Origin of the sequence: Streptomyces phaeofaciens (genome assembly GCF_014648915.1) — a bacterium.
Lineage (GTDB): Bacteria > Actinomycetota > Actinomycetes > Streptomycetales > Streptomycetaceae > Streptomyces > Streptomyces phaeofaciens.
The window spans coordinates 226,439-283,069 of record NZ_BMSA01000007.1 but is presented as its reverse complement, the minus strand read 5'-3'; the positions used below and the strand labels follow the sequence as shown (position 1 = coordinate 283,069).

At 70.7% G+C, this 56,631-nt stretch carries 52 protein-coding genes, 1 pseudogene and 3 riboswitches (2 of these 56 only partly in view); of the genes and pseudogenes, 33 read left to right on the top strand and 20 right to left on the bottom strand.

Features of this window, described 5'->3' with window-relative positions; all coding sequences use genetic code 11:
• From IE275_RS15625 to IE275_RS15600, 6 genes are all read left to right on the top strand, one after another.
• A protein-coding gene (locus IE275_RS15625; RefSeq protein ID WP_189711872.1) for a M48 family metalloprotease crosses the window boundary here: on the top strand, positions 1-196 show its final stretch. Its footprint begins 734 nt before the window's first position; the window shows 196 of its 930 coding nt (coding positions 735-930); its start codon lies off the left edge, out of view; its stop codon occupies positions 194-196.
• Positions 197-685: 489 nt separating this feature from the next.
• Complete coding sequence (locus tag IE275_RS45930; RefSeq protein WP_444545882.1) at positions 686-826, top strand: response regulator; 141 nt, start codon at positions 686-688, stop codon at positions 824-826.
• Positions 827-954: 128 nt separating this feature from the next.
• Positions 955-1,893 (top strand): ABC transporter ATP-binding protein, encoded by a 939-nt coding sequence (locus tag IE275_RS15615; RefSeq protein ID WP_189711871.1) that lies wholly within the window; start codon positions 955-957, stop codon positions 1,891-1,893.
• Entirely contained in the window at positions 1,890-2,729 is an 840-nt protein-coding gene (locus IE275_RS15610) for an ABC transporter permease (RefSeq protein WP_189711870.1), read from the top strand. Before IE275_RS15615 ends, IE275_RS15610 begins: the two co-directional genes overlap by 4 nt.
• Before the next feature lie 27 nt (positions 2,730-2,756).
• Positions 2,757-4,046, top strand: coding sequence for a sensor histidine kinase (locus IE275_RS15605; protein WP_229870250.1), 1,290 nt, complete (start codon positions 2,757-2,759; stop codon positions 4,044-4,046).
• A complete protein-coding gene (locus tag IE275_RS15600; RefSeq protein ID WP_189711869.1) occupies positions 4,043-4,711 on the top strand; it encodes a response regulator in 669 nt (222 codons plus the stop codon). The genes IE275_RS15605 and IE275_RS15600 overlap by 4 nt, the downstream gene beginning before the upstream one ends.
• Before the next feature lie 44 nt (positions 4,712-4,755).
• Here the strand turns inward: IE275_RS15600 and IE275_RS15595 are convergent, their stop codons facing one another.
• Genes IE275_RS15595 through IE275_RS15575 form a run of 5 tightly spaced genes read right to left on the bottom strand, consistent with a single transcriptional unit; the run spans position 4,756 to position 10,200 of the window.
• On the bottom strand, positions 4,756-5,475 hold the full coding sequence (locus IE275_RS15595) for a response regulator transcription factor (protein WP_189711868.1): 720 nt from the start codon (positions 5,473-5,475) through the stop codon (positions 4,756-4,758).
• A 52-nt stretch (positions 5,476-5,527) separates the two neighbouring features.
• Positions 5,528-8,170, bottom strand: coding sequence for an FtsX-like permease family protein (locus IE275_RS15590; protein ID WP_189711867.1), 2,643 nt, complete (start codon positions 8,168-8,170; stop codon positions 5,528-5,530).
• Positions 8,167-8,856, bottom strand: a complete 690-nt coding sequence (locus tag IE275_RS15585; protein WP_189711866.1) for an ABC transporter ATP-binding protein — start codon at positions 8,854-8,856, stop codon at positions 8,167-8,169. The genes IE275_RS15590 and IE275_RS15585 overlap by 4 nt, the downstream gene beginning before the upstream one ends.
• Positions 8,843-9,574, bottom strand: coding sequence for an ABC transporter ATP-binding protein (locus IE275_RS15580; protein WP_189711865.1), 732 nt, complete (start codon positions 9,572-9,574; stop codon positions 8,843-8,845). Before IE275_RS15580 ends, IE275_RS15585 begins: the two co-directional genes overlap by 14 nt.
• Positions 9,575-9,579: 5 nt before the next feature.
• A complete protein-coding gene (locus IE275_RS15575) occupies positions 9,580-10,200 on the bottom strand; it encodes a hypothetical protein (protein WP_189711864.1) in 621 nt (206 codons plus the stop codon).
• Between the two features lie 159 nt (positions 10,201-10,359).
• Here IE275_RS15575 and IE275_RS15570 point away from each other — a divergent pair, with 159 nt between their 5' ends.
• The gene (locus IE275_RS15570; protein WP_189711863.1) at positions 10,360-11,679 is read left to right on the top strand and encodes a HAMP domain-containing sensor histidine kinase; all 1,320 of its coding nucleotides are present in this window, start codon (positions 10,360-10,362) and stop codon (positions 11,677-11,679) included.
• A gap of 7 nt (positions 11,680-11,686) precedes the next feature.
• Here the strand turns inward: IE275_RS15570 and IE275_RS15565 are convergent, their stop codons facing one another.
• Positions 11,687-12,724 carry a bile acid:sodium symporter family protein gene (locus IE275_RS15565; RefSeq protein WP_189711862.1) on the bottom strand — a complete coding sequence of 346 codons (1,038 nt, stop codon included), beginning with the start codon at positions 12,722-12,724 and terminating at the stop codon, positions 11,687-11,689.
• A 93-nt stretch (positions 12,725-12,817) separates the two neighbouring features.
• Between IE275_RS15565 and IE275_RS15560 the strand changes: the two genes are divergently transcribed.
• Positions 12,818-13,654: a COG4705 family protein gene (locus IE275_RS15560; RefSeq protein WP_189711861.1), complete on the top strand. Its 837-nt coding sequence runs from the start codon at positions 12,818-12,820 to the stop codon at positions 13,652-13,654.
• A 54-nt stretch (positions 13,655-13,708) separates the two neighbouring features.
• Here the strand turns inward: IE275_RS15560 and IE275_RS15555 are convergent, their stop codons facing one another.
• Together IE275_RS15555 and IE275_RS15550 are read right to left on the bottom strand one after the other, a co-directional pair.
• The gene (locus IE275_RS15555; protein ID WP_189711860.1) at positions 13,709-15,115 is read right to left on the bottom strand and encodes an MATE family efflux transporter; all 1,407 of its coding nucleotides are present in this window, start codon (positions 15,113-15,115) and stop codon (positions 13,709-13,711) included.
• Between the two features lie 5 nt (positions 15,116-15,120).
• Entirely contained in the window at positions 15,121-15,993 is an 873-nt protein-coding gene (locus tag IE275_RS15550; RefSeq protein WP_229870249.1) for a cysteine synthase family protein, read from the bottom strand.
• On the opposite strand from IE275_RS15550, the pseudogene mmsA reads away from it, so the two are divergent.
• The 8 genes and pseudogenes from mmsA to IE275_RS15510 all read left to right on the top strand — a co-directional run.
• Positions 15,976-17,139: pseudogene (mmsA, locus tag IE275_RS15545) on the top strand (CoA-acylating methylmalonate-semialdehyde dehydrogenase); the annotation flags it as partial. The gene IE275_RS15550 and the pseudogene mmsA sit on opposite strands and share 18 nt — an antisense overlap.
• A gap of 5 nt (positions 17,140-17,144) precedes the next feature.
• On the top strand, positions 17,145-18,293 hold the full coding sequence (locus tag IE275_RS15540) for an acyl-CoA dehydrogenase family protein (protein ID WP_189711858.1): 1,149 nt from the start codon (positions 17,145-17,147) through the stop codon (positions 18,291-18,293).
• Complete coding sequence (locus IE275_RS15535) at positions 18,290-19,366, top strand: enoyl-CoA hydratase/isomerase family protein (RefSeq protein WP_189711857.1); 1,077 nt, start codon at positions 18,290-18,292, stop codon at positions 19,364-19,366. Before IE275_RS15540 ends, IE275_RS15535 begins: the two co-directional genes overlap by 4 nt.
• Positions 19,363-20,259, top strand: a complete 897-nt coding sequence (gene mmsB, locus IE275_RS15530) for a 3-hydroxyisobutyrate dehydrogenase (RefSeq protein ID WP_189711856.1) — start codon at positions 19,363-19,365, stop codon at positions 20,257-20,259. Before IE275_RS15535 ends, mmsB begins: the two co-directional genes overlap by 4 nt.
• Positions 20,256-21,050, top strand: coding sequence for an enoyl-CoA hydratase (locus IE275_RS15525; protein ID WP_189711855.1), 795 nt, complete (start codon positions 20,256-20,258; stop codon positions 21,048-21,050). The genes mmsB and IE275_RS15525 overlap by 4 nt, the downstream gene beginning before the upstream one ends.
• Before the next feature lie 41 nt (positions 21,051-21,091).
• A riboswitch (cobalamin riboswitch) is annotated at positions 21,092-21,246 on the top strand.
• A 37-nt stretch (positions 21,247-21,283) separates the two neighbouring features.
• Complete coding sequence (locus tag IE275_RS15520) at positions 21,284-21,505, top strand: CbtB domain-containing protein (RefSeq protein ID WP_189711854.1); 222 nt, start codon at positions 21,284-21,286, stop codon at positions 21,503-21,505.
• A 20-nt stretch (positions 21,506-21,525) separates the two neighbouring features.
• Positions 21,526-22,284 (top strand): CbtA family protein, encoded by a 759-nt coding sequence (locus IE275_RS15515; protein ID WP_189711853.1) that lies wholly within the window; start codon positions 21,526-21,528, stop codon positions 22,282-22,284.
• A 146-nt stretch (positions 22,285-22,430) separates the two neighbouring features.
• The gene (locus tag IE275_RS15510) at positions 22,431-22,778 is read left to right on the top strand and encodes a hypothetical protein (protein ID WP_189711852.1); all 348 of its coding nucleotides are present in this window, start codon (positions 22,431-22,433) and stop codon (positions 22,776-22,778) included.
• A 207-nt stretch (positions 22,779-22,985) separates the two neighbouring features.
• Here the strand turns inward: IE275_RS15510 and folP are convergent, their stop codons facing one another.
• The 6 genes from folP to aceA all read right to left on the bottom strand — a co-directional run bounded on the left by folP (position 22,986) and on the right by aceA (position 31,551).
• Positions 22,986-23,837, bottom strand: a complete 852-nt coding sequence (folP, locus tag IE275_RS15505; protein WP_189711851.1) for a dihydropteroate synthase — start codon at positions 23,835-23,837, stop codon at positions 22,986-22,988.
• Positions 23,830-24,741, bottom strand: coding sequence for a methylenetetrahydrofolate reductase [NAD(P)H] (gene metF / locus IE275_RS15500; RefSeq protein WP_189711850.1), 912 nt, complete (start codon positions 24,739-24,741; stop codon positions 23,830-23,832). The genes folP and metF overlap by 8 nt, the downstream gene beginning before the upstream one ends.
• Before the next feature lie 75 nt (positions 24,742-24,816).
• Positions 24,817-27,135 (bottom strand): 5-methyltetrahydropteroyltriglutamate--homocysteine S-methyltransferase, encoded by a 2,319-nt coding sequence (metE, locus tag IE275_RS15495; protein WP_189711849.1) that lies wholly within the window; start codon positions 27,133-27,135, stop codon positions 24,817-24,819.
• 165 nt (positions 27,136-27,300) lie between these two features.
• Positions 27,301-27,520, bottom strand: a riboswitch (cobalamin riboswitch).
• A 179-nt stretch (positions 27,521-27,699) separates the two neighbouring features.
• On the bottom strand, positions 27,700-28,569 hold the full coding sequence (locus IE275_RS15490; protein WP_189711848.1) for a 3-hydroxybutyryl-CoA dehydrogenase: 870 nt from the start codon (positions 28,567-28,569) through the stop codon (positions 27,700-27,702).
• On the bottom strand, positions 28,566-30,164 hold the full coding sequence (gene aceB, locus IE275_RS15485; RefSeq protein WP_189711847.1) for a malate synthase A: 1,599 nt from the start codon (positions 30,162-30,164) through the stop codon (positions 28,566-28,568). The genes IE275_RS15490 and aceB overlap by 4 nt, the downstream gene beginning before the upstream one ends.
• 103 nt (positions 30,165-30,267) lie before the next feature.
• Entirely contained in the window at positions 30,268-31,551 is a 1,284-nt protein-coding gene (aceA, locus tag IE275_RS15480; RefSeq protein WP_189711846.1) for an isocitrate lyase, read from the bottom strand.
• A 380-nt stretch (positions 31,552-31,931) separates the two neighbouring features.
• Between aceA and IE275_RS15475 the strand changes: the two genes are divergently transcribed.
• The 7 genes from IE275_RS15475 to IE275_RS15445 all read left to right on the top strand — a co-directional run bounded on the left by IE275_RS15475 (position 31,932) and on the right by IE275_RS15445 (position 39,070).
• Positions 31,932-33,338 carry a short-chain fatty acyl-CoA regulator family protein gene (locus tag IE275_RS15475; protein ID WP_189711845.1) on the top strand — a complete coding sequence of 469 codons (1,407 nt, stop codon included), beginning with the start codon at positions 31,932-31,934 and terminating at the stop codon, positions 33,336-33,338.
• A gap of 288 nt (positions 33,339-33,626) precedes the next feature.
• Positions 33,627-34,244 carry an ATP-binding protein gene (locus IE275_RS15470; protein ID WP_189711844.1) on the top strand — a complete coding sequence of 206 codons (618 nt, stop codon included), beginning with the start codon at positions 33,627-33,629 and terminating at the stop codon, positions 34,242-34,244.
• 116 nt (positions 34,245-34,360) lie between these two features.
• Positions 34,361-34,831, top strand: a complete 471-nt coding sequence (locus IE275_RS15465) for a hypothetical protein (RefSeq protein WP_189711843.1) — start codon at positions 34,361-34,363, stop codon at positions 34,829-34,831.
• Between the two features lie 172 nt (positions 34,832-35,003).
• Positions 35,004-35,939, top strand: coding sequence for a D-alanine--D-alanine ligase family protein (locus IE275_RS15460; protein ID WP_189711842.1), 936 nt, complete (start codon positions 35,004-35,006; stop codon positions 35,937-35,939).
• Positions 35,940-35,965: 26 nt separating this feature from the next.
• A complete protein-coding gene (locus IE275_RS15455; RefSeq protein WP_189711841.1) occupies positions 35,966-36,964 on the top strand; it encodes a threonine ammonia-lyase in 999 nt (332 codons plus the stop codon).
• Positions 36,965-37,157: 193 nt separating this feature from the next.
• A complete protein-coding gene (locus tag IE275_RS15450; RefSeq protein ID WP_189711840.1) occupies positions 37,158-37,691 on the top strand; it encodes a hypothetical protein in 534 nt (177 codons plus the stop codon).
• Positions 37,673-39,070 carry a UDP-N-acetylmuramoyl-tripeptide--D-alanyl-D-alanine ligase gene (locus IE275_RS15445; RefSeq protein ID WP_189711839.1) on the top strand — a complete coding sequence of 466 codons (1,398 nt, stop codon included), beginning with the start codon at positions 37,673-37,675 and terminating at the stop codon, positions 39,068-39,070. Before IE275_RS15450 ends, IE275_RS15445 begins: the two co-directional genes overlap by 19 nt.
• Here the strand turns inward: IE275_RS15445 and IE275_RS15440 are convergent.
• Complete coding sequence (locus tag IE275_RS15440) at positions 39,067-40,524, bottom strand: UDP-N-acetylmuramate--L-alanine ligase (protein ID WP_189711838.1); 1,458 nt, start codon at positions 40,522-40,524, stop codon at positions 39,067-39,069. The genes IE275_RS15445 and IE275_RS15440 overlap by 4 nt on opposite strands.
• Positions 40,525-40,706: 182 nt before the next feature.
• Between IE275_RS15440 and IE275_RS15435 the strand changes: the two genes are divergently transcribed.
• On the top strand, positions 40,707-41,102 hold the full coding sequence (locus IE275_RS15435; RefSeq protein WP_189711837.1) for a hypothetical protein: 396 nt from the start codon (positions 40,707-40,709) through the stop codon (positions 41,100-41,102).
• A gap of 944 nt (positions 41,103-42,046) precedes the next feature.
• On the opposite strand, the gene IE275_RS15430 is transcribed toward IE275_RS15435, so the two are convergent.
• Positions 42,047-42,304 carry a hypothetical protein gene (locus tag IE275_RS15430; RefSeq protein WP_189711836.1) on the bottom strand — a complete coding sequence of 86 codons (258 nt, stop codon included), beginning with the start codon at positions 42,302-42,304 and terminating at the stop codon, positions 42,047-42,049.
• 479 nt (positions 42,305-42,783) lie between these two features.
• Between IE275_RS15430 and IE275_RS15425 the strand changes: the two genes are divergently transcribed.
• The 6 genes from IE275_RS15425 (at position 42,784) to IE275_RS45920 (ending at position 48,901) form a co-directional block, all read left to right on the top strand.
• Positions 42,784-43,515, top strand: coding sequence for a hypothetical protein (locus IE275_RS15425; RefSeq protein ID WP_189711835.1), 732 nt, complete (start codon positions 42,784-42,786; stop codon positions 43,513-43,515).
• 424 nt (positions 43,516-43,939) lie between these two features.
• Positions 43,940-46,015 (top strand): HEAT repeat domain-containing protein, encoded by a 2,076-nt coding sequence (locus tag IE275_RS15420; protein ID WP_189711834.1) that lies wholly within the window; start codon positions 43,940-43,942, stop codon positions 46,013-46,015.
• Between the two features lie 178 nt (positions 46,016-46,193).
• A complete protein-coding gene (gene rfbA / locus IE275_RS15415) occupies positions 46,194-47,132 on the top strand; it encodes a glucose-1-phosphate thymidylyltransferase RfbA (RefSeq protein ID WP_189711833.1) in 939 nt (312 codons plus the stop codon).
• A 4-nt stretch (positions 47,133-47,136) separates the two neighbouring features.
• Entirely contained in the window at positions 47,137-47,736 is a 600-nt protein-coding gene (gene rfbC, locus IE275_RS15410; RefSeq protein ID WP_189711832.1) for a dTDP-4-dehydrorhamnose 3,5-epimerase, read from the top strand.
• A 608-nt stretch (positions 47,737-48,344) separates the two neighbouring features.
• Complete coding sequence (locus IE275_RS45925) at positions 48,345-48,710, top strand: hypothetical protein (protein WP_229870248.1); 366 nt, start codon at positions 48,345-48,347, stop codon at positions 48,708-48,710.
• Positions 48,707-48,901 (top strand): hypothetical protein, encoded by a 195-nt coding sequence (locus tag IE275_RS45920; protein WP_229870247.1) that lies wholly within the window; start codon positions 48,707-48,709, stop codon positions 48,899-48,901. The genes IE275_RS45925 and IE275_RS45920 overlap by 4 nt, the downstream gene beginning before the upstream one ends.
• A 66-nt stretch (positions 48,902-48,967) precedes the next feature.
• On the opposite strand, the gene IE275_RS15400 is transcribed toward IE275_RS45920, so the two are convergent.
• Together IE275_RS15400 and IE275_RS15395 are read right to left on the bottom strand one after the other, a co-directional pair.
• The gene (locus IE275_RS15400; RefSeq protein ID WP_189711831.1) at positions 48,968-50,242 is read right to left on the bottom strand and encodes a glycosyltransferase; all 1,275 of its coding nucleotides are present in this window, start codon (positions 50,240-50,242) and stop codon (positions 48,968-48,970) included.
• A gap of 186 nt (positions 50,243-50,428) precedes the next feature.
• A complete protein-coding gene (locus IE275_RS15395) occupies positions 50,429-51,391 on the bottom strand; it encodes a DMT family transporter (RefSeq protein WP_189711830.1) in 963 nt (320 codons plus the stop codon).
• A gap of 81 nt (positions 51,392-51,472) precedes the next feature.
• Here IE275_RS15395 and IE275_RS15390 point away from each other — a divergent pair, with 81 nt between their 5' ends.
• The 3 genes from IE275_RS15390 to IE275_RS15380 all read left to right on the top strand — a co-directional run bounded on the left by IE275_RS15390 (position 51,473) and on the right by IE275_RS15380 (position 53,697).
• Positions 51,473-52,408 (top strand): LysR family transcriptional regulator, encoded by a 936-nt coding sequence (locus IE275_RS15390; protein WP_189711829.1) that lies wholly within the window; start codon positions 51,473-51,475, stop codon positions 52,406-52,408.
• 105 nt (positions 52,409-52,513) lie between these two features.
• Positions 52,514-52,661: riboswitch (cobalamin riboswitch) on the top strand.
• 36 nt (positions 52,662-52,697) lie between these two features.
• Positions 52,698-52,919, top strand: coding sequence for a CbtB domain-containing protein (locus IE275_RS15385; protein ID WP_189711828.1), 222 nt, complete (start codon positions 52,698-52,700; stop codon positions 52,917-52,919).
• Between the two features lie 19 nt (positions 52,920-52,938).
• Positions 52,939-53,697 carry a CbtA family protein gene (locus IE275_RS15380; protein ID WP_189711827.1) on the top strand — a complete coding sequence of 253 codons (759 nt, stop codon included), beginning with the start codon at positions 52,939-52,941 and terminating at the stop codon, positions 53,695-53,697.
• 54 nt (positions 53,698-53,751) lie between these two features.
• Here the strand turns inward: IE275_RS15380 and meaB are convergent, their stop codons facing one another.
• Positions 53,752-54,738 (bottom strand): methylmalonyl Co-A mutase-associated GTPase MeaB, encoded by a 987-nt coding sequence (meaB, locus tag IE275_RS15375; protein WP_189711826.1) that lies wholly within the window; start codon positions 54,736-54,738, stop codon positions 53,752-53,754.
• Positions 54,735-56,631 carry the 3' portion of a methylmalonyl-CoA mutase gene (gene scpA, locus IE275_RS15370; protein WP_189711825.1) on the bottom strand. 278 nt of this gene lie beyond the right edge of the window, so the window shows 1,897 of its 2,175 coding nt (coding positions 279-2,175); its start codon lies beyond the right edge, outside the window; it ends in the stop codon at positions 54,735-54,737. The genes meaB and scpA overlap by 4 nt, the downstream gene beginning before the upstream one ends.

Sequence of the window (56,631 nt, the reverse complement as noted above, 5' to 3'; positions counted from 1 at the left end):
CCCCGCGGCGACCACCGGCCCGGTTCCGCAACGCGTCACCGCCCTCCTCGCCCCCTCCTCGGGGCGTTCACGCGCCAGGCGCCGTACTGCGTTCCTCCTCGTGGCCTGCACGGTTCTTTCCGTCGCCGCCGGAACGGTCGGCGTGGTCGACTTCCACCACGAGGTCGAGATCGCCCAAGGCGAGGAGAGTCCCTGATCAGGTCAGCCCCGGCGGCCCAGTGCCTGAGGCTCAACCTGCCCATCGCGTGATCGTCCTCAGGCGATGACCGGCTCCAGCAGTCGGAGCAGATCGCCGGTGGCGTCGGCGGCGCCCAACGCCGTGAGTGCGCCGAGAGCCAAAAGGTCGTGGCGAGCGCCCAGAGCTGCGGTGGTCGGTCGGTGAAGCCGAGGCCGGCAGACTGATGCGGCAGGTCGACCCCGCTGTCGTCGACTCGCACTCTCGGCGTCATCGGCGCGACCGGCCGCGAGGCCCTGGGGAACTGCGCCGGCTGCTGGAGGTGCTGTGCTCCCCCGGCGCGGGCGCCTCCGCCGACAGCTCCGGCTCCGGTCCCTGTGGGCAGCCGAACACGCCCGGGCCCGACCCCGGCTCGCGCCGTGTCCTCGTCCCGGGTGCTGGTCTGCGACGACCAGGAGCTGATCCGGACGGGGCTGCGCATGGTCGTGGACAGCCGGGCCCGATCTCACCGTGGTGGGCGAGGCCGCCGACGGCGAAGCGGCGATCGCGGGCGTGGCCGCCCTGGAGCCGGGCCTCGTCCTGATGGACGTACGGATGCCTGGTCGGGACGGGCTCGCCGCGACCGAACAGTTCTGTGGACGTGCCGCGTAGTACCGCGGTACTACGTGCCCGGCGCGGTTCAGCCTCCCGGTACCACTGGATTCGGGTGATTCGGCACCTAGCGTTGCCGGTGAGGCGTCCGAAGCGACGGACTCCGGAGCCCGACAGGGAGAACGCGGATGATCGACGCGCGGCAGTTGACCAAGCGGTACGGCGAGAAGACGGCCGTCGACGGACTGGACTTCGTCGTGAAGCCGGGGACCGTGACCGGCTTCCTCGGGCCCAACGGCGCGGGCAAGTCCACGACCATGCGCATGATCGTCGGTCTCGACGCCCCGACAAGCGGCTCCGTCAACGTGAACGGCCACCACTACGCCCGCCACCAGGCACCGCTCCAGGAGGTCGGTGCCCTCTTGGAGGCGAAGTCGATCCACCCCGGCCGCTCGGCGTACAACCATCTCAGGGCCCTCGCGCTGACCCACGGCATTCCGGGCCGCCGCGTCGACCAGGTCATCGACCTTGCCGGACTGGGCAGCGTGGCGAAGAGGCGGGCCGGCGCCTTCTCCCTCGGGATGGGCCAGCGGCTGGGCATCGCGGCGGCGCTGCTGGGCGATCCGCAGACGGTGATGCTGGACGAGCCGGTCAACGGGCTGGACCCGGAGGGCGTCCTCTGGATCCGCAACCTGCTGAAGGGGCTCGCCGACGAGGGTCGGACCGTGTTCGTGTCCTCGCACCTGATGAGTGAGATGGCCCTGGTGGCGGACCACCTGATCATCGTGGGACGCGGCCGGCTGCTGGCCGACACGACCGTCGCGGACCTGATCCGCGAGGCGGGCGGCGACACGGTGAAGGTGGTGACACAGGATCCGGCGCGGCTGAGGGACGTCCTGTCCGGGCCGGGCGTCGACATCACCGGCCGGATCAGCTCCGAGGAGCTGCAGGTGACCGGGCTGACAGCCCGAGAGATCGGGCTCAAAGCTGCCGAGCACAACATCGCGTTGTTCGAGCTGAGCGCGCGGACCGTGTCACTGGAGGAGGCGTTCATGGACCTGACCAGGGACGCCGTGGAGTACCACGGCTCCACGACCGCGACCGAGACCCTCGGGAGGCCCGCATGAGCGCCCTCACCGCAACCGCCGAGGAACGCCGCGACACCTCTGTCCGCCCCGCCTACCGGGTGACCGGACGGCGTGTGCTCTCCTCCGAATGGGCGAAGCTGTGGTCCCTGCGCTCGACCTGGATCACCCTGGGCCTCGGTCTGCTGTTCCTGGTGGCCTTCGGCCTGATCTCCGCGAGCCGCTACGAGTCGGGGATCAACTCAGGCCACATGGACCGCGACTTCGCCGATGCGACGGCCGTGAGCCTGTCCCTCTTCGGTACGAACTTCGCCCAGCTGGCCCTGGGCGTGCTCGGCGTACTGGTCACGGCGGGCGAGTACTCGACCGGCATGATCCGTTCGACGTTCGCGGCGGTCCCTCGCCGGCTGCCCGTGCTGTGGTCCAAGGCGGCCGTGTTCGGGCTGGTCGCCCTGGCCGTGGGGACGCTGGGCGGGTTCGTCGCCTTCCTGATCGGTAGCGGAATCGTCTCGGGCACGCCCGCGGCCATGAGCCTCTCGCACGCGGGTGTTCTGCGGAGCCTGCTGGGCGCGGGGCTCTACCTCGGCCTGGTCGGGGTGATCGGCACCGCTCTGGGCGCGCTGCTGCGGTCGGTGGCCGGCGGGATCTCGGTGCTGGTTGCCGCCCTGATGCTGATCCCGGGACTGATCTCCCTGCTGCCGAGTTCCTGGCAGGACGACATCAGTCCCTACCTGCCGTCCAACGCGGGGGAGGCGATGTTCGCGCTGACCCACGACTCCACGACCCTGTCGCCGGGCGCCGGACTGCTGGTCTTCCTCTGCTGGACGTCGCTGGCGCTGGGCGGGGCGGCGTACCGGCTCGTGCGCAGCGACGTCTGACGCCCGCACCATGGACAGGTGACGTCCGTGACCACCGATGACATCAGCGGGATGGGACCGCTGGTCGCCCGTCTGTCCCGGGGCGGCCAGCGGCTGCGGCAGGCCGACCGGACGCATCCGTGGGTGCTGGACACCGCGGTCGTGGTCCTGGTCTTCCTGATGTTCTGCCTGCCCGACCTGTTCCACGGCGGGGTGGACGACGGGGATGGCGACGGCCCGCGCCGGTTCCGGATCGCCTTCACCGAACTGCCCGTCGCGGGAATGCTGGCGCTTCAGGCCGGACTGGTGCTGCCCCTGCTGTGGCGGCGACGCAAACCCCTCGTGGCGTTCGCCGCCATCACGGCGGTGTTCGTCCTCCAGTGGTCCCTGGGCGCGGCGCTGCGCGCGGACGTCGCCCTGTTCATCGCCCTGTACAGCCTGGCCCTGCACGGGTGGCTCCGGCAGTTGCCCTGGGCCTGTGCGGCCATGGTCGGCGCCATGGCGCTGGTCGCGGTCCGCGTGTCCTCGGCCGTGTCCGTCTGGGACGCGCTGTTCTTCCTGCTGAGCACGGCGACAGCGGCCCTCGCGCTCGGTCTGATGGTACGGATCCGCCGGGCCCAGCTCGCCGGACTGCGGGACCGGGCCGCCCGCCTGGAGATCGAGCGGGACCAGCGCAGCAGGCTGGCCACGGCCACCGAACGCACCCGGGTCGCCCGCGAGATGCACGACATCGTCGGCCACAACCTGTCTGTCATCATCACCCTCGCCGATGCCGGCGCCTACGCCAGCGACATCGCTCCCGAACGGGGCAAGGAGGCCCTCCGGCTCATCGGCGACACCGGCCGGCAGGCCCTCGGCGAACTGCGGCGTGTGCTCGGCGTGCTGCGCGAGACGACGGGCGGCGGCTCCCCGGGCGGGCCCGAACTCAGCCCACAGCCCGGCGTCGCGGACATCGAGGCGTTGTGCGCCAAGGTGCGCGCCGCCGGTCGCGAGGTCGTCTACAGCACCTCCGGCGACGTGGACACCCTGGACAGCGGGGTACAGCTGACGGTGTACCGCATCGTCCAGGAAGCCCTCACCAACACTCTGAAGCACGCCGACACCGACACCCGGGTGCACCTGGCGATCCTCGTCGAGGACAGCCGGCTGAACATCCGGGTCCAGGACACCGGCCCGGCCGCACCGTCCGGACCGCCGAACGACGAAGGACACGGACTGGTGGGCATGCGGGAGAGGGCGGCTCTGTACGGCGGAACCGTCAGCGCGGGGCCGACGGGCGGCGGAGGGTGGAGCGTCGAGGCCGTCCTCGACCTCCCACCCCAGGGGGGTGACCGATGACCACCGTGCTCATCGTGGACGACCAGCCGCTGCAACGCTACGGCTTCCACCTGCTCCTGGACTCCGTCCCCGAGACCGTCGTCGTCGGTGAGGCGGCCCACGGCGCCGAGGCCGTCCGCAAGACCGCCGAACTGCGCCCGGACGTCGTCCTGATGGATGTCCGCATGCCCGGCATGGACGGCATCGAGGCCACCCGCCGTATCGTCGCCGCCGGTGGCCGCTCGCGCGTCCTGGTCCTCACCACCTTCGACCTCGACGAGTACGTCCACGCCGCCATCCGAGCCGGCGCCAGCGGCTTCCTCCTCAAGGACGCACGCCCCGAGGAGCTCCTCGCCGGGATCCGCTCGGTCGCCTCCGGCGACGCCGTCATCGCGCCCGCCCTCACCCGCCGTCTCCTGGACGAGTACGCCCGCTACGTCCCCGCCCACCGCGCGGACTCGCCCGAGGACCCGGGACTCGGCTCCCTCACCGACCGCGAACGCGAGATCCTCGTCGCCGTCGGCAAGGGCTGGACCAACGGCGAGATCGCCACCCGTTTCGTCCTGTCCGAGTCCACCGTCAAGACCCACGTCGGCCGCGTCCTCGCCAAGATCGGTGCCCGCGACCGCATCCAGGCCGTGATCTTCGCCTACGACCACGGCCTCGCCCGGCCCAACGAGGACTGAACCGACAATCGGCGGCCGGGAAGGCCGGACAGGCTCCCCGTCCGTCAGAGTTCCAGGCGGTAGCCGTGCCCCCGCAGGGTGGTGATCCGGGGCAGCCGGGCGGAGCCGCTCGCGGCCTCGGCGAGGCGCCGGCGCAGGCCGGCCATGGTGACGTCGAGGGTCTTGGTGGAGCCGAACCAGTTCTCGTCCCAGACCTCGGCCATCAGGGTCTCCCGGGCGACGGCCTCTCCCGCGTGCCGGGCCAGGACGGCGAGCAGGTCGAACTCCTTGGGACGCAACTGGACGTCCTCGTCGTGCAGCGTGCAGCGGCGGGCCACCACGTCGAGGACGAGGTCGGCCAGCCGGGCGGGTTCCTGCGGCGGCGTCGCGACGACCCGGCGGCGCAGATGGGCGCGGAGCCGGGCGAGCAGCACGGTCAGGCTGAACGGCTTGACGAGGTAGTCGTCGGCCCCCGCGTCCAGCCCGGCGATGACGTCGATGTCGTCCGTACGCGCCGTCAGGATGATGATCAGCAGGTCGGGATGGCGGGCACGCAGTGTGCGGGCGACGTCCAGACCGTCCATGTCGGGCAGTCCCAGATCGAGCAGCAGTACGTCGTACGGGGTGCGCGCGGCCTCGGCCAGGGCGGCGGAACCTGTCCGGTTCCAGGTCGGTGCGTAGCCGTTGCCGCGCAGGCCGGATTCCAGATGGCGGCCGATGGTGTCGTCGTCCTCGACGACGAGGACGCGGTGGCGGCTGGGGTCGGCGGTCGCGTGCGTACGCATGCTGGACAGCGTAGGAGCGGGCGCGGCGCTCGGCCCGCCCGCTCCCGGCCGCTCACAGGTCACGCAGTTCCTCCACGGCGGGCCCGCCGGCGCTTCGGATGCCGTTCAGCGCGGCGGCCAGTACGGCGACGACGGCCGCGCCCGCGGTCAGGGCCAGGTAGCCGCCCGGCACCGACAGGCTCGCGGGCGGCGGGTCGAAGACTCCCGTCAGGACCTTCACGAGCATCTCGGACAGGGCCCAGCCGATGAGGGCGCCGCCTGCCAGACCGCCGGCGGTCAGCAGCAGGGCCTCGGTGAGGACCATGCCGCGCAGTTGGCCGCTGCGGGCGCCCAGGACGGTGGCGATGGCGAAGGTACGGCGGCGTTCGGCGAGTCCGAGCGCGAGGACGAGGCCCCCGGCCCCGGCTGCCAGCAGGACGGCGAAGGCGAGTTCGATGCGGGTGAGTCCGGCCAGGTCCACGGAGGTGAGGCTGGTGCCGACGACGCCGCGGGTCTGGCTGAGGTCGGTGACGGTGGCACCGGTGCCCAACCGGTGGCGCAGCTTGTCGGCGAGCTGCTTCTGGTGGGTGCCGCCGGTGTCGAGCAGGAAGGCGCCCACGGCGTCGCTGCCGGTCGCCTTCGCCACGTAGGCGGCGTTGGCGACGAAGAAGCTGTCCTTCGGTGCGGTCGGGAACTCCTTGACGATCCCGGCGTAGTGGAAGGGCACCGTGCGCAGCGCCTTCGTACGGGCGTCCTGGACGCGGAGGTTGACCGTGTCGCCGGGGGAAAGCTGGAAGTCGTGCACGGTCTCCGCGCTGACCAGAAGGTTGTCGGGGCGCTGGTCGAGCCGCCGCATCAGTTGGTGCGCCGTGCCGCCCGAGAAGTAGGCGTCCTGGAGCGAGGTCGCCTTTGCGATGGTGGCGGGCCGGACCCCGTAGAGGTCCTGGAGGTCGGAGCCGACGTAGGCGTAGCGGTGCTGGAGGGGTTCGACGTGCCGGAGGCCGGAGACCCTCAGTGCATCCGCGGCGCTCGGCGGGATCTGGGCTCCGGGCGGTTCGGTGACCGTGACGTCCGCGCCGTTGGTGAGGCGGGCGTCGACCTCGGACTGCTGCCGGTAGGTGGAGTTGAAGACGGCCGTGGAGATCGCGAACGACACGGCGAGGGCAAGCAGCACCACCGAGCGGGCGAACGGGCGCCGACGGCGGGACAGTACGGCCGCCGTGGTTCCGGAGAGGGTCGCGGTCAGTGGCTGGGCCAGGTGGGCCAGGGCCGGGCGGCCGTGGGCGAGAGCCAGCAGGGTCAGCCGCCACAGCATGAGGGCCGCCCCGAGCCACAGCAGCGTGGGGCCCAGGAACGCCCAGTAGGAGACGGAGACGCTGGGTACGCCTTCGGGCGCGAGGACCAGGGCGTACTGATTGCCGGAGGACGCGTGGAACACCAGCCACGAGCCGATCAGCAGCGCGAAGTCCAGACCACACCGCAGCCACCAGGGCGAACGGGACACGCGCCGCTCCCGCCTGGTGTCGGCGACGGTCACCGTGCGCAGATCGCGCAGGGCGGGCACGAGCACGGCGCCGGCGGCCACCAGCACGCCGAGGACGAAGGCCACGGCGTACCAGAGCGCCAGGGTGCCCGCACTCGCGCCGAAGGAGGTGGCGCCGAAGGCGAGGCGGCCGGTCAGCTCGGCGAGCCCGAGACCCCCGAGGCCGCCGACCACACCGACCAGCGCGGCCTCCAGGCCCGCGAGCGCGATGATCTGACGGGGGCGCAGCCCGCGCAGTCGCAGCAGGCCCTGCTCCCGGCGGCGCCGTTCGCCGCCCGCCGAGGCGACCGCCACGGTCAGCGCGGCGGCCAGGACGGCACCGGGGACGCCGAGGAAGAGAAAGAGGATCTGTGCGTAGAGGGCGTCCTGCCGGGCGGAGTCGAGCGCCGAGCCGAGGTTGTTCCCGACGAGCCCGGAACCGGCCGACCTGGCCTCCAGGTTGTGTGCGGCGCCGGTCACCGAGGTGAAGGCGGCGGCCGGGTCGGCCGGCAGTTTCGCGTCGCGGGCCACGTGGATCTGGGTCGTGACGTCGGTGGCGCCGCGGGTGAGGGAGGCGAAGTGGGCGGCGGGCAGGAGGACGACGTTGTCCGGCGGAGCGGTCGGCTGGGACTGTGCGGGCGCGCCGACCTTCTGGAACAGCGAGTCGGCCTGGGGCAGGTCGACCACGCCGTCCACCCGCACCTGCCGCAGCCCGGCGCCGGGCAGCCGTACGCCGATGGTGTCGCCGGGGGCCGCGTGCAGGTTGGAAGCGGTCTGCTGGGCGAGCAGAACGCCGGTGCCGGAGCCGGAGAGTGTGCGCAGTTCGTCGGGGAAGTGGCTGCGGTAGTCGGCCGGCAGGCCGAGCGCGACACCCGGTCCGGTGGTCTGGGTACTGCCTCCCACGGTGGCGGTGAAGCCGGTGGTGCGGGCGAAGCCGACGGGCAGCGCGGCCCGGGTACCAGGAGTGGATCGCGCCAGTGCCCCGACGGCGTTCGGGTCGGCGCCGGGCTGTACTTCGACCTGCCAGTCCACGGCGACCGAGCGGACCGCCCGCTGGGTCATGGTCGCCTTGGACGCGGTGAGGAAGGAGCCGAGCGCGGCGACCAGGGCGACGGCGAGGGCGATCCCGGCGACGGCGCCCAGGAGCCGTCCGAGGCGGTGGCGGGTCAGTCCGCCCGCCCAGGCGGTGATCATGACAGGCTCCCTCGTGGGTCCGGCGCATCCGCCGTTTCGGGTGAAAGCAGCCGGCCGTCGCGCATGCTCCGCCGTACGGTGAGCCGGGCGGCGACGGCGGGGTCGTGGGTGGTGACGACGAGGGCCGCGCCCGTCCGGTCCGCCGCAGCCAGCAGGGCGTCCAGGACGCGGGCGCCGGTGGCGTGGTCGAGGCGGCCGGTGGGTTCGTCGGCGAGGATCAGTCGCGGCGCCTGCGCCAACACGCGGGCCACGGCCACCCGCTGGGCCTGGCCGCCGGAGATCTCGTCGGGCAGCCGGTCGGCCAGCCCTGCCGCGCCGACCACGTCGAGCGCCTCGGCGACCGGACGGCGGATCTCCTCCTCAGGGCGTCCCGCCAGGACGAGCGGCAGCGCGGTGTTCTCCGTGACGTCCAGGGCGGGGATGAGGCTGTCGGCCTGGAAGACCAGCCCGATGTCCCGCGGCCCGTCGAGTCCGGGCCGGGCGATCGTGCCGCCGGTGGGGCGTTCGAGCCCGGCCAGCAGATGCAGCAGGGACGACTTGCCCGACCCGGACGGTCCCACGACCGCCAGCCGGTCGCCGGAGCGGACGTCCAGGTCGGCGCCGTGCACCGCCACGACGGCGGCGGGGCCCCGGCCGAAGGTGAGCGCGGCGTCCCGGCAGGAGACGAGCAGGTCAGTGGAGGACATGGCTGTGCTCCTTCGTATGAGCCGTGCCCTTGTGTTCCTCGTGGGCCCGCCCGTCGTTCAGCGTGATCACGCGGTCGGCGCCCCGCACCGCCTCCGTGCTGTGTGTCACGATCAGCACCGCGCAGCCGTCTGCCGCCCGATCCCGCAGCATCCGCAGCACCAACTGCTCCGTGTGGCCGTCGAGTTCACCGGTCGGCTCGTCGGCCAACAACACGGCCGGGGAGTTGGCCAGCGCCACGGCCAGCCCGGCGCGCGCCAGCTCACCGCCGGACAGCTGCCGCGGCAGCGCACCCGCCCGCCGCCCGAGCCCCACCTGCTCCAGGAGCGCATCGGCGGTCACGGCAGGACGGCCACGCAGCGCATGCTGGGCGAGCCGGATGTTGCCGTGCACGGTCAGATGCGGGAGCAGGTTGCGTGACTGAAGGAGCACCCCCACGTGCCGGGCGCGCAGTCGGGAGCGTTCGGTCTCGGGCCGGTGGCTGATGCGCACGCCCGCCACCCGGACCTCGCCGCCCGACGGCTCGTCGAGACCCGCCAGACACGCCAGAAGGGTCGACTTGCCCGCCCCCGAGGGGCCGACGACGGCGACCGTCTCCCCTTGCCGCACCCGCAGTGACACACCGCGCAACGCGAGTGTCTCTTCCTCGCCGGCCCGGTAGAAGCGGTACAGCTCCCGGGCGGCCAGTACCACGTCGTCGTCCGAGGGTCCGGCGGTCATCGCGCTCACCGCCACGCGAACGAGTCGCTGACAGTGCGCCACGGGTCGACGTTGTCGGCGTTGACGGGACCGGACAGGGTCAGGTCCACCTTGTGGCCCTGCCGGTAGAAGACGTACCGCTCGAACGCGTCCCGCACCACCTTGCCGGTGACCGGGTCCTTGGCCGAGTCGCCCTGGTAGGCGAGAAGGACGACGGGGCCCGCCTTCCGGGTCACCTGCGACACCTTCGGGGACGCGAACTTCGTTACCTGGCCGCTCAGTTGCGGGACGACGGTGTTCTTGACCGAGGCGACGGTCGGGGAGGTGGAGGCGGTGGCCGCCGTGATCGTGACGCTGTTGAGCTTGTCCGTGAACACGGTCGTACCGCCCTTGTCGGTGCGGGCCCAGCCCTCCGGCACCTTCACCGTGAACCCGCTGAATCCATGGGCGGGCTGGTAGTCCACATACACCTGGTTGTCGGGGATGTCCCCGGGCGGGTTCGATTCGGTGGGGGCCGGGGTCGCCTGCGCCGGGGCCGTCGAACCCGAGCCTGACTGCGCCCCGGACGACGATCCGGAACACCCTGCGATCACCGCGGCGATCACCGTCACTGCGACGACGCCTGCGGAATTACGTGCGTACGACATGCCCACTGCCCTTCCGAGGAACTGTCGAGGAGCCGCCTTCAGGTCATGCCACCGACGCTAGGAAGCCGTCGGTTAACGCCCCGCATGCCGACGGTTAGACGACGGCAAAAGCGCGTGGCGGCCGCTTCCGGGCCGGTCGGAGGCCCGCAAGATGGAGACATGAGACAGCGCGTGGTGCGAGTCGCCCTCACCGCCGCCCTGGTCGCCGTCGTCCTCCTCGCAGTCCCGCTGGCCCTGGCGATCAGGTCGTCCCTGTACGCCGACCAGCGCGACACCCTGGAACGGGCGGCGCTGTCCGGAGCCGTACGCGTCAGCCCGGACTATGTGACCGGCGACCCTGTGGAACTGCCCGGGCCACCGCCCGGCGGACGCCTCGGCCTGTACGATCCCGCGCTGCGCCTGCGGGCCGGTACCGGCCCCCGTACAGGCGACACGGTCGTGCGAAGGGCGCTGGGCGCGGAGGTGGTGCGCGGCCGGTCGGGCGGTGATCTGGTCGTCGCGGTGCCTGTGTCGCACGCCGAGCGTGTGATCGGCGTCGTACGGGCCTCCTCGCCGGCAGCCGCAGTACGCGACCGTGTCCTGCTTGCCTGGGCGGTCCTGGCCGGGGTCTGCGCGCTCGCGCTGACGGTGGCCGTCCTCGTCGCCCGTCGGCAGGCGCGTGCGCTGGCCGCGCCGCTGGAGGATCTCTCCCGGCACTGCCGGGCCGTCACCGCCGGTGATCTGAGCGCCCGGGCCGCGCCCAGCAATGTCGCCGAGATCGACCAGGTCGCGCGCACCCACAACGAGATGCTCCACGGCCTGACCGAACTCCTGCGCCACGAGCGTGACTTCACCGCCAACGCCTCCCACCAGCTGCGCACCCCGCTTACCGGGCTCCAGCTGACCCTGGAGGCGGGGCTCGCCCAGGACGACGACGCTCAGGCGCGGCCCGCCCTGGAGGAGGCCCTGGCCACCACGCGCCGCCTGCACGGCACGGTGGAGGAGGTGCTGCGTCTGTCCCGCTCCCGCGGCCTGCCGCGCCAGCCCGCACCGGACACCCCCGTGCCGCGACTGCTGCGCGAGACCGAGGAGAGCTGGCACGGACTGTTCGCCCGCGACGGCAGACGCCTGGAGTGCGGGACCCCTGAGGCGTCGGACGACATCCGCGTCCCCGGCGCTTCCGTCACCGAGATCCTCGGCGTCCTGCTGGACAACGCCCGTGTCCACGGGCGTGGCACCGTTCGCCTCACGGCCCGCGACCTCGGCGAAGCCGTCGCCTTCGACGTCACCGACGAGGGCGCCGTGGAAAGCGAGGCGGCCCAGTTGTTCGACCGCGGCCACACCGGCTCGGCACCAGGCTCCGGCATCGGCCTGTCCCTCGCCCGCGACCTGGCCGTCTCGCTGGGCGGCAGACTCTCTCTGACCGGTCGCCGTCCTGCCACGTTCACTCTGCTCGTCCCCGTACGCCGGGAAGAAGCCGGCCCAGCTGGCGGCGGCTGAGCATGGTTCAGGGGCCTGCCGGGGGAGCGGGATCCCCCCGGAGGCGGGTGACGATCCGGTTCGCGGCGGTCTTCTGCAGCAGTCCGTAGGTGAGGACCGGCAGCAGCAGGTGCGGTTTGTCGGGCAGGGACGCGGTGATCAGGACCGCGCTCGCGCTGCTGTTGTTCATGCCGCAGGCGAGCGTCAGCGACGAGGCGCTACCTGCCTCCAGCCGCAGGAGGCAGGCGGCGGCCCGCCCGAGGGCGAAGGAGAGCAGGCAGACCAGGGCCGCCACCGCCAGGGCGGCGGCGAACAGCAGCGGACGGGGCCGGGTGAGGACGGAGCCGAGGGCGCCACTGGCGTTGACGTAGGTCAGCAGCAGCGAGCCGGTCAGGGCCAGTGGCGTCACCGTCATGCGGAGGCGGCGCAGCCACCGCGCGGGCAGGGCGAGGGCGCCCAGGAGTCCCGCCGCGCAGGGCAGGACCACGGTGGCCAGGCCGAATCCTCCGTGGGCCAGCCTGCCGGTGTCGACGAGTACCTGTCCGTAGCCGCCACTCAGCAGTGGCGCCAGGGTCTCCAGCAGGAAGGGGGTGCTGAGCGGGCTGAGGAGAGTGGAGGCCAGGACGAGGCCCACCATCGTCGGCTGGTCGCCGTCGCCCTTGTCGGTCCATACGGTGGCCCCGGCGGCGACGGGCATCGCCACGGTCAGGATCAGCGCGGTGAGCAGTCCGCTGCCGCCGTCGGCGTCGGGGGTGCGCCGCAGCAGGAAGGCGACGAGCGGCACGACCGCCAGCGGGATGGCAAGGTGCAGCACGAGTCCGGCGAGCAGCGCCTTCGGGTGCCGCAGAAGGCGGCCCAGCGCGCGGACGGGCACCTGAAGCCCGGCGGAGAACAGCATCAGGGACAGCAGGAGCGGTGCGGTGTGCAGCGTCAGATGTGTCAGCGGCAGGAGATGGAGGCGGCGAAGCCACAGACCCGGTCCGGGCAGGAACAGGGCGAGTACGTAGGCGAGAACCACGGCACGGCCGAGTCGGTGCCGCAGCCAGGACACGGCGCGGGTGTGCATGCGCTCATCGTGATCAGGCCGGGCACGGCGGGGCGGGGAACGCCGCGCGGCAGTCAGGATGCGTTCAGGTAACCGCTGGCACCGTCTGACCCCATGACCTATGAACTCTCCGAGACTCCTGAGGCCGAACCGGGCACTGCCTCCGCTCGCCCATCCCGCCGTCTGCGCTGGAACAAGGTCCCCGAGGTCACCGCCTACTTCTGGATCATCAAGGTCCTGTGCACGACCGTCGGCGAGACCGCGGCCGACCTCCTCAACGAGAAGGCCGGCCTGGGCCTGACCGGCGTGTCGGTCCTGATGAGTGCGCTGCTCGCGGTCGTCCTGGTCGTCCAGTTCCGCACGACCGCCTACCGCGCGGGCGTGTACTGGCTCGCCGTCGCCCTGATCAGCGTCGTCGGCACGCTGATCAGCGACAACCTGACCGACAACATAGGCGTACCGCTGGAGACGAGCACCACGGTGTTCGCGCTCCTCCTCGCGGTCGTCTTCGCCGTCTGGTACCGGCGTGAGCGGACCCTGTCGATCCACAGCATCGACACCACGAGCCGTGAGTCGTTCTACTGGCTGGCCGTGCTGTTCACCTTCGCCCTCGGCACGGCGGCCGGCGACCTGGTCTCCGAGCGCATGGACCTCGGCTACTGGCTTTCGGCGGTCCTGTTCGCCCTGGCCATCGCCGCCGTCGCCGTCGCGCACTTCACGCTGGGGCTGAACGCGGTGTGGAGCTTCTGGATCGCCTACATCCTCACCCGCCCGCTCGGCGCCTCCATCGGCGACTACCTCTCCCAGCCGACCGGCGACGGCGGCCTCGGCCTGGGCACTGTCGTCACCAGCGCGCTGTTCCTAGCGGTCATCCTCGGCCTGGTCGTCTACCTGGCGGTGACGCGCAAGGATGTCACGGAGGTGCCGAGCGCGGCGCGGCAGGAGATCTGAGCTGCTCGCGGTGCGGCGGGCAGGTGGTCGGTGACCACCTGCCCGGTAGCCGGTTCAGGCTGCCGTCGCAGTGAAGGGCTGGGTGGCGGTGAGGGCGCTGGTGTAGCGGCGCAGCAGGAGGGTGGCGGTGGCGGCGAGGCCGGTGAGGAGGCCGAGCCAGATGCCGAGGGTGTCGAGGTGGAGGGCGTAGGCGAGGAGCCAGGCGGCGGGCAGTCCGACGGCCCAGTAGCCGATGAGGGTGATGCGGAAGCCGCTCCTGGTGTCGTCGAGTCCGCGCAGGAGACCGACGCCGATGTTCTGGGCGCAGTCGAAGAACTGGAGGAAGGCGGTGACGACCAGGAGGTGGGTGGCGATGCTGAGCGCCTGGCTGGAGCCGGTGTCCAGGAACGGTGCCAGTACGAGGCGCGGCGCGGCGAGGTACAGGATGCCGACGCAGGTCATGACGGCGGCGGCGCAGGTGAGCGCGGTGTTCTTGATGCGTCGGGCGCCGTCGTGGTTGCCGAGGGCGAGTTCGCGGCTGACGTTGATGGATGCCGCGTGGGACAGTCCGACGGCCACCTGGAAGACGATGTAGACGAGTTGGTTGACGGCAGTGTGCGCGGCCAGTGCGTCGGGGCCGAAGGAGCCGGCCATGAAGGCGGTGACGGAGAAGAATCCGGCTTCGGAGCCGTACGTGGCGGCGATCGGCACGCCGAGGCCGAGGATGCGCTTGAGTACGGCCGGGTCGGTTCGGGTGATGTCGAGGGTGAGGAGCGGGGCGAGCGCGGGGTCCTTCTTCGCGGCGAGGTAGAGGGCGAGGAAGGACAGCAGGTAGACGGTCGAGGTGGCGATTCCGACGCCGGTCAGTCCCAGGCGGGGAAGGCCGAACGTGCCGTGGATCAGGATCCAGTTCAGGCCCGCGTTCACCCCGATGGACACGAGGGTGATCCGGAGCAGGGCCTGGGGGCGGCGCATCCCGACGGTGAACTGGCGTACGGCCTGGAACCACAGACAGGGCAGCAGGCCGGGGGCGAGGGCGTGGAGCATGTTCCGGGCGAGGCGCACGACGTCGGCGTCCTGGCCGAGCCAGGTCAGTGCCTGCCCGATGAGGATCATCAGGAGGGCGCCGGCGACCCCGGCGAGGGTGGCGACGGCCAGACTCGCGCGCACGATCGCCCGTACGTCGTCGTGTGCCGGCTCCTGCGCGCCGTCCGCGCTGTCCGTGCCGTCGGCCGCCTGCTCGTCGCGTGCCGCCGCAGAGGCCACCTGGTTGCCGACGGAGGTGACGAGGCCGACGCCCATGGTGCGGATCTGGTTGAAGATCACGATGCCGAGGCCGCCGGCCGCGAGTTCGGTGGTGCCGATCAGTCCCATCATCACCGTGTCGGTGGTCGTCAGGGCGACCTGGGCGAGCTGGGTGAGGACGAGTGGCACGGCGAGCACGCCGAGTGCGCGGCTGTCGCGGAGGAGGGTGGTGAGCATGTGGTCTACCGGTTCCTGCGGAGTTTGGTGAGGAGTTCGTCGACTTCCCGCTCGGTGTCGGGGCTGAGGAGGTTGCGTTCGCTCATCCACTCGTCGTTGAAGACGGTGTCCATGTACTTCTCCCCGCCGTCGTTGACCAGGGCGACCATAGTGGTGCCCGGCGGCAGGTCGGACAGCCGGGTCAGGGCCTCGTGGACGACACCGCCGGCCGAGCCGCCGATGAGCAGGCCGGTGCGGGCGACGGCCCGGCAGGTCGCGAACGCTTCGATGTCGCCGACCTTGACGCCCTCGTCGATGAGGTCGAAGTCGACCAGGGCGCCGATCGTCGCGCCCTCGGGGGTGCCGGTGCCGGACTGGTAGTAGTCGTGGGCGGGGCCGCCGAAGGCGATGGATCCCTTGGGTTCCACGCCGATGACGGTGAAGCCGGACATGAGCTTGGTCAGCTCGCGGCCGGTGCCGCACAGGGCTCCGCCGGTGCCGACGGCGCCGATCAGGACGCCGATGTCGCCGTCGAGGGCCTCGTGGAGTTCGTGTGCGACGGGGAAGTAGCCGACGCCGTTGGCGAGGTTGTTGTGCTGCTCGGTGAAGACGGTGTTGTCCTGGCCGCGGGCCATGTCCTCGGCGAGTTCCTCACGTGCGGCGGTGGCGAGTTCCTCGGTGCCGTCGTCGACGACGTAGACGAGTTCGGTGCCGAGCGCCTTCATGCCGCGGAGTTTGTCCGGGGCCGCGTGGTTGTCGACCACGGCGGTGAAGGTGTAGCCGCGTTCGGCGGCGATCACCGACAGGCCGAGGCCGGTGTTGCCGGAGGTGGACTCGATGATCCGGCCTCCGGCGCGCAGTTCGCCCGCGGCCTCGGCGGCGCCGCGGGCATCCCGCACCTGCTCAAGGGCGAGTTCACCGACAACGCCGGCACCGGCATCGACGTCCACTCCCTGCGCGCACCCCTCGGCGTGGTCGCGGGCATCACCCCGTTCAACTTCCCCGCGATGATCCCTCTGTGGAAAGCCGCCCCGGCCCTGGCCTGCGGGAACGCCTTCGTCCTCAAGCCGTCCGAGCGTGATCCGTCCGTTCCGCTGCGGCTGGCCGAGCTGTTCCTGGAGGCCGGTCTGCCGCCGGGCGTGCTGAACGTCGTCAACGGCGACAGGGAAGCCGTCGACACCCTTCTCGAGGATCCCCGGGTGGCTGCCCTGGGCTTCGTCGGCTCCACGCCTGTCGCCGCGCACGTCTACGCCACCGCCGCCGCTCATGGCAAGCGGGCCCAGTGCTTCGGCGGCGCGAAGAACCACATGATCGTGATGCCGGACGCAGACCTGGACCAAGCCGTGGACGCGCTGATCGGTGCCGGCTACGGCTCGGCGGGAGAGCGTTGCATGGCGATCTCGGTCGCCGTGCCGGTCGGCGAGGACACCGCCGACGCCCTGGTGTCCCGTCTGAAGGAGCGCATCGGCTCGCTGCGGATCGGCCGCAGCGACGATCCCGAGGTCGACTTCGGCCCGCTGGTCGGCCGGGACGCCGTCGACCGGGTGCGCTCCTACGTGAACCTGGGGGTAGAGGAGGGTGCGGAACTCGTCGTCGACGGACGGGACTTCGCCCTGCCCGGCCACGAGAACGGCTTTTTCGCAGGCGCCTCCCTCTTCGATCGGGTCACCCCCGCCATGCGCATCTACCAGGAGGAGATCTTCGGGCCGGTGCTGTCGGTCGTCCGTGCCGCCGACTACGAGGAGGCGCTGCGGCTGCCCAGCGGGCACCTCTACGGCAACGGCGTCGCGATCTTCACCCGCGAAGGAGACACCGCCCGCGACTTCACCCGCCGAGTGAACACCGGCATGGTCGGCGTCAACGTGCCCATCCCGGTTCCGGTCGCGTACCACACCTTCGGCGGCTGGAAGCGTTCCGGCTTCGGCGACCTCAACCAGCACGGCCCGGACGCGATCCGCTTCTACACCCGCACGAAGACCGTCACCTCGCGCTGGCCGTCGGGTCTTCGGGAAGGCGCGAGCTTCACCATCCCGACGATGGGCTGAGCGCCATGACCGCCACCCTGCTCACCGAGGACCAGCAGGCCCTTGTCGAGACGACCCTGGACTTCGCCCAGGACCACCTCGCCCCGCACGCCCTGGACTGGGACCGCGACAAGTACTTCCCCGTCGACGTCCTGCGCAAGGCCGCCGGACTCGGACTCGGCGGCGTCTACGTCCGCGAGGAGTCGGGCGGCTCCGGTCTCACCCGTGCCGACGGCGTCCTCGTCTTCGAGACGCTCGCCTCTGGCTGCCCGTCCATCGCCGGCTACCTCTCCATCCACAACATGGTCGCCTGGATGATCGACCATTACGGCGACCGGGCCCAGCGCGAGCGATGGCTGCCCCGCCTGTGCGCCATGGAGGACCTGGCGAGCTACTGCCTGACCGAACCCGGCGCCGGATCGGACGCCGCCGCCCTGCGCACCCGTGCGGCACGCGACGGCGACTACTACCTCCTGACCGGCGTCAAGCAGTTCATCTCGGGCGCGGGCGCCTCCCAGGTGTACGTCGTCCTGGCGCGCACCGGCGAGGCCGGGCCGCACGGCATCTCCGCGTTCCTCGTCGACAAGGACGACCCCGGCCTCTCCTTCGGTCCCGACGAGCGCAAGATGGGCTGGAACGCCCAACCCACCCGCCAGGTGATCCTGGACGGTGTCCGGCTGCCCGCCGACCGGCTCCTCGGCCGCGAGGGCGACGGCTTCCGCATCGCCATGAACGGCCTCAACGGCGGCCGGCTCGGCATCGCCGCCTGCTCGCTCGGCGGAGCCCGCAGCGCCCTCGACCGCAGCCTCGCGCACCTCGCCGACCGGGAGGCGTTCGGCCGCCGGCTCCTCGACGCCCAGGCACTTCAATTCCGCCTCGCGGACATGGCGACCGAACTCGCCGCCGCCCGCGCGCTGGTCCAGCAGGCCGCCCAGGCTCTTGACCGGCGCGATCCCCAGGCGCCCCACCTGTGTGCGATGGCCAAGCAGTTCGCCACCGACACCGGCTACTCCGTCGCCGACCGCGCCCTGCAACTGCACGGCGGCTACGGCTACTTGAGCGAGTACGGCATCGAGAAGATCGTCCGGGACCTGCGGGTCCACCGGATCCTGGAAGGAACCAACGAGATCATGCGCGTCATCGTGGCCCGCGGCTTGACGGAGGCGTTCGGATGACCGCCACCGACGACTCCGTACTGGTGGGCACCGAGGGGCGCGCCGCGCACCTCACCCTCAACCGTCCCAAGGCGCTCAACGCCCTCACCCACACCATGGTCCGCTGCATGGACGAGGCACTGAAAACCTGGGAGCGGGACCCGGCCGTCGAAACCGTCGTCCTCACCGGCGCCGGTGAGCGCGGCCTGTGCGCGGGCGGCGACATCCACGCCATCCACCATGACGTCCGCGACGGGGACGGCACCGTCTCGGCGGCCTTCTGGCGGGACGAGTACCGGCTCAACGCCCGCATCGCCTGCTACCCCAAGCCCTACGTCGCCGTCATGGACGGCATCGTCATGGGCGGCGGCGTCGGCGTCTCCGCCCATGGCAGCGTCCGGATCGTCACCGAACGGTCCAAGATCGCCATGCCGGAGACAGGCATCGGGTTCGTCCCGGACGTCGGCGGTACGTACCTTCTGGCCCTCGCCCCCGGTGAACTGGGCACCTACCTCGCCTTGACGGGCGTGCGGATCGGCGCCGGGGATGCCCTGCTGTGCGGACTCGCTGACCACTACGTACCGTCCGCCACGCTCCGGCTCTTCGTCGACGACCTCGCAACGATGCCTGTACGAAAAGCCCTGAATCGTCATGTGCGGCCCGTGCCGGAGGGCGAGCTGGCCACGCGGCGCGAGTGGATCGACTCCTGCTTTGCCGCCGACACGGTCGAGGAGATCGTCCAGCGGCTGCTCTCGCACGGCGCCCCGGCCGCCAAGGAGACCGCGGAAACCCTGCTGGCCAAGTCGCCCACCGCTCTCAAGGTGACCCTGGCCTCCCTGCGCCGTGCCCGGCGGCTGGGTCCGCTGGAGCGGGTGCTGGAGCAGGAGTACCGCGTTTCCTGCGCGGCGCTGACCGCGCCCGATCTGGTCGAGGGCATCCGTGCCCAGGTCATCGACAAGGACCGTAACCCGCGCTGGTCACCGGCCACCTTCGCCGAGGTGACCGATGCCGACGTGGAGAGCTTCTTCACCCCGCTCGGCGAGCGTGAACTCGGGCTCGCCGGACCTGACAGCACCGAGGAGGTGGCCTGGTGAGCGGGACCGTCGCGTTCATCGGACTGGGACACATGGGCAGCCCCATGGCCGCCAGTCTCGTCAAGGCCGGCCGGCGGGTCCAAGGCCACGACCTCGTGCCCGCTGCCCTCGACGCGGCCGCAGGAGCAGGGGTCGAACCGGCCGCCTCCGCTGCCGAGGCCGTCGCGGACGCCGACGTCGTCGTCACCATGCTGCCCGCAGGACGCCATGTCCTCGGCCTCTACGACGACATCCTTGCCGCCGCCCGCCCCGGCACCCTCTTCGTCGACTGCTCCACCATCGACGTCGCCGACGCCCGCACCGCACACGAACGCGCCCGGGCCGCCGGGATGAGGAGCCTGGACGCACCCGTCTCCGGCGGAGTCGTGGGCGCCGAGGCGGCCACGCTGACCTTCATGGCCGGCGGGGGAGAGACGGAGTTCACCGAGGCGCTGCCACTGCTGGAGGCCATGGGCAAGAAGGCCGTGCACTGCGGAGGTCCGGGCGCCGGACAGGCCGCGAAGATCTGCAACAACATGATCCTCGGCGTCTCCATGATCGCCGTCAGTGAGGCGTTCGTCCTCGGCGAGAGCCTCGGACTGTCCCACCAGGCCCTGTTCGACGTGGCCTCCACGGCGTCCGGGCAGTGCTGGGCGCTCAGCGTCAACTGCCCCGTCCCCGGACCCGTCCCGGCCAGCCCCGCCAACCGCGACTACCGGCCGGGCTTCGCCGCCTCCCTGATGGCGAAGGATCTCGGCTTGGCCGCCAACGCGGTTCGTGCGGGCGGCGTCCAGGCGGAACTCGGACTGAAGGCAGCCGAGTTGTTCGCCGTCTATGCCGAGCGGGCCGGTGCCACGGAGGACTTCTCCGGCATCGTACGAACCATCCGGGACCAGAGCGGAGAACAGGCATGACCACGGCAGACCTGGCGCAGGACTACGAGACCATCCTCGTCGAACGCAAAGGGCGCACGGCCCTGCTCACCCTCAACCGGCCGAAGGCCCTCAACGCGCTGAACCTGAAGGTCATGGAGGAGGTCGTGGCCGCCGCCGAGGCCCTGGACCGGGACCCGGACTGCGGCTGCATCGTCATCACCGGCTCGGCGAGGGTGTTCGCGGCCGGCGCCGACATCAAGGAGATGCAGCCGCAGGGGTATATGGACATGTACCTCGCCGACTGGTTCACGGCCTGGGACCGGCTCGCCCAGGTACGCACCCCGACCGTCGCCGCCGTCGCCGGATACGCCCTCGGAGGCGGCTGCGAGCTCGCCATGCTGTGCGACATCCTGCTCGCCGCCGACACGGCCGTCTTCGGCCAGCCCGAGATCAAGCTGGGTGTGATCCCGGGCATCGGCGGTTCCCAGCGACTGACCCGTGCCGTGGGCAAAGCCAAGGCGATGGAGCTGTGCCTGACCGGGCGCACCATGGACGCGGCCGAGGCCGAGCGCGCCGGGCTCGTCTCCCGCGTGGTCCCCGCCGACGACCTGCTCGGCGAGGCACTCGCGGTGGCGGAGACCGTCGCCGGCATGTCACTGCCGGTGGCGATGATGGCGAAGGAGGCGGTCGGCCGGGCCTTCGAGACCACGCTCGCCGAAGGTGTCCGCTTCGAACGCCGCCTGTTCCATGCGGTGTTCGCCACGGCCGACCAGAAAGAGGGCATGAACGCCTTCGTCAGCAAGCGGCGGCCCGAGTTCCGGCACAGGTAAACATTTAGTAAGGGTGGCCTCTGCGAGGAGGCGCACTATTGGTCATGCACCGGCCGACAGGTAGCGTCGGTACGATTCGACGACGGCGAAACGGAAGCCGGTGAGAAACCGGCACGGTCGCGCCACTGTGAACGGCGCGCCTCCTCTCGAAGGGGCGCACCGTAAGTCAGACCCGTGGCCGTCGTCCTGTGCACCACCGAGATGGGACGCGAACTCCCAGAGGAGGCCCTGCCATGGCGCAGCATGTCGCACCGCCGACAGCCACCACCCCCGCTCTCCCCGGCAAGCTGCCACTGAAGGACATTGCCCCCTGGGCGGTCTTCTTCGGCATCCTGATGCTGGTCCTGCTGTACTTCGTCGGCGCCGAGCAGGGCGCCACCGCGGTCGTCTCCGGCGAGGACGTCCACGAGTGGGTGCACGACGCCCGCCACCTGCTCGGCTTCCCCTGCCACTGACCCGAGGGGAACCAGCACCCATGAACTCCGCAACTGTGAGAAACCTTCTCGTGCGGGGCATGCTCGCCGGCCTCGCGGCCGGCTTGCTCGCCCTGGTCGTCGCCTACTTCCTCGGTGAACCGTACGTCGACAAGGCGATCGGCTTCGAGGAGTCGCACGCTGCCGCGCACGAGCACGAGGTCGAACTCGTCTCCCGCAGCCTCCAGTCCACTGCCGGTCTTGCCACCGGCGTGCTGATCTACGGGGTCGCGTTCGGCGGCATCGCCGCTCTCGCGTACTGCTTCGCGCTCGGCCGCGTCGGCCGCTTCAGTCCCCGGGCCACGGCTCTGCTGCTGTCGGGGACCGCGCTGCTCGCCGTGTACGTCGTGCCGTTCCTGAAGTACCCGGCCAACCCGCCGGCGGTCGGCAACGGCGACACCATCGGCAAGCGGACCACGCTGTACTTCCTGATGATGGTGCTCAGCGTCCTCCTCGCGGTGGCCGCCACCATCCTGGGCAAGCGGCTCGCACCGAAGCTGGGCACCTGGTATGCCACCGTCGTGGCGGTGGCCGCGTTCGCCGTCGCGATCGGCCTGGCGTACGCGTTCCTGCCCGTCATCAACGAGGTGCCGAACGACTTCCCGGCCACCGTGCTGTGGCGGTTCCGGCTCTCCGCCCTCGCCATTCAGGTGACCCTGTGGGGCGGCTTCGGACTGGTCTTCGGCGAACTGGCCGATCGCCTGTTCCATCCGAAGCCCGCCACCTTGTCCACGGGTACGGCGGTGGCCGCTTCGCAGTGACATGACGCCATGACGAGAGGGCCCGCGGAACCATCCGGGGGCCCTCTCGCGTTCTCCAGGCATCGAGGACTCGGACCATGGACATGCCGCAACGACCTGACCGATCGGGCACCGGCACCTACAGCGGCGAGAAGCGGAGAGCCTGAGTGAGCAGACAGCCTCAGCCGCGTCGCATCACCCTCGGGGGCCGCGAAGCGGTCGCCCTGACGCTTGAGGAATACGAGCGGCTGATCGCCAGCCGACGCCAGATCGGCGGCCAGAGTGCCCGCGTCCGCGTGCTCGGCCAGCAGGTGAAGAGGACCGAGCAGCTCCTTCATGAGCTGGAGACCCTGGTCGCGGTCCCGGCCGAGGGCTGCGAGCGGACACGCCGGGAGCACAGCTCGGGCGGCGCGTTGTGCCACACCGCCCCAGCCCCGGCGGCGGACACGGACACCGACTGCCTGCGCTGCGCGATCGCGGACCTGCTGCGCCGCCACCGGGACCCGGCGTCCTGATCCACCGGCGGGACAGCCCGCCGCTCAGCCGACCGGTTCAGCAGTCCGGCCCGCTCGTGCGAGGCGCTCCCGGCCGCTGCTCCCGGGGCCGCGCTGGCTTCCGGTCCGTCCAGCTGGCGTCCCAGCCCTAGGTTTCAGCGCACGGCCGGCCAGGGCTCGGGCAGGAGCCGGCGCGGGGCTACCCCGCGCGACACCGTCGGTGTCCGGTCACCAGCCGCTCTCCTTGGCCGATTCCAGGGCTTCGAAGACCGTGAGGGCGTCGCGGAGGGCGGCTACGTCGTGCGTGCGTATGTAGTCCGCGCCGCTGCGCGCGGCGTACAGTTCCGCGGCCAGGGTGGCCGGACCGATCCCGGAGACGTCGCTCCCGGTGAGCGTCCGCAGGAAGGACTTCCGTGAAGGGGAGACGAGCACCGGTACGTCGAAGCGGGCCTTCAACCGTTCGAGACCGGCCAGGGTCCTGAGCGACGGTTCGGGACTGCTGCCCAGGAAATAGCCCAGTCCCGGATCGATGACCAGCCTGTCGCGACCGATGCCGGCCGCCTCCAGTGCGGCCAGGCGGTCGGCGAGGAACTCGTCGATGCCTCTGCACACCACCGTGGGATCGGTCCGCACCTTGGTGGCGGGGCCGTGACGCTGTACGGAGTGCATGACGACGAGCCGGCAGCCGGTGTCGGCGAGTTCCTCGTACCGGGCGGGATCGTCGAAGCCCTGGATGTCGTTGAGATACGTGGCGCCCCGCGCGGCGGCGAACCGCTGTGTCGCGGGCCGGTACGAATCGACCGACACCGCGATGCCGTCGGCGACCAGCTGATCGATGACGTCGGCCAGCCGCCTCACCTCCTCGGCCGCGGTCACCTTCTCGGCTCCCGGACTGCTCGCGGCAGGCCCGAGCTCGATGACGTCGGCTCCCTCCGAATGCAGCCGGTGGGCGTGAGCCAGCGCGGCGGTCGGGCTCAGGAACCTGTTCCCGTCGGAGAACGAGTCCGCGGTGATGTTGACGATCCCGACCAGCGAAGGGCGCCGGATTCCCACGGGTGAGGGGTGCGCGTGCTCATCCATTGAGGCCAAGGTTCTGGTAGATCTCCGTCGTCACTGTGGAGAAATTCATGGTCATGAAGTGCAGTCCCGGAGCCTCTTCGGCGATCAGGCGGCGGCACATCTCGGTGGCGTGCTCGATCCCGAGCGCCCTGACCGCTGCGGGGTTGTCCTGCACGGCGACCATGCGCTCGGCCAGCCGGTCGGGGACGACGGCGGTGGAGAGCGTGGGAATGCGGCGCAGTGAGCGGATCGTGGTGACCGGCATGATCTCCGGGATGATCGGTGTCTCACATCCAGCGGCTGTCACGCGGTCGCGGAAGCGCAGATAGTCCTCGACGTCGAAGAACATCTGCGTGATGGCGTAGTCGGCTCCGGCCCGGCACTTGTCGACGAAGTGGCGGATGTCGCTGTCCCGGTCGGGGGAGCGGGGATGTATCTCGGGGAAGGCGGCGACGCCGACACAGAAGTTTCCGGACTCCCTGATCAGGCTGACCAGTTCGGCCGCGTACCGGACGCCCTGCGGATGCATTCTCCAGGGACCGAGCGGATCACCGGGCGGGTCTCCGCGCAGAGCGAGAACATTACGTACGCCCTGGTCGGCGTAGTGACCGAGAATGTTGCGCAGTTCGGAGACACTGTGGTCGACCGCGGTGAGGTGGGCGACCGGAGTGAGTGTGGTCTCCTGGGCGATCCGCCCCGTGACGCCGACGGTCCGGCCCCTCGTCGAACCGCCGGCGCCGTAGGTCACCGAGACGAAGGTGGGCGACAGCGCCTCCAGCCGGCGGATCGCGGTCCAGAGTCCGGCTTCGGCCGCCGCGCTGCGTGGCGGCATGAACTCGAACGAGTAGGAGCGGCCGCCCCGGGCGAGGAGGTCGCGAATGGATACTGCGCTGTCTGTCCTTGTGCTGGGGATACCGAGAGCCATGTGCTGCTGCTTTCTCTCATGCCCGGGACCGGGGGAGGACGGCGGTGCTTCCTCCCCCGGCCGATGGGGCTGCCGTCAGGACGCGGAGAGTTCCTCACGGACCGCGCGGGCGGCGGCGACCAGGTTCTCCAGGGCGGCGCGGGTCTCGGGCCAGCCGCGGGTCTTCAGGCCACAGTCGGGGTTGACCCAGAGGCGTTCGGCGGGGATGGCCTTCAGCCCGGTCCGCAGCAGGGCGGCCGCCTCCACCGTGCTCGGAACGCGCGGTGAGTGGATGTCGTACACGCCCGGTCCGGCCTCGCGCGGGTAGCCGTGGGCGGCGAGTTCACGGGCGACCTGCATATGGGAGCGGGCGGCCTCCAGGCTGATGACGTCGGCGTCGAGGTCGTCGATGGTCTGGACGATGTCACCGAACTCGGCGTAGCACATGTGCGTGTGGATCTGGGTGTCTGCCCGTACGCCGCTCGTGCTGAGCCGGAACGCCTCGGTGGCCCAGGCCAGATAGGCCGGGCGATCGGCGACCCGCAGGGGGAGGGTCTCGCGCAGTGCGGGCTCGTCGACCTGGATCACGGAGGTCCCGGAGGCTTCCAGGTCGTTCACCTCGTCGCGCAGGGCGAGGGCGACCTGGCGGGCGGTCTCCGCGAGGGGCTGGTCGTCGCGGACGAAGGACCAGGCGAGCATGGTGACCGGACCGGTGAGCATGCCCTTGACCGGGCGTGAGGTGAGGGACTGGGCGTACGCGGTCCAGCGCACGGTCATCGGTTCGGGGCGGGAGATGTCGCCGGCCAGGATCGGCGGGCGGACGTACCGGGTGCCGTAGGACTGCACCCAGCCGTGCTGGGTGGCCAGATAGCCGGTGAGCTGTTCGGCGAAGTACTGGACCATGTCGTTGCGTTCGGCCTCACCGTGCACGAGGACGTCCAGGCCGGCCTTCTCCTGGAAGGAGATCACCTCCTGGATCTCGGCCCTGATGCGCTCCTCGTAGCCTGCCGTACCGATGCGGCCCGCCCGCAGGTCGGCCCGTGCGGTGCGCAGTTCGCCGGTCTGCGGGAACGAGCCGATCGTGGTGGTCGGCAGCAGCGGCAGGCCGAGGTGGGCGCGCTGCGCCGCCGCGCGTCCGGTGTACGGCTGGGACCGGCGGGTGTCGGCGTCCGTGACGGCGGTGGCGCGGGCCCGTACAGCCGGGTCGTGCGTGACGGGCGAGCTCGCGCGGGAGGCCAGGTCGGTGCGATTGGCGGCGAGTTCGCCGGTGATCGCGCCCGTGCCCTGGGAGAGGCCCTTGGCGAGGGTGGCGATCTCGGCGGTCTTCTGCCGGGCGAAGGCGAGCCAGCGCAGGATCTGCGGCTCGATGTCCCGCTCCGCGCCCGAGTCGAGCGGCACGTGAAGCAGGGAGCAGGAAGCGGCGACGTCGACCCGGTCGGACAGCCCGAGCAGGGTGCCCAGGGTGGACAGGGACTTCTCCAGGTCGTTCACCCAGATGTTGCGGCCGTTGACCACGCCTGCGACCAGGCGCTTGCCGGGCAGTCCGCCCACGGCGGCCAAGGCGTCCAGGTTGGCGGCGGCGGCCTCGGTGAAGTCCAGGGCGAGACCGTCGACCGGGGCCTTGGCCAGGACGGGGAGCGCGTCGCCGAGCCGGCCGAAGTAGGAGGCGACCAGCAGCTTCGGCCGGTCGGTGAGAGCGCCGAGGTCGCGGTAGGCGCGGGCGGCGGCGTTCAGCTCGGCGGGGGTGCGGTCCTGGGTGAGGGCCGGCTCGTCGAGCTGCACCCATTCGGCGCCGGCCGCGCGCAGGTCGGCGACGATCTCCGCATACACGGGCAGTAGCCGGTCGAGAAGGGTGAGCGGGTCGAAGTCGACGGGCACGCCGGGCGCGGGCTTGGCCAGCAGGAGGTAGGTGACCGGCCCGACCAGGACGGGCCGGGCGGTCAGGCTCAGCGCCAGGGCCTCCTTCAGCTCGGCGACCTGCTTCGTCGAGTCGGCCGTGAAGACGGTGTCCGGGTCGAGCTCCGGGACGAGGTAGTGGTAGTTCGTGTCGAACCACTTGGTCATCTCCAGCGGCGCGACGTCCCTTGTGCCGCGCGCCATGGCGAAGTAGCCGTCGAGGCCGTCGGCGGCCACCGCGTCCCGGTGGCGGGCGGGGATCGCGCCGACCATCACGGTGGTGTCGAGGACGTGGTCGTAGTACGAGAAGTCGCCGGTGGGCACTTCGTCGATGCCGGCCGCGGCCAGTTGCCGCCAGTTGGCGCGACGCAGTCCGGCGGCGGTGGCCCGGAGGGCGTCGGCGGTGACGCGGCCCTTCCAGTAGCCCTCGATCGCCTTCTTCAGTTCCCGGTTCGGGCCCTGACGGGGGTAGCCGTACAAGGTGGCCCGTGCTGCCGCGGCTGCGGACTTCGCTGTCACGGAGATCTCCTTCGCGAGATGAATCCCTGAGATCCCGGCGACGGGACGCGAGCGCGAAGGGGTGACGAACCGGACGGAAACGACCCCGCGCTGCACAGCGCGGTCCTGCGCCCGATATGTACGCCGACCCGCCCACGAGGTCACCGGAATGTCCGCGCACGGAGTGCCGCACGCGGGCAGTTGGCAGGTCTTCGGACTCGCGGGCACGTCTCTGTCGTACGAGACACCTACTGGCCGTCGCTTCCCAGGCCCTGTACGTCGGGCCCAGTGCTATGACGGCGGTCGTTCCCGCTCACCGCTGCGGGGCAGTCCCGGATTTCCACCGGGTTCCCTCTTTCGACACCCCGCCTGGCGGACGGGGCGAACCAGCTGCACCCGCCAGCGTAAGGGTTGTCGCTCCGCGGGGCAGGGAGCCGTCCAGGATCCGGAAGGCGATTCTCGACCTTCCCGATCGAAACACCAGGGGGAGGGAAGCGCCGCACTTGCGCTTCCCTCCCCTCCCAGTGACACCAACCGGACCCCCGGCGGCCGTGCGGGCCCCTCAGCCCGCGTCGTACCAGGCCCTCAGTCCTGGTCGTAGGTGTGGAACCCCCGGCCGGTCTTCCGGCCGAGCAGTCCCGCCTCCACCATCCGCTGGAGCAGCGGTGGCGGGGCGTAGAGCGGTTCGCGGAACTCGTCGTAGAGGGACTCCGCGATGGAGGCGACGGTGTCCAGGCCGATCAGGTCCGCGAGTCTGAGCGGGCCCATGGGGTGGGCGCAGCCCAGTTCCATGCCGGTGTCGATGTCGGCGGCGGTGGCGAAGCCGGACTCCGCCATACGGACGGCCGACAGCAGGTAGGGGATGAGCAGGGCGTTGACGACGAAACCCGCCCGGTCCCGGGAATGGATCACCGTCTTGCCGAGCGTCCCGGTGGCGAATTCCTGTACGGCGGTGACCGCCTGCGGTGATGTGTGCAGGGAGGTCACGACCTCGACCAGGGGCAGCACGGGCACCGGGTTGAAGAAGTGCAGGCCCACGACCCGGTCCGCGCGGCCGGTCGCCATCCCGAGCCGCATGATCGGGAGGGAGGAGGTGTTGGTGGCCAGGACGGCCGCAGGGTCCTCGACGATCTTGTCGAGCGCGGCGAAGACCTCGGTCTTGGCAGCCGGATTCTCCACGACGGCCTCGACGACCAGCTGCCGGTCGGCCAGGTCGTCCAGGCTGCCGCTGAAGACCATCCGGGCCAGGGTGTCCGCGGCCGCGCTCGCCTCCAGCTTGCCGCGCTGCACCGCGCGGTCCAGCGACGCCGCCACCCGGTCCCGTGCGGCCCTGGCGGCCACCGCGTCCACCTCGCACACCACGGTGTCCAGTCCGGCCCGCGCGCACACCTCGGCGATGCCCGCTCCCATCTGCCCGCCGCCGACCACGCCGACCCGCCGGATGCCCGCGCTCATGCCCCTGCCTCCGTCCGCCGCACGAGGTGGCGGGTGTACGCGTCCGGGGTGAAGAACAAGGGCAACTCGGCTGTCATGACGATCCGTTCGAAGAGGGCGCGGATGTCGTCGACGGGTGCCCACGGGTACTCGGCGCCGAGGGCGGCGACCTCGTCGTCGAGCAGCCGCAGCACCGTCTCCCGGTCGATCACCCGGTGCCGGAGCCACTGCCAGATCTGCACACGGGCGATCTCGGCGGTGGCCGCGTCCTCCATCAGGCCTTCGACGGCGACAGCGCCCTGGCCCCGCTGCCAGGCGGCGAAGTAGCGCAGCGCGACGGCGATGTTGGTGCGCACGCCCTCCTGGGTGGGCGGGCCGCTGATCCGGCGCACCGACAGCAGCTCGATGGGCGTCACCTCTACGTCGTCGCGGGTGCGGTCGAGCTGGTGCGGCCGGTCGCCGAGGACGCCGTCGAAGACCTCCTGGCACACCGGCACCAGCCCGGGGTGGGCGACCCAGGAGCCGTCGAAGCCCTCCTCGGCCTCGCGCTCCTTGTCCAGGCGGACCTTTGCGAGTGCGGCCTCGTTCGCCGCCGGGTCCTTGCCGGGCACCTGGGCCGCCATGCCGCCGATGGCGTGGGCGCCGCGCTTGTGGCAGGTGCGCACGAGGAGTTCGGTGTAGGCCCGCATGAAGGGGGCGGTCATCGTGACCTTCGCGCGGTCGGGGAGGAGGAAGTCCGTGCGGTGGCCGAAGGTCTTGATGATGCTGAACAGGTAGTCCCAACGGCCCGCGTTGAGGCCGGCACTGTGCTCGCGCAGCTCGTGGAGGATCTCCTCCATCTCGAACGCTGCCGTGATCGTCTCGACGAGAACGGTGGCACGGATCGTGCCGCGCGGGATGCCCAGCAGCTCCTGGGCGAGGAGGAAGACGTCGTTCCACAGCCGGGCCTCGTAGCGGTTCTCCAGCTTCGGGAGGTAGAAGTACGGGCCGTACCCCGCATCGATCTGCCGCTGGGCGCAGTGGAAGAAGTACAGGCCGAAGTCCACCAGAGAGGCGGGCACGGGTGCGCCGTCGACCTCCAGGTGCTCCTCGTCGAGGTGCCAGCCGCGCGGGCGGACCATGATCGTGGCGAGCTCGTCCCGGCCCGCGAGCCGGTACTCCTTGCCCTCGTCGGTGGTGAAGTCGATGCGGCGCTCGATGGCGTCGAGCAGGTTGAGCTGGCCGCCGACGATGTTGTCCCAGGTGGGAGCGGTGGCGTCCTCGAAGTCCGCCATCCAGACCATGGCCCCGGAGTTGAGGGCGTTGACGGTCATACGGCGATCCGGCGGGCCGGTGATCTCCACCCGCCGGTCGGTCAGGCCGGGCGCGGGCGGTGCGACCCGCCAGGTGGGGTCGGCCCGGACCGCGGAGGTGACCATCGGGAAGTCGAGCGGGGAGCCCGACGCCAGCCGCAGCACCTGCCGACGGCGCTCCTTCAGCAGCTCCCGACGGCGGTCACCGAAGGCGGCGGCGAGCCGGCCGACGAAGTCCAGGGCGGCGGGCGTGAGGATCTCGTCGTGCCGGTGGCCTCCGGCGGCGAGGACGCGGATGCGGTGGGGCGGTGCGATCGTGGACATCGGGTTCTCCGTCAGTGGTCGGGAGCGGAGGGGGACGGGGACGGTCGTCCGCCCTCCGCTCGGCCAAGGGCCGGCCGGGCGGCGTGGCGCCCGGTGCGGCGGCCTAGTGGAACTGCTCTTCCTCCGTGGAGCCGGCGAGCGCCGTGGTGGAGGAGGCCGGGTTGACGGCGGTGGAGACCAGGTCGAAGTAGCCGGTGCCGACCTCACGCTGGTGCTTGACCGCGGTGAAGCCGTGCTCCTGCGCGGCGAACTCGCGCTCCTGGAGGTCGACGTAGGCGGTCATGCCGTGCTCGGCGTAGCTGCGGGCGAGGTCGAACATGCCGTGGTTGAGGGAGTGGAAGCCGGCCAGGGTGATGAACTGGAACTTGTAGCCCATGGCCCCCAGCTCCCGCTGGAACTTGGCGATCTGGTCGTCGTCAAGCGCGGCCTTCCAGTTGAAGGACGGCGAGCAGTTGTAGGCCAGCATCTGATCGGGGTACCGCGCGTGGATCGCCTCGGCGAACTCGCGGGCCTGCGCCAGGTCGGGCGTGCCGGTCTCCACCCAGATGAGGTCGGCGTAGGGGGCGTAGGCGAGGCCGCGGGCGATGACCGGGGCCATGCCGTTGCGTACGCGGTAGAAGCCCTCGGCGGTGCGCTCGCCGGTGACGAACGCGGCGTCGCGCTCGTCGACGTCGCTGGTGATTAGGTTGGCGGCGAGGGCGTCGGTGCGAGCGACGATGACGGTCGGCACGTCGGCGATGTCGGCGGCGAGGCGGGCCGCGTTCAGGGTGCGGATGTGCTGGGACGTGGGCACCAGCACCTTGCCGCCGAGGTGGCCGCACTTCTTCTCGGAGGCGAGCTGGTCCTCGTAGTGGATGCCGGCCGCACCGGCGGCGATCATCGCCTTGGTCAGTTCGAAGGCGTTCAGGGGGCCGCCGAAACCGGCCTCGGCGTCGGCGACGATCGGGGCGAGCCAGTCGGTGGTGTCGGCGCCGCCCTCGGCGGTGGCGATCTGGTCGGCGCGCAGCAGCGCGTTGTTGATGCGCCGGACCACCTGTGGCACCGAGTTGACTGGGTAGAGGCTCTGGTCGGGGTAGGTGTGGCCGGCCTGGTTGGCGTCGGCGGCGACCTGCCAGCCCGACAGGTAGATCGCCTGGAGCCCCGCCTTGACCTGCTGGACGGCCTGACCGCCGGTGAGCGCGCCGAGCGCGTGGATGTAGTCCTGTTCGTGCAGCTGGCGCCACAAGCGCTCGGCACCCCGGCGGGCCAGCGTCTGCTCCTCGCGGACACTGCCGGAGAGCCGGACCACGTCCTCGGCGCTGTAGGTGCGCTCGATGCCCTGCCAGCGCGGGTCGGTCGCCCAGCGCCGCGCGAGTTCCTCGGCCGTCTGCGTCGTCGCCTGTGCCATGGCTGTCACCGTTTCCTCAGTGTGTTGCGTCTGCCAATCCGGAGCCGCTTCGACAGCGGATGGCACTGCGTGTCTCTAGGTGGGATGCGGCCCGCCGTCGCCCTGGGAAGGGCGAAGGTGAACAATGCTGCCGGCGCAGCCACCGCCATTGCCGGGATCTCCGACGTCAGGGCATGAATCGCGCCCCGGTTCCGGGCTGTGCCTGCCGGGTCCGGCGGGCCGCACTACGACTCTGGCATTGGCACTGAGTGCCATCAATGTTAGCAGCGTGCCAACTTTTGCGAATCTTCCAGCCGCCTTTTGCCAATCTTGCGAAGGGGGCGACCAGTGATGGTTCCCGTACGCTGATCAGTTCGGGGACCAGGGCGAAGGAGTGGTCGGTGAGCAAGATTTATGCGGGGGCACGGCTGCGGCGGCTGCGCGAGGACCGCCCGATGAGTCAGGCCGAACTGGCCCGTGTGCTCGGCATCTCGCCCAGCTACCTGAACCAGATGGAGCACGACTCCCGTCCGCTCACCGTCCCGGTTCTGCTGCGGCTGACGGAAGCCTTCGGCGTGGACGCGGGCTTCTTCTCGGAACGCGACACCAGCCGCCTCGTCGCCGACCTCAGAGAAGCACTCGCCCCCGAGATCACCGCGTCCCGGGTGTCCCCGTCCGACCTCGTCGACCTCGCCTCCCGCATGCCGGCCATCGCCGAGGTCCTCCTCGATCTCGGCCGCCGCAACCACCTCCTGGCCGAACGCCTCGTCGGCACAGCGGACGGCCGAGACACCCCTCCTGACCTGCCACGCTCACCCCACGAAGAGATCCGCGACTTCTTCTACCGCCGCCAGAACTACCTGCACGACACCGACCTCGCCGCCGAGCGCCTCGCCGAGGAGATCGGCATCCGCCCCGGTGACGTCCTACGGGTCCTCACCTCGCGGCTCGCCGACCACCACGGCGTACACCTGTCCGGCGAAATCGGCGACCACCTGCACCACTACGACGAGCCGACCCGCAGCCTGTACCTGTCCTCCCGCCTGCGCCCCGGCCAGCGCGCGTTCCGCATGGCCACCCAGCTCGCCCTGCTCGAATACGGCGACGAGCTCGACCGCCAAGCGGCCGAGGAGTTCCCACCCGGTTCCCCAGCCCGCGACCTGGCCCGCATCGGCATCGCCAACTACTTCGCAGCGGCGCTGATCCTGCCGTACACCGCCTTCCGTGCGGCTGCCGAAGAGGTCCGCTACGACATCGAACGCCTCACCGACCGCTACGGCGTCGGCTACGAGACCGTCTGTCACCGCCTCAGCACCCTCCAACGCCCACGCCTGCGCGGAGTGCCCTTCTCCTTCGTCCGCGTGGACCGGGCCGGCAACATGTCCAAACGGCAGTCCGCGACCGGCTTCCACTTCTCCCGCGCCGGCGGCACCTGCCCGCTCTGGAACGTCTACGAGGCCTTTGCCGCGCCCGGCCGCATCCACGTCCAGGTCGCCGAAATGCCGGACGGACAACGCTACTTGTGGACGGCCCGCGCGATCACCCGGCACCGCGGCGGCTGGGGCGAACCCGGCAAGACCTTCGCCGTCGGCCTCGGCTGCGAGATCCGCCACGCCCACCGGCTCGTCTACTCCGACGGCCTCGACCTCGCCAACACGTCCACCGCCACCCCCATCGGCATGGGCTGCCGCGTCTGCGAACGCCTCGACTGTTCCCAGCGGGCCGCACCACCCCTCGGGCGCCCCCTGCTGATCGACCAGAACACCAGCACGTTCGTGCCGTACCCGGTCGTGGAGCCTGTCACCTGACCTTGGATCCTGTGTCCCTCCACCACCGAACCGAAGCAGGCCGCCGGGTGGCTGGAGTGGAAGACCATCCTGGAGACGCTCGACCTACCCCTGTGGGCCCAGGCGCCCAGCGGGGTCGAGGCAGGGTTCCGCATCGGCGTGGTCGCGGAGATCATGGGCGCAGCAAGGCGGTGAGTTGCTGATCCCGACGATCGTGTTGCTGTTCGTGTGGGCAAACTTTCTGATCAGAGACGAAGACATGAGCGACCACCCGCAAGCGCACGCGGACGACCCGGCGAGGGCAGACCGATGACGCGCGAAACGCCAACAGAGGAATCAGCGGCATCCGGCGCGCTGGGGCAACTGGCCAGCGCAGGGCTCACGACTGAGGCAGCCGAGAGCCCGACGTCCGAGGCTACCGGCGAGCACCTCCGGGAAGGACACCCGGTAGTCGCCATGGTGACCTTGCTGCCCTTGGCGTTCGAGAAGGAGCCACCGTTCACCTACAGGGTTCGGTTACAGGCGAACGAGATGGCCGGCCCCAACGCCCGGCTGCGTGCCCGCATGCAGCTCACCATCGCGAACTGGCCCGGGAACGTCGATGCGGCATCCCGGGTCTGCGACAAGCTCGTGGACAACGCCTTCCGTCACGGGAAGGCCTTCAAGGACGGCCGCCTTCCTGTCCGGCTGACTGTCCATCCGGAGACGGCCGAACTTCTCGTCGAGGTGGACGACGCCAACCCCGAGTTCCCCGGCTTCCCCGGGGCCGTGGCGACGGAACTCGGGGGGAAGCCCCCCACGGGGCTGTGGTGGGTGGCCCACTACCGCGGGCGCCTGTCCTGGGACGTTCTGAGGGACGACGACGGCCGGGTTGTGGGCAAGTCCGTGCAGGCCGTCCTCCCGCCGAGCTGGGAAGCGTCCGCGTGAGCACTGTCCCGGCCCCTCGCCGCCCCGTCGATCCGAACCGGGTGCTCCCTCCGACTCTGCCCGCCAGGTTCTCCCGATACTCCTACGAGGTGCCGGCGGAGAGCATCCAGCGCGACATGAGCGACCTGGCGGGCCGCATCAGGAACCTGATGGCCTTACAGCAGGGGCAGGCCACTCGGATTCCGCTCGGTGGCGCCCTGTTCGACATCGTCGTCACCGCGAACGGGATCGATGCCTACACGGCAGTGACCCGCATGGACGAGGTCCAGCGGGAACGGGGCGGCCCTATCAGCGCCTGCGGGCCCGTCATCGAAGACCGCGATCAGGAGTGCCTGTTCTGGCTGGTCCCGCCCGGTACCAGCCAGACGTGGGGGCCGCACCTGTACGGCGTGTGCCTGGGCAGCCCTCACCAGATCACGCTGCCGGCGATGGCCTGCACGGAGCCGCCGGAACCGTACTGGCTGCGCCCGCTCCGCGGCGACCGGCTGGTGCCGCCGGGGCCTTTGGGGGACCTGCTGGCCCAGCACCGGCCGGGCCCGGTGCCGCACGAATCGCTTCCGGACCTGCTTTCGACAGTGCCCTTCTGACACCCGCGCGCGGCGGCTGTTCGTCCATGCCTGCCGTCGCGTGCGGGGTTCCACCCCCCTGCCGCCGAGTCCACAGCCTGGCTCCCCGCTCGGCGGCAGGGGTATGACCACTGACCAGACGGAGATCTCCATGCACATCGTCCCTCTCGACCCTGCCGAGAGAAGCGCCCCTGTGGCAGTGATCACCGGCGGGTGGTCCCGTGAGCGGGAGCGTTCCTGGTTATCTGGCAGCACCGTGGCCGGAGCGTTGGACGGCATGGGAGTCAAGGCCCACGTCTTGGACCTCGCCGACTCGCGCGACACGCTCCTTGAAGGGCTCGCCGATGCCTCGAAGGCGTTCCTGGCCATCGCCGGCCGGGGCGCGGAGGATGGCCGCCTTCAGGGAGTACTGGAGACCCTCGGCGTCCCCTACACAGGGTCCGGGGTGCTCGCTTCTGCCGTCGGGATGCACAAGCTCCATGCGAAGACTCTGGTTTCTGCCGCCGGTGTCCGCGTCCCCGCCTCGGTGAAGATTGCTCCGGACGCGAACGTGGAAGAAGAGGCCGCCCGCGCCAAGAAGGCTCTCGGTATCCCGTTGATTGTGAAGCCTGTCAGCGAGGGCGGCTCGATCGGGCTGTATGTCGCAACAACCGACGACTTCGCTCTGCCGTCGGCCATCTCGTGTGCCAAAGAGGAAGAGTGGATGGCCGAGGCATTCCATGCTGGACGCTCCGTGAGCGTCGGCGTCCTGGAGGACGAGCAGGGAAACGCGCACGTCCTGCCGCCGCTGGAAGCCCAGACACCCAACGGCATCTACTCCTACGCCGCGAAGCGCGGCACCGCCGTGTGTGACTACCACTGTCCGGCCCGGGTCGGCGCCGAGACCCTGGACGACCTTGAGCGCCAGGCGGTGGCCGCGCACCGTGCCTTGTACTGCCACTCGTACTCGCGGCACGACTTCGTCGTGGGCGAGGACGGCCGGGCCTGGTGGCTGGAGGTCAACACGCTGCCCGGCTTGTCGAAGACCGGGAACCTGGCCCGCATGGCGCTTGCCGCCGGCATCTCCTACGAGCTGCTGCTGACCCACATCCTGCGCGGGGCGGACGTCGACCGCCGTGCACGCCCGTGAAGATCCGAGAGGTCTCTGAGGTGTCAATGACGGTCCAGCACGTCCTGCACGCCGTGGAAACCCTGCGCGGTGTCGCGGTACGCACCCCCATGCTCACGTCGGCCGCTCTCAACGAGGAACTCGGCCGTGAGGTATGGGTGAAGGCGGAGAGCCAGCAGCTCACGGGCAGCTTCAAGCTACGTGGCGCGTACGCCGCCGTGGCGGCTCTCGACCCCGCAACCCGGGGGAGAGGAGTCATCTGCGCCTCCTCCGGGAACCATGCCACCGCCCTCGCCCTGGCCGCGCGTCAGTTCGAGGCGCCGGCCGTCGTGGTCGTCCCCGAAGACCTGCCCGTGGTGAAGCGGCGGGCGATCGAGAACCACGGCGCACGCATCGTGCCCTACCCGCGCCTCACCGGCCGCCGTGACGCCGTGGTTCACCAGCTTGCCTACCAGCACGGCCTGACGATCATCCCCTCCGCGAACGACGAACGTGTCATCGCCGGAGCGGGCACCGTCGCCTGGGAGATGCTTCAGGAAGTCGACGGCCTGACCACGCTGTTGGCGCCGGTAGGCGGCGGTGGACTCGCGGCCGGCACTGCTCTCGCGGCCAGCGGACATGATCCGTCGCTTCGCGTGTTCGGAGTGGAGCCGTCAGCCGCCGACGACACACACCGCTCCCTTCGAGTGGGGCGTCTCACCTCGATCTCTCCGCCGTTCACGGTCGCTGACGGGCTCAGGCACACGGAGCCCGCCCGCATCCCCTTCGAGATCAACCAGCGGCTCCTTGCGGACGTGCTCACCGTTCCCGAACAGGCGATATCCGAAGCGATGGCGCACCTCTTCCGCCACTTCGGCCTGGTCGTCGAGCCTTCCGGCGCTGTCGCATTCGCCGGGCTGATCCATGCTCTCGACCATCTGCCGGATGGTCCAGTCGGCGTGATCGTTTCCGGCGGGAACGTCGACTGGAACACCTATAAGACCCTGCTGGACATCGCTATGGCCCGAATGGAGGCTCCTCACCATGCCGCCGCCGTGCTGTACTGACACGTCCGCGTCCGCAGCCGTCCACGACCCTGTGGGGACGGTCACCCAGTACGCCACGCGGGACCTGATCGGCCCCATCGCGTACAAGGGGTACGACCCGCTCAACGATCCTGGGTGGGCGACGACGGGTGCGCCTACCCCTGCGCTCTACGCACGATGGTGTAGGCACCTATGCGGCATCGCCTGCCTGCGCATGGTGCTGCTGCACCGCGATGGCCACGCCCCGGACCTGTTCACGCTCCTCACGGGCGCCCGCAACGCCGGCGCCTACGTCCGCGAGCCCGACGGCACCATCAAGGGCCTGATCTACGCCCCGTTCGTCGAATACACGGCGCACACGCACCGGCTTCCCGCAGCCGTGCACGGCGACCTCGACCTGGAGGGCCTGGTCGCGCTCCTGGACGCCGGCCACATGGTGATGGCCTCCGTCTTCAAGGAGATCCGCCGCCCCGAGCACGAGCCGGAGCGCCGCGGCGGGCACCTCGTACTGGCCATCGGCCGCCGCGGCGGGCAGATCATCTTCCGCAACCCCAGCGGGCACACCGACGCTGCCCGCAAGCCGGCCACGTCCCTGGACCGCTTCGGCGCCTTCTTCGGCGCCCGCGGCATCTCGCTGGACCCACGCCACACCGTACGGCGCACGCCTGACCCGACCGCCGGGCGCCGCCCGGTAGCGTCCCGACCAACCACTGAGCAGGGAGAACCACGTTGCATGCCATGTCCTTGACCGCGATCGCCGAAGTAGTCGGCGGCCGTCTCGCCGATGTCCACGATCCCGAGGCGCAGGTCACCCAGCCTGCCGTCTTCGACTCCCGCGAAGCCGTCCAGGGATCACTGTTCATCGCCCTCCAGGGCCAGCACACCGACGGTCACACCTACGCCCAGGCGGCCGTCGACCAGGGCGCCACAGCAGCCCTGGTCACCAGGCCTGTCGGCGTCCCCGCGATCGTGGTCGACGACGTCCTCGCCGCGTTCGGACGGCTCGGTCGCAGTCTCCTGAACAACGCTCTCGACCGCACGCAGGTCGTGGCCATCACCGGCTCGGCCGGCAAGACGAGCACGAAGGACTTCATCGCCCAGGTGCTGCCCGGCAACGTGGTAGCCACGCCGCAGTCCTACAACAACGAGATCGGTCTCCCCCTGACCATCACGATGGCCGACGTGACCACACACTTCCTGGTCCTGGAGATGGGAGCCCGCCACATCGGGGACATCCGCGACCTCACCCGGATCGCCCAGCCGGACATCAGCGTCGTCACCAACGTCGGTACCGCGCACGTCGGCGAGTTCGGCAGCCGCGAGAACATCGCCACCGCCAAGGGCGAGATCGTCGAAGCCCTCCCCCAGGGAGGGCTCGCCGTCCTCAACGCCGACGACGACTTCGTGCAGGAGATGCAGAACCGCACCAACGGCCGCGTCGTGACCTACGGTCTCAGCGAGGCCGCCACCGTCCGCGCCGTGGACGTCGCGATCGACGAGCAGGGGCGCGCCTCCTACCTCCTGGTCACCCCAGAAGGCTTCGCCGACGTCCAGCTTCAGTTCGTCGGCGACGTGCAGGTCCACAACAGCCTGGCCGCGGCCGCCGTCGGCCGTGAAGCCGGTCTCAGCGTCGAGGAGACCGCCGCCCGCCTGTCCAAGGCCCAGCCCCGCTCCAGGTGGCGGATGGAGACCCACGTCCGAGCTGACGGCGTCACGATCGTCAACGACGCCTACAACGCCAACCCCAACTCGATGCGCCACTCCCTGGACGCCCTGGCTTCCATGACCGGGGGCCGCGAGCAGCGTTCCGTTGCCGTTCTCGGCCGCATGAACGAACTCGGTGAGAGCTCGCGCATTGCGCACGAGGAGATCGGCCGGTACGCCGCTGCACTGGACCTGGACCAGATCATCCTGGTGGGAGGGGAAGAAGCCGGATGGATGCAGGGGGGCGTGAACCAGGCCGGCGGAAAGGCGGTTCACCTGCCCGACCAGGACACCGCACTTCACATGCTCCACACGATCCTCCGGCCTGGCGACGTCGTCCTGGTCAAGGGAAGCCGAGGGGTCCAGTTGCAGGAACTCGCCGACCGGCTCCTGCAACCGGACCCCGGCTCCGCGGACGCCTAGGCGGCTACGGAGACCAGCTCGCCGAGCGCGGCCCGCAGGATCTGACCCGACCCGACGATGTCGCCCGGCCCCATCAGCAGGACCACGTCACCGGGCCGCGCCATCTGGGCCGCCCGTCCCGCGGCTTCGGCCCGGTCCGGCACCTGGTGGCGGGCGCTGCCGCCGGCCTGGTTGATCCGGGCGGCCAGGATCCTCAGTGCCGCAGGGGTGACGCCACGGACGCTGTCCGTCAGCACCACCTCGTCGCAGCCTGCCAGCGCCTTCGCGAAGCCGGCGTCGAACGTGTCGAGCCGCGACTGGCAGGACGGCTGGAACACTGTGATCACCCGGCCGCCCGGACCGACGAGGGAGCGCGCGGCCGCGAGGTCCGCGCTCACCTCGTCGGGGTGGTGGGCGTAGGAGTCGTAGGCCCGCACCCCGGCTGCCTCTCCGGCCTGGGTCATGCGGCGCTGTACACCGTCGAAGCACAGCAGCTGCTGGACGCCCTGGTCGCAGTCCTGGCCCAGGGCGTCCAGCGTGGCGATGACGGCAGCGGCGTTGTGGAGCTGGTGGGCGCCCGGCACCAGCAGCACGAGGTCGAACTCCTGGCCGCCCGGCCCGCGCAGCACCGCCGTGCTGCGCCCGCCATCGCTGGCCACGTCGACCAGCCGCCAGTCCGCGGACGACGCCCTGCCGAAGGTGACCACCCGCGGACCGTCGCCGGCCAACGCCAGCCGAGCGGCGAGCTCGCGGGCGCCCGAGGAGTCGGCGTCCAGCACCAGCGTGCCGTCCTCGTGCAGCCCGGCCCGGACGCACTCCTCGTACGCGTTGACGTGGTCGCCTTCCTCGGAGTAGTTCTCGGGGTGGTCGTATCCGATGTTCGTGATCACCGCCACCCGCATGGCCATGCCGATGTGTGTGCGGTCCGACTCGTCGACCTCGGCCACGAAGACACCGTTCGCTCCGCTGGCATGCCCACCGCTGCCCGGGGTTCCGAGATCGGCGCCGATGGCGTACGACGGGCTCTGCCCCATGCGGGCGAGCGCGAACGCCAGCATGCCCGACGTACTCGACTTGCCGTGCGTGCCCATCACCGCGATCGGCGCGGTATGGGTCGCCATCAGCGAGTTCAGCGCCGTCGACCGGTGCATCACAGGGATGCCGAGTCGCCGCGCCCGGAGGATCTCCGAGTTGTTCTGAGCGACGGCATGGGTGAAGACGACCGCGGTCGCATCCTCCGGCACGTGCTCGGCGGCGTGCCCGGTGTGCACGGACGCACCCAGGCGAGCCAGTTCCTTGAGCCGCTCCGAGGTCCGGTTGTCGCTGCCGGACACGGTGAATCCCCGCTCGGCGCACACGCGGGCCACTGGCAGCATCCCGTTGCCGCCGATACCGATGAAGTGCGCACGGCTCAGGTCGACCGACCTGTCGGCCGGCACGTCCTCCGTGATGCGCGGGACTGCGGTTTCTACCATGAAACTGCCTCCTCCGAGACGGCCCTGGCCGCCTCAACTGGCAACCGGTGCACCCCTGTTGAGTGGCGCATCGCAACCGTCCCGCGTAGCCCCTTACACCGTCTACGACCTGCGATGTTGCGGAGGCTTTCGCAACACGATCACACGCGTCACCCACGTCCCGTGGGCCCGGACGGCACGCCATGAGGGCCCCGAACTACCCGCTCGCGTGCGCACTTGCCGAAGCTGGCTGGAACAACAGCGAGACGGCGCGGCGCATCAACGCCCTGGCCCAGGAACGTGGCCAAGGCGGCGTCGCCGTTGACCGCTCCCGAGTCAGCCGATGGATTCGCCATGGCGAGAAACCCCGAGCGCCCGTTCCGGAGCTCCTCACTCACCTCCTGACGAGACAGCTATGCCGGCCGATCACCCCGGATCTCCTCGGCATTGGCCCCTCGCGGAGTGTGCTCATCGCCTTGGAGCCAGGCGAGTACCTTGTGCTGGCAGCGAGCGCCGCAGCCGCGAACATGCAAGTCGAGTACTACGCGCAGGCGCTTCTCAGGCTCGCCCTCGCGAACACTTCGGTGACCCATTCGTGAGTGGCAGATGGACGCCGTGCTGCTGTTACTCCCAGACGTCTCGGTCACCAGGTGCAATTCCTTGGGCGCTCACTCCGTCCACATACATTGAGGCGTTGACGTAGGGGGCCACAGATGCAACGGGAGGACGCACGCGACGACAGCGGTTGTACGTGACCAACTGGAACTCAAGCTCTTCGCCAACCCGTTTGACGAGCCGCTGGACGCACCCCCGTCGGCCGCGGCTCCCTGGTCAAGGTTGACACCCGAGCACGCGTGTGGATGGTCGCCGCCGAGAGCAAGCTCGAAGACCGCATCGCGAAGGCCACCGACGGCTCACCCCCGCTCGAGCGGGGGTGAGCCGATGGGCACCGGTACCACCACCCAGGACCGGGCGAGTTCCCTGCACGAGAGGCTGGGGTCTCCCGCTACTGACTTGCGGCTTCGATACCTGATGCGGTGGCTGGTAACTCGTCCGCACGCCAATGCTGTTGGCTGTGACTGACCCCTGCATCTGGCACGGTAGTGGCACGAACCGCAGCCGACGACAGTCAGACACGACGGCGGGGCGCGTCGACCGACCAAGCACGCGTGTGCCTCGCTGCACCCCCACCGGCCTCAGTCGCGCTACCAGGCCGTCGACCAGAGCAAGCTGCGTCGGCGGAAGCATGGGGGTGAGACCTTGGATGATGACCCCTTCGTCCCGAACTATGGGCACGGTGGTCACTGTGGCCTGCCGGGCACGTCAGACGGTCGATCAGGGCCGGTGGTGGTCGGGGCTGGTCGCCACGGTTGCTGTACTTCACTGCTGTACAGCAACCAGTTTGGAAGATCGCGTATGCGGTTCGCCACTGACCTGCTAGGCGCTTGACCTCGCATTGAGTGTCGCCAGCCCCGAGGTTCCCCATCGTTCCCCGCAGTGCCCCTGTGCGATCGGGCACTGCGGGGGCACGAACGCCCGCTGGCTACCAGCCCTTCGTGATGAGCGCCGCGACGATCGGGGAGACCGCCGCGGCCAGGCCCGTCACGTCGCGCAGCACCTGAGGCCATCGCGGCAGCCTCGGCGCCTCACTTGCGCTTCGCGCATGCTCGTAGCTACAGTGCACAGCGCATTGGGCATGGTGGTGCCATGCCGGATGGGGAACGGTGGAGTCGTGCTTCTCGGGCACCTGACCGCCTTCCTTGGAGCCATCGGGCGCTTGCCCACTTTCCAGGGTCAGCAAGCGTCCTTTGGCGTGCCGTTGTTCTGTTCTTGGCGCGACGACGCCCGAGCTCCGCCGTTGTCCAACTGGCCGCGGTGTGGGTGTTGTTCCGCATCCACACAGGTCAGAAGGCAGTGCGAACGCTGCCGCAACACCGCTGTCGTACACGCAAGTTGCAGTTTGCCGCACTCTCGGGCAGAACGGCAACTTCCTAGGTGGACGGCTCCTTCTGCCTGAGATTTTAAAATCCTTCCACCCCTTAAAGATGCCCTTCCTTCGAATCGAAGGCGCTACGCTTTCATTGGGGGGAGAGGCTGCGCACTCATCGGAGACATGCACTCCCGTACCCTGACCGGCTGAGATGGCGTACGAGCCTGGCTGCGCCTCGGAGCGGGGCGAAGCTGTTGGAGGCGCGGATCCCCCGAATGGGATGAGACTGAGCACGCTGCGGGAGGCCATGAGCTTCATCGAGGACACTGCCGCTGACTAGCATCATCCGCATGGGCCACGAAGCAAACGAGACGCAAGCAGGATCGGCTGTTGAGGCCGGCATCAAGGCGTCAACCGGTGTGATCGTCGCGACAGTTGGGATGTTCAACCCTGTAGCTGGCGTGGCGCTTGGGGCGCTCAAGGAGTACGTCGACGCCCCGATCCTGCAACTCATCGAGAGGGAGCGTGCGCGTCGCGAGGAACGAGCGGCACGAGCACTCCAAGCAGGCTCCGAGGAGGCGCAGAGGTCTCTAGACCGGCTTGTGCATACGATCGAGACCAGCCCAGATCTGCTGGCTTTGATGTCGGAGACGGTTCAGGCCGCTATGGAGACACCTCTAGCAGAGAAGATCGTTGCTCTCGGTAGGTGCTTGGGACGAGGGGTGCGCGACGAGGCCACAGTCGACGCAGAGCGTCTCCGCGTGCGGGGCCTCGCAGCGATCGAGGCCCCGGAGGTCAAGCTCCTTGAAGTCCTCGCCAAGGAGACACACCCGACGCCAGAAGGTTGGTACCAAGAGCGGTTCCCCGGGTGGAGGCAGCCGGAGATCCTCGCTGAACTTCCTGGGTTCGCCAAGGTGCTGGACGCCGCTATCGCTCGCGTCGCCGCAGAGGGAATCGTTAGGGACGATGGTCTAGGCAGAGTGGCTGTGAGTGAAGACGATCCAGTCGAGATGTGGGTTCTGACGGACTTCGGAAGCGATTGCCTTTCCTTGCTCCGGGCGGTTTCTGCGAGTGGGCGCTAGCCGATGCCACCGTTCAGCGCTGACGGCAACGACAGCCCACAGAGGCTGTTGATCACGACCGTCAGCGATCAGCCGGGAGGAAGGTGGAGCTGCGGCCCAACAGCCTGCCCGATCCTACGGATCAGAAGGTTGCAGGCCTCTACGCGCTCGTACTCCTCGGAACCGCAGGGCTGGACAGGGCACAGAGGGCAGCGGCAGTTCTTCCCTCAGGGCACGTCGGCGCAGTTGTACGCTTCCGTGCGTTGCTGTGGGGCTGCACACCAGATGGTGATCAGGGTGGTTGTCCTGGGGGGTGGGACCGAGCCAGTGGACCTCGTGTGGACCATGCTCCCCGCGAGCTGCCTGAGGCCGGTACGCTGTACCAGCTCCGCCCCAGGCGGGCCGGGGCGCAGGTGGGTTATCCGAGCGGCCTAAGGGAACGGTCTTGAAAACGGTTCCGCCGGCCGACACCCCCGACGGCAGGATGCTCGCCCGGTACACCAGGGGGCGTGTGGCGGGGACGGTGGCGGACGCGCTGGCCGAGGTGTCCTGGGAGAAACGGGAACCGGCGGTTGAGGACCACCCTCCCCGGCAGATGCTGCGGGCTCTTCGGCGCCTCGCGCTCAAGGGCGCGGCCGCGACCGAGGAGGACTGCTACGACCTGTACGACTGTGTCGCGCTGGGCACCGGGCGTCTGCCCTCCCTCACGACGGCCGCGCTGCCGTTCGTCGTCGACCTCGCCTGCGATCCGCACATGGGTGCCCGCGACACGCTCGCCGAGCTGCTGGTGAGCCTGGCCGCCGTCGCGGCCGGGGCCCGGCCGGGCGCGGTGGACGCCGGCTGGCACGAGGAGTGGCGGCGGCAGCACCCCCGGATCCGGGCCCTGCTCGCCGACCCCGTGCCCCAGGTGCGCAGGGAGGCCCTGCCGCTCGCGGACGGCGTCGGCGTCCTGCTGGAACGGTGGCACGCCGAGACGGATCCGGCCGTGCGGCTGCCCGCCCTGCTGGCGCTCGGCAGCGCCGCCGCCGGCTCCGGCGAGGCCGCGGACGTCGACCGGGTACGGGCGGTGGTGACCGGGGTGCTGCGGACCGGCGGCCCCGTCCTGCGGGTCGCGGCCGTGCACGCCCTGGCCGCGTTCGACCTCCCGGAGTCGGTCCGTGCCCTGGACGTCCTGGTGCGGGACCTGTCCGACCCGGCCGTGCGGCCGCGGTTCGAGGAGACCTGGTACGTGCCGGGCTTCGCGTCCGCCTTCGACCGCGAGGACATCGTCGCCGCGTCGGCGGAGCTGTTCGAGGACGATCCGCGGACGGCACTCTCCTTCGCCGTCCGGCTCGTTGGCGCAGCGCGCCGGACCGGGGACGCCTTGCTGTGCCGGGCCGCGCTGGACGCGGGGTGGCGGCTGCTGGTGGTCCGGCCGTCCGCGGCGGCCGCGCTGCTGCCGCTCGCGGGCGAACTGCTCGCCGATCCGGACGCCGGCGTACGGTACCGGGCGGCCCACCTGCTCGCGGTGCTGGGCCGGCCGGCGGCTCCGTACGCCGACGCGCTGGCCGCGCTCCTCGACGACCCGGGCGGGGACGAGTACTTCGAGGGCACTGTGGGTGATCACGCCCGCTGGGCACTGACCCGGATCGGCGATCCACGCGCCCTGCCCTCACTGGTCGAGCGGCTGTACGAGCCGTACCGGGACGGGTGCTGCCGTGCGTACGGCGCCGGCGACCCCCGGCTGCCCGAGGTGGAGGACGTCCTGGCCCCGTTGGGCGCCCACGCCGAGGCGCTGCTGCCCGCGGTGCGGCGGCTGCTGAGGGAGGACGGCGTGGGCGGTTCGCTCACCTGCTCCTTCCTCGGTGTCCTCAAGGAGTGGGGGCGGGCCGCGGCGCCGGCGCTGCCGGAGGCCGTGACCCTGCTGGACGACACCCGGTACTCGGTGGGCGCGGTCAACGCGCTGGTGGCCATGGGGCCGGCCGCGGCACCGGCGAAGGCCGCGGTACGCGCGTCCGTGGTCGTCGACTGGCCGGGCAACCACCAGCATGTGGCGTGGGCCGTCTGGCGCCTCGGCGGCGACCGCGACACGGCCCTGCGGCTCATCGGCGAGGCGGTACAGGCGCAGGAGGAACCGCTGTACGGCCCCGTCGACCTCCTCGGCGAGTTCGGCCCGGCGGCCGCGCGCCACGCCGACCGGGTGCGGTTCCTCATGGAGCACGGCGGCACCTGGGTGCGGCTGCGGGCGGCGATCGCCCTGTGGTCGATCACCGGCGCGCCGGAGCCGAGCGCGTCGGTCCTGGAGGAGTACGTCCGGGCGGACCACGTCCTCGCGGACACCGCGCAGGGCGGGCTCTACGGCTCCTTCCACGACGCGCTGCGCACCCTCGCCCGGATCGGCCGGGTCACCCCGGCGGTACGGGCGACCCTGCGTACGGTGCGGGCGGCCGACCGGCGGCTGTCGCCCTACCGGGACTACCGGGCGTTCCTCCAGGACGAGGAGATACGCGCCGCGATCGACCGGGTGCTCGCCCTGCCGTGACCGCCGCCCCCGCGCGCCGATTCGACGGCGGGCCGGGGCAGTTGTGCCGGTGTCGTGATTCCCCGAGCGGTGACCCGCCGACCGGACGTGGAGCCGCCCGTGGAATTCCGGTGGCGGCGCACGCCGTAAAAGCGTGGGAAAAGCCGGTATTCATGACTGATTACCTTATGGTGTTTCCGTGCGCGGAATCCTGTTGGCCGGAGGAACCGGCTCGCGACTTTGGCCGCTGACCCGCTCGGTGTCGAAACAGCTGTTGCCGGTTTTCGACAAGCCGATGGTCTACTATCCGCTGTCCACTCTGGTGATGGCCGGGGTGCGGGACATTCTCATCATCACCACCCCCGAAGACGGGAGCCAGTTCCGCCGGTTGCTGGGCGACGGAAGCCAACTGGGTCTGCGGCTGGAATACATGGCACAGAAGCGCCCGGAGGGAATCGCCCACGCCTTCGTGCTGGGGGCCGGATTCCTCGGTGACGAGTCCGTCGCCCTGATCCTGGGCGACAACATCTTCCACGGGAGCGGACTCGGGACCCGGCTGGCCCGCTCCGACGAACCGGACGGCGGCCGGGTGTTCGCCTATCAGGTCGCGAATCCGTCGGCCTACGGCGTGGTGGAGTTCGACGAATTCGGCCGGGCGGTGTCCATCGAGGAGAAGCCGGCCCGCCCCAGGTCCCGGTACGCCGTGCCCGGACTGTACTTCTACGACAACCGTGCCGTGGAGATCGCCCGCGGTCTGCGGCCCAGCGCCAGGGGTGAGTTGGAGATCACCGACCTCAACCGGGTCTATCTGGAGGCGGGGAAGCTCCAGGTGACCCGGCTCGACCGCGGCACCGCCTGGCTCGACACCGGAACCTTCGGCTCCATGGTGCAGGCGTCGGAGTTCGTCCGGGTCATCGAGGAGCGCCAGGGCTTCAAGGTCGGCTGTGTCGAGGAGGCGGTCTGGCGGGCCGGCCTGATCGACGACGACCGGCTCCGCGAACTGGCGGGGCCCCTGCTCAAGAGTGGATACGGCCACTATCTGCTGGGGCTGCTCGAGGAGCCCCAGCACCTTGTCACGCCCCGAAGGGGCCCGGAGTTCCCGGCGGGCGCCGGCGAACTGAGCGGCGGAAGGAAGTGAGCGCGTGAGACCGCTGGGCATCGAGGGCGCGTGGGTGGACACCCCCAGGGTGTTCGCGGACGACAGGGGCCGCTTCCACGAATGGTTCAAGGACGGCGACTTCCAGACGGTCGTCGGCCAGGGGCTGCGGCTCGCCCAGGCCAACTGTTCCCGCTCGGTGCGCGGAACACTCCGCGGCATCCACTTCGCGGCGGTCCCGCCGGGCCAGGCGAAGTACGTCACCTGTGTCAGCGGGGCCGTCCTGGACGTGGTGGTCGACATCCGCGTCGGCTCGCCGGGCTTCGGGACCTGGGAGGCGGTGCGGCTCGACGACACCAACCACCGCTGTGTGTATCTCTCGGAAGGGCTGGGGCACGCCTTCATGGCGCTGGAGGACAACTCCACCGTCGTCTACCTGTGTTCGGAAGGCTATGCGCCGCGGCGGGAGTTCGGGGTCAACCCCCTCGACCCGGCCCTGGCCATTTCCTGGCCCGACGGTCTCACACCGCTCCTCTCCGACAAGGACGCGGCCGCGCCCACGCTGGAAGAGGCCGAACGGCAGGGAATCCTGCCCTCGTTCGAGGAGTGCGCCGCGTATCGCAGAAGTCTGGTGACCGGCGCCTGAGGAATTCCCTCGGGAATGGGCGCCAAGGGCAACCATGAGAACGGCGTGCGAGGGGATGCTGTGCCGTGCGGGTGATTCCTGTCCGCAAACGGGGGTCATGGCCGATCATTTTTTCATTAAGTGTGAAGAAATAGGTTCGTCTGTGGCCGAAGGGATGTGGCAGGAGAGCGACCCGGACGTATCGAGTCCGCGCCGCCTGCCCGATCCCCTCCCAATCGTGAGGATGGTTCTCTTGAGCCGTAGAACGAGCCGAATGGCACGCCTGAAATCCGCGACCATGGTGTCGGCGGGCGTGGCTGTCGTGGCGATCAGTATGGCACCGAGCGCGTCGGCCATCGCCGACGTCGTGCACAAGCCTGGCGCCGGTCGCCTGGTGGTGGAGCGGACCCCGCAGGGCGTGTCCGAGGCGGCCGTCGCCGACGCGGTCCGCAGGGCGGGTGCCGATGGCGCGGCGGCGCTGCCGGGTTACGCGGCCGGCGGGGACCGTGACCCCCACGGTCACGATCGCGGTCCCCAGGGCCCTCGTGGTCCGCGGGGCCCGCAGGGTCACGAGGGCAAGCCCGGGAAGCCGGGCCGACCGGGTAAGCAGGGCCCGCAGGGCGCTCAGGGTGCCCAGGGAGCTCAGGGTGCTCAGGGCGCTCGGGGCTATCAGGGTGCCCAAGGTGCTCAGGGAGCTCAGGGTGCGCAAGGTGCCCAGGGAGCTCAGGGTGCGCAAGGTGCTCAGGGAGCTCAGGGAGCTCAGGGAGCTCAGGGTGCCCAGGGAGCGCAGGGAGAATCCGGCACCAATGGCGTGCAGGGAGCTCAGGGAGCTCAGGGAGCTCAGGGAGCTCAAGGTGCTCAGGGAGCTCAGGGTGCGCAAGGTGCGCAGGGAGCTCAGGGTGCGCAAGGTGCGCAGGGAGCTCAGGGAGCTCAGGGAGCGCAGGGAGCGCAAGGCGCTCAGGGCGCCGCTGGCACCCTGGGTGCCGTCTACGTGAGAACCGCTACGGCCGACCGCACGGCCACTGCCGAGTGCGACGACGGTGACGTCGCCGTCGGAGGCGGATTCTCCACCGACAACGGAAGCATGCGTGACAGCTTCCCGGTCGGCACACCGCCCGACGGGTGGACCGCCACCACCACGGCCAACCAGCCGATCACGGCCTTCGTGGTCTGCGTGACGCAGTAGCTTGCTGCGCGCGGGCGCCCCGCGGGACCCACGGTCTCGCCGGGCGCCTTCCGTGTGCCGGCGGCCCTACACCAACAGCGGCCCCCCGCACCGAGCCGCCCCGTCCTTCATCGCGATGAGGTTGGCGACGACGTACGAGATGTTCTTCTCCGAATGCCACTCGGACGGGAAGAGCGTGGCCAGGCGCGAACTCTGGAACCTGGCCTCCAGGTCGGGCACGAAGGCGCGGTACTGGTCGTCCGTGTAGTACCAGAACGAGTTCTCGTTGTAGTACGCGACATGGTTCGGGTCCTGGTACGCGCCGCGGCCGTCGGAGCTGGGGGTGCTCGTGAGGAGCATGCCGCCGGGGGCCAGCAGCCGGTACAGCTCGTTGATCAGCGGCACCTTCGCGGGCACGTGCTCCAGGAAGTTCACGGCCCGCAGCAGGCCGACGGAGTCGTCGGGCAGGTCCAGCCTGGCGGGCAGGGTGGCGACGATGTCGACGCCCTCCCCGGGGAGCCGGTCCACGCCCACGTAACCGGGCGGCTTGCGGTGGGCCGCGCCCAGGTCCAGCGCCACCAGGCCCCTGCGAAAGGTCCAGGCGAGGGCGTTGGCCTCGATGTACCGGTCGTACAGGGCGACCGTCTCGCGCTGGATGAACGCGTTGATCTCCGGGTCCCGCTGGGTGTTCGCGGGGTGCATCCGCTGGAGGTACAGACAGCGGGGGATGTGGTGGAAGTCGCCGACGTGGAACAGACGGCACATCAGGTCCTGGTCGTCCAGCACCGTGCGCTCGGCGTCGTACCCGCCGGCCTTGTCGTACGCGTCCTTGCGGAAGGCCCGGACGTGGTTGGGCGCGTACCAGATGTAGGACACGTTGTGCGGGGTCGGGGCCATGGATCTGACCTGGAGCAGCTTGCGGCCGTCGACGCGCACGTCCTCGTAGTGCCAGCCGTGCTCCTCGTTGAACCGGCTGTCGTCCCGCTTGCCGTCCTCGGTGATCTGCGCGGTGTTGCTGTAGACGAAGACGGCGTCGGGGTGCTCGTCGAAGGCCTCGGCGAGCTCCGCCAGGCACGCCTTCGCCAGCAGGTCGTCGTGGTCCAGCTCGACCAGGATCTCGCCGCGCGCCAGTTCACAGGCCCGGCGCTTCGCCGCTCCGACGCCGCGGAGGTCGTCCGCGATCTCCACCCGGATCCGCTCGTCGGGGTGTTCCGGCCGCCATCGGGCGCCGTTGTTGAGCAGGACGATCCACTCCCAGTCGGGACAGGTCTGCGCCTGAAGCGTCGCCAGGCACTCGTCGAGGAACCGGGGACGGTGGCTGGGGGTGAAGACGGAGAACCTCGGCGTGGCGGTCGACGTCATCGCGTGCTCCTACGGGGCTCGATATCGGCGAGAGGGGGCGAAATCCCTCAATTCGTCCGGTACTTGCACTGATCTGGAGCATTTTCACCGAAGCGCTGAATGGGCCGTGGTGACACGACCGTTCGACGGGAGATCGGGCCGCGCAGACCACCCGCATGCACGTAGCAGACCACCCGCATGCACGTATCAGGGAAGCGATCCGTCGAGCGCGCGGTCGGAGCGTGGTCCCGGGACGGGCGGTCCCGGGAGCGGTGCCACGGGCCGTGCCGCGCGCCGCGCCCGTTCGACGGCCTGCCCCCAGTACGTCCCGGCGACGATCAGCGCGGCGCCGAGCGCGGAGAGTGCGGTGAGCCGGTCGTCGCCGAAGCCGACACCGACCGCGAGGGCCCAGACCGGTTCGGTGCCCAGGAGGAGACTGGCCCGGGTCGGGGAGGTGCGCTGCACCGCCCAGGTCTGCGCCAGGAACGCGAACAGACCGCAGAACAGGGCCAGGTAGAGCAGTTGTGCCCAGGTCACCGCCTCGGTCCGGGCGAGCAGTGGCAGTCCGGCCGCCGCCGGCGGGAGGAACAGCACCGCGCCGACCACGGTCTGTACGGCGGTCAGGTGCAGCGGGCGCAGCGCCCGGCCCGCGGTGAGCCGTCCGACGAGGACCACATGGCCGGCCCGCACGACCGCCGCCGCCAGCATCAGCAGATCCCCGGCGCCGGGTGCGCGCAGACCGGTGCCGGACACGAGCAGGGCGACGCCCCCGACGCACAGGCCGGTGGCGAGGTAGAACCGCACGGGCAGCCCGCCCCGCCGTCCGGCGCGGTCCAGGAGGGGGGTGAGGACGAGGGTGAGGCTGATGATCAGGCCCGCGTTCGCGGCGCTGGTGTGCGCGACGCCGTACGTCTCCAGGACGAGGACGGCGGCCTGGGTGACCCCGAGCAGAGAGCCCCGGGTGAGCTCGTCCCGGGTGAGGGGGCCGGACGTCCGCAGGGCCGCGGCGACGGCGACGGCGCAGACCACGGCGGACAGGGCGTAGCGCAGGAAGAGGACGAGCAGGACCGAGGTGGCTTCCGTGGCCGTCTTCGCCGTCAGGTAGCTGGATCCCCAGACGACGGCGACGGCCAGGAGCACCAGGTCCGTGCGGCGGGTGGCGGCTGTCATGGCCACCACCCTTCCTGGCCAGCACTTTGAAGTAAACGACGAGTTGCTCAAACAACCCTGTAGCGAAGCTACACTGTGCCGGTGGACGAGAGGCAGCTGCGGGTCCTGCGGGAGCTGGGCGAGCTGGGCAGCGTCACCGCGGTCGCCGAGGCGATGCGGGTGACACCCTCCGCGATCTCGCAGCAGCTCCGGCTGCTCCAGCGCGCGATCCCGGTCCCGCTCACCGAGCGCGACGGACGGCGGCTGGTCCTCACCGCCGCCGGGCAGGCCCTGGCCGACGCCGCGATCGGCGTGGAGACGGCGCTGGCCCGGGCGCGGCACGCCGTCGACGCGTTCGTGGACCGGCCGGACGGCACGGTGTCGGTGGCGGCCTTCCACAGCGGCGCCGCGGCGTTCTTCCCGCTGCTGCTGCGCGGCCTGAGCGCCCCGGGATCACCCCGGCTCTCGCTCCACGACGAGGACGTCGCCCAGGACGACTTCCCGCCCCTGACCCGCCACTACGACCTCGTCCTCGCCCACCGGCTGGACCACGCGCCGGCGTGGCCCCGGACCGCGACGGTCACCCCGCTGCTGCGCGAACCCCTCGACATCGCCCTGCCCGCCGGCCATCCCCTGGCCGCGCGGCCCCGGCTGACCCCGGCCGAGGTCGCCGACCAGCCGTGGATCACCGTCCATGACGGCTTTCCGCTCCTGGCCACCGTCGAGGCCGTGTCCGCCGCCGCGGGCCGGCGCCTCGACATCGTGCATCGCGTCAACGAGATCTCCGTGGTCGCCGAACTGGTCGCCGCCGGCGGCGGAGTCGCCCTGATGCCCCGCTGGACGGCCCGCCGGCACCCGGACGTCGTCCTCCGACCCCTCGACGGCGTCCGGGCCCGACGACACGTGGACGTGCTGCACCGCCCCGAGCGCGCCGCGCGCCGCGCCGTACGTACCGTCCTCGGCGAACTGGTGCGGGCCGCGGAGGCGGTCCGGAGCCGAGGCGGCGAGCACGAACCGGCGGAACCGGACGCCTCGTGAGCACCTCGTAGTCACCCGGGCGCGGTACGTGTGCGGACCGCGACCGCCGTCCGGCAGCCGTCGGACCCACCGAGAGACAGATCACGCCAGATGGCGCGGTCTTGGCCATGCCCGCGTCACGCGGTACCGTCGGTCCGATATCGACGGCAGGACGGAAGCCGGTGGGAATCCGGCACGGTCGCGCCACTGTGTGCCACCACCCCGCGAAGGGGTGGCGGCGAGTCAGACCCGTAGCCGTCGTCACGTGCACCACCGAGATGGGACGCGAACTCCCAGAGGAGGCCTTTTCATGGCGCAGCATGTCGCGCAGCCGACCGCCGACACTCCCGCTCTCCCCGCCAAGCTGCCGATCGGAGCGATCGCCCCGTGGGCGGTCTTCTTCGGCATCCTGATGCTGGTCCTGCTGTACTTCGTCGGCGCCGAACAGGGCGCCACCGCAGTCGTCTCCGGCGAGGACGTCCACGAGTGGGTGCACGACGCCCGCCACCTGCTCGGCTTCCCCTGCCACTGACGAGGGGCACCGCGCACCCATGAACTCCGCAATCGTGAGAAACCTGCTCGTACGGGGCATGCTCGCCGGCCTCGCGGCCGGCGTGCTCGCCCTGGTCGTCGCCTACTTCCTCGGCGAGCCGAGCGTCGACACCGCCATCGGCTTCGAGGAGTCGCACGCCGCCGGGCACGAGCACGAGGTCGAACTCGTCTCCCGCAGCCTTCAGTCCACCGCGGGCCTGGCCACCGGTGTCCTGATCTACGGGGTCGCGTTCGGCGGCATCGCCGCACTCGCCTACTGCTTCGCGCTCGGCCGCGTCGGCCGCTTCACCCCGCGGGCCACCGCGCTGCTGCTGTCCGGCTGCGCGCTGATCGCCGTGTACGTCGTGCCGTTCCTGAAGTACCCCGCCAACCCGCCGGCCGTCGGCGACGGTGACACCATCGGCAAACGCACCACGCTGTACTTCCTGATGATGGTGCTCGGCGTCCTCCTCGCGGTAGCCGCCACCCTCCTCGGCAAGCGACTCGCCCCGCGGCTGGGCACCTGGTACGCCACCGTCGTCGCGGTGGCCGCCTTCGTCCTGGCGACCGGTCTGGCGTACGCGTTCCTGCCCGTCGTCAACGAGGTGCCCGCGGACTTCCCGGCCGCCGTGCTGTGGCGGTTCCGGCTCTCCGCGCTGGCCATGCAGGTCACCCTGTGGGGGGCCTTCGGGCTCGTCTTCGGCGAGCTGGCCCAGCGGCTGCTGAGCCCCGAGCCCGCGAAGGCGGCCCCGGCCCCGGCGGTCGCCGCCCCGAACTGACGGTGGCCGGCCGTGGCCCGAGAGGGCCACGGCCGGCGGGCCCGTGCGGGCGCCTCAGGACGCCTCGGCGCTCCCGAGCGCGCCCAGGATGCGTTCGGCGGCCAGCGTGGCCGTCAGGTCGCCGTCCCTGACCTGCTGTTCGAGCGCGGGCGCCAGGGCCCGTACGGCCGGGTCGGCGTGCAGCCGGCCCAGCAGCTCGTCGCGGACCATCGTCCAGGTCCAGTCGACCTGCTGGTCACGCCGCTTGGCGGTGAGCCGACCGGTCGAGTCCAGCAGCGTCCGGTGCTGTTCGAGGCGCTCCCAGACGGTGTCCAGGCCGGCCGACTCCCGGGCACTGCAACTCAGCACGGGCGGTGCCCACACCGCGTCCTGGCCGTGCATCAGCCGCAGCGCGCCCGCCAGTTCCCGCGCCGCCGCGCGGGCGTCGCGCTCGTGCGGGCCGTCCGCCTTGTTGACGGCGATCACGTCGGCCAGTTCCAGGACCCCCTTCTTGATGCCCTGGAGCTGGTCGCCGGTGCGGGCCAGGGTGAGCAGGAGGAAGGAGTCGACCATGTTCGCGACCGCGGTCTCGGACTGGCCGACGCCGACCGTCTCCACCAGGATCACGTCGTAGCCGGCCGCCTCCATCACCACGATCGACTCCCGGGTCGCCTTGGCGACTCCGCCGAGCGTGCCCGCGGTGGGGGAGGGGCGGACGAACGCCGCCGGATCGACGGCCAGCCGCTCCATCCGGGTCTTGTCGCCCAGGATCGACCCGCCCGTACGACTGGACGACGGATCGACGGCGAGCACCGCCACCCGGTGCCCCCGCGAGGTCAGCAGGGTGCCGAACGCGTCGATGAACGTCGACTTGCCCACGCCCGGTACCCCGCTGACGCCGATCCGCCGCGCCCGCCCGCTGTGCGGGAGCAGCTCGGTCAGCAACCGCTGGGCCAGCACCCGGTGCTGGGGCCGGGTGGACTCGACGAGCGTGATCGCGCGCGCGATCACGGCCCGCTTGCCGTCGAGAACACCCTTCGCATAGGCGTCGACATCGATCACAGGCTGTGCCCCAGATCGCCCGCCAACCGCGCGACCAGGTCGTGGGCGGCGTCCGGGATCACCGTGCCGGGCGGGAAGACGGCCGCCGCGCCCATCTCCAGCAGGGTCGGCACGTCCTGCGGCGGGATCACCCCGCCCACCACGATCATGATGTCCTCCCGGCCCTCCTCGGCGAGCTGCTCGCGCAGCGCCGGGACGAGGGTGAGATGCCCGGCGGCCAGCGAGGACACCCCCACGATGTGCACGTCCGCCTCGACCGCCTGCCGGGCCACCTCGCCCGGGGTCTGGAACAGCGGGCCGACGTCGACGTCGAAGCCGAGGTCGGCGAAGGCGGTGGCGATCACCTTCTGGCCGCGGTCGTGGCCGTCCTGGCCCATCTTGGCGACCAGGATGCGGGGACGGCGGCCCTCGGCCTCGGCGAAGGCGGACACCAGGGTCCGGGTGCGTTCCACGGAGGGCGACTCACCTGCTTCGTTGCGGTACACGCCGGAGATCGTACGGATCTGGCTCGCATGCCGCCCGTACACCTTCTCCAGGGCGTCGGAGATCTCGCCTACGGTGGCCTTGGCGCGGGCCGCGTGCACCGCCAGCTCCAGCAGGTTGCCCTCGCCGCCGGCCGCCCGGGTGAGCGCGTCGAGCGCGTCCTGGCAGGCCCGCTCGTCCCGCTCAGCGCGCAGCCGCCGCAGCTTCTCGATCTGCCGGTCGCGCACCGAGGAGTTGTCGACCTTCAGGACGTCGATCGCCTCGTCGGTCTCGACGCGGTACTTGTTCACGCCGATCACCGGCTGGCGGCCGGAGTCGATCCGGGCCTGGGTGCGTGCGGCGGCCTCCTCGATGCGCAGTTTCGGGATGCCCGCGTCGATGGCCTTGGCCATGCCGCCCGCCTGCTCCACCTCCTGGATGTGCTGCCAGGCCCGCCGGGCCAGGTCGTACGTCAGCTTCTCCACGTACGCGCTGCCGCCCCACGGGTCGATGACCCGGGTGGTGCCGGACTCCTGCTGGATCAGCAGCTGCGTGTTGCGGGCGATGCGCGCCGAGAAGTCGGTGGGCAGCGCCAGCGCCTCGTCGAGGGCGTTGGTGTGCAGCGACTGGGTGTGGCCCTGGGTGGCGGCCATCGCCTCCACACAGGTCCGCGTCACGTTGTTGAAGACGTCCTGCGCGGTCAGCGACCAGCCGGAGGTCTGCGAATGGGTGCGCAGGGACAGCGACTTGGAGTTCTGCGGATCGAACTGCTTCACCAGCTTCGCCCACAGCAGCCGTGCCGCGCGCAGCTTGGCGACCTCCATGAAGAAGTTCATGCCGATCGCCCAGAAGAACGACAGCCGCGGCGCGAACGCGTCCACGTCGAGACCGGCCTCGCGGCCCGCCCGGATGTACTCGACGCCGTCGGCGAGCGTGTACGCCAGCTCCAGGTCGGCCGTCGCCCCGGCCTCCTGGATGTGGTAACCGGAGATGGAGATCGAGTTGTAGCGGGGCATCCGCTGCGAGGTGTAGGCGAAGATGTCGGAGATGATCCGCATCGACGGCTTCGGCGGATAGATGTAGGTGTTGCGGACCATGAACTCCTTGAGGATGTCGTTCTGGATGGTCCCGGCCAGCTTCTCGGGCGGTACGCCCTGTTCCTCGGCGGCCACGATGTACAGCGCCAGCACCGGCAGCACGGCGCCGTTCATCGTCATCGACACGGTCATCTTGTCCAGCGGGATGCCGTCGAACAGCTGCCGCATGTCGTAGATCGAGTCGATCGCCACGCCCGCCATGCCGACGTCACCGGTCACCCGCGGGTGGTCGCTGTCGTAGCCGCGGTGCGTGGGCAGGTCGAAGGCGACCGACAGACCCTTCTGGCCGGCGGCGAGGTTGCGCCGGTAGAAGGCGTTGGACTCCTCGGCCGTG

Coding starts and splice junctions, on each gene's coding strand:
- IE275_RS15615 (WP_189711871.1), top strand. CDS start 955: ATGATCGACGCGCGGCAGTTGACCAAGCGGTACGGCGAGAAGACGGCC.
- IE275_RS15610 (WP_189711870.1), top strand. CDS start 1,890: ATGAGCGCCCTCACCGCAACCGCCGAGGAACGCCGCGACACCTCTGTC.
- IE275_RS15600 (WP_189711869.1), top strand. CDS start 4,043: ATGACCACCGTGCTCATCGTGGACGACCAGCCGCTGCAACGCTACGGC.
- IE275_RS15595 (WP_189711868.1), bottom strand. CDS start 5,475: ATGCGTACGCACGCGACCGCCGACCCCAGCCGCCACCGCGTCCTCGTC.
- IE275_RS15590 (WP_189711867.1), bottom strand. CDS start 8,170: ATGATCACCGCCTGGGCGGGCGGACTGACCCGCCACCGCCTCGGACGG.
- IE275_RS15585 (WP_189711866.1), bottom strand. CDS start 8,856: ATGTCCTCCACTGACCTGCTCGTCTCCTGCCGGGACGCCGCGCTCACC.
- IE275_RS15580 (WP_189711865.1), bottom strand. CDS start 9,574: ATGACCGCCGGACCCTCGGACGACGACGTGGTACTGGCCGCCCGGGAG.
- IE275_RS15575 (WP_189711864.1), bottom strand. CDS start 10,200: ATGTCGTACGCACGTAATTCCGCAGGCGTCGTCGCAGTGACGGTGATC.
- IE275_RS15570 (WP_189711863.1), top strand. CDS start 10,360: ATGAGACAGCGCGTGGTGCGAGTCGCCCTCACCGCCGCCCTGGTCGCC.
- IE275_RS15565 (WP_189711862.1), bottom strand. CDS start 12,724: ATGCACACCCGCGCCGTGTCCTGGCTGCGGCACCGACTCGGCCGTGCC.
- IE275_RS15560 (WP_189711861.1), top strand. CDS start 12,818: ATGACCTATGAACTCTCCGAGACTCCTGAGGCCGAACCGGGCACTGCC.
- IE275_RS15555 (WP_189711860.1), bottom strand. CDS start 15,115: ATGCTCACCACCCTCCTCCGCGACAGCCGCGCACTCGGCGTGCTCGCC.
- IE275_RS15540 (WP_189711858.1), top strand. CDS start 17,145: ATGACCGCCACCCTGCTCACCGAGGACCAGCAGGCCCTTGTCGAGACG.
- IE275_RS15535 (WP_189711857.1), top strand. CDS start 18,290: ATGACCGCCACCGACGACTCCGTACTGGTGGGCACCGAGGGGCGCGCC.
- IE275_RS15525 (WP_189711855.1), top strand. CDS start 20,256: ATGACCACGGCAGACCTGGCGCAGGACTACGAGACCATCCTCGTCGAA.
- IE275_RS15520 (WP_189711854.1), top strand. CDS start 21,284: ATGGCGCAGCATGTCGCACCGCCGACAGCCACCACCCCCGCTCTCCCC.
- IE275_RS15515 (WP_189711853.1), top strand. CDS start 21,526: ATGAACTCCGCAACTGTGAGAAACCTTCTCGTGCGGGGCATGCTCGCC.
- folP (WP_189711851.1), bottom strand. CDS start 23,837: ATGGATGAGCACGCGCACCCCTCACCCGTGGGAATCCGGCGCCCTTCG.
- metF (WP_189711850.1), bottom strand. CDS start 24,741: ATGGCTCTCGGTATCCCCAGCACAAGGACAGACAGCGCAGTATCCATT.
- IE275_RS15490 (WP_189711848.1), bottom strand. CDS start 28,569: ATGAGCGCGGGCATCCGGCGGGTCGGCGTGGTCGGCGGCGGGCAGATG.
- aceB (WP_189711847.1), bottom strand. CDS start 30,164: ATGTCCACGATCGCACCGCCCCACCGCATCCGCGTCCTCGCCGCCGGA.
- aceA (WP_189711846.1), bottom strand. CDS start 31,551: ATGGCACAGGCGACGACGCAGACGGCCGAGGAACTCGCGCGGCGCTGG.
- IE275_RS15470 (WP_189711844.1), top strand. CDS start 33,627: ATGACGCGCGAAACGCCAACAGAGGAATCAGCGGCATCCGGCGCGCTG.
- IE275_RS15465 (WP_189711843.1), top strand. CDS start 34,361: ATGAGCGACCTGGCGGGCCGCATCAGGAACCTGATGGCCTTACAGCAG.
- IE275_RS15455 (WP_189711841.1), top strand. CDS start 35,966: ATGACGGTCCAGCACGTCCTGCACGCCGTGGAAACCCTGCGCGGTGTC.
- IE275_RS15450 (WP_189711840.1), top strand. CDS start 37,158: ATGGTGCTGCTGCACCGCGATGGCCACGCCCCGGACCTGTTCACGCTC.
- IE275_RS15440 (WP_189711838.1), bottom strand. CDS start 40,524: ATGGTAGAAACCGCAGTCCCGCGCATCACGGAGGACGTGCCGGCCGAC.
- IE275_RS15435 (WP_189711837.1), top strand. CDS start 40,707: ATGAGGGCCCCGAACTACCCGCTCGCGTGCGCACTTGCCGAAGCTGGC.
- IE275_RS15425 (WP_189711835.1), top strand. CDS start 42,784: ATGGGCCACGAAGCAAACGAGACGCAAGCAGGATCGGCTGTTGAGGCC.
- IE275_RS15400 (WP_189711831.1), bottom strand. CDS start 50,242: ATGACGTCGACCGCCACGCCGAGGTTCTCCGTCTTCACCCCCAGCCAC.
- IE275_RS15395 (WP_189711830.1), bottom strand. CDS start 51,391: ATGACAGCCGCCACCCGCCGCACGGACCTGGTGCTCCTGGCCGTCGCC.
- IE275_RS15385 (WP_189711828.1), top strand. CDS start 52,698: ATGGCGCAGCATGTCGCGCAGCCGACCGCCGACACTCCCGCTCTCCCC.
- IE275_RS15380 (WP_189711827.1), top strand. CDS start 52,939: ATGAACTCCGCAATCGTGAGAAACCTGCTCGTACGGGGCATGCTCGCC.